Genomic DNA, 57,671 nt, shown 5'->3' with positions numbered 1-57,671 from the left:
ATATATTAAAGTTGTAAATACATAAAAAATTAGATATATACAAAAGAACTATTTCAACTTAGATATTAAAATCTAAGTCAAAATAGTTCTCTATCTTAAAATTTATATTTTTAAATATTTTAAGATTACATCATTCCTGGCATACCGCCACCCATTCCTGGCATTCCTACATCTTCTTTTTCAGGAAGGTCAGCAACAGCAGCTTCAGTAGTTAAGAAAGTACTTGCTATTGATGCAGCATTTTGTAAAGCACTTCTACTAACTTTAGTTGGGTCAACTATACCAGCTTCTATCATATTTACATATGTTTCATTTAAAGCATCAAATCCAGTTTCTGCTTCAGCATTAACAACATTTTGTACAATTACAGCACCTTCAAGACCAGCATTTATAGCTATTTGTCTTAATGGTTCTTCTAATGCTTTTTTAACTATTTGAGCTCCTAGTTTAACTTCTCCAGTTAAACTATCAACTAGTGTTCCTATTGCTGGTATAACACTAACAAAAGCAGTTCCTCCACCAGCTACTATTCCTTCTTCTACAGCAGCTCTAGTTGCATTAAGAGCATCTTCTATTCTTAATTTTCGTTCTTTTAACTCAACCTCTGTAGCAGCTCCAACTTTTACAACAGCTACCCCACCAGCAAGCTTAGCTAATCTTTCCATTAATTTTTCTCTATCAAAATCTGAAGTAGTTTGCTCTACTTGATGTTTGATTTGATTTACTCTATCTTCTATAGCTTTTTTATCTCCAGAACCATCTACTATTGTAGTATTTTCTTTAGTTACTTTAACAGATGAAGCTCTACCTAACATAGATAAATCAGCTTCTTTTAAATCATATCCTAATTCTTCTGATATTACTTGACCACCTGTAAGTATAGCTATATCTTGAAGCATTTCTTTTCTTCTATCTCCAAATCCTGGAGCTTTAACTGCTACTACATCAAATGTTCCTCTTAATTTATTAACAACTAATGTAGATAATGCTTCACCTTCTACATCTTCAGCGATTATTAGTAGCTTTTTACCTTGTTGAACTATTTGTTCAAGAATTGGTAATAGTTCTTGTATGTTAGATATTTTTTTATCAGTAATTAATATATATGGGTCGTTTAAAACTGCTTCCATCTTGTCTACATCTGTAACCATATATGCAGAAACGAATCCTCTGTCAAATTGCATACCTTCAACAGCATCCAATTCAGTATTCATAGTTTGAGATTCTTCAACAGTTATAACTCCATCTTTACCTACTATTTCCATAGCTTCTGCTATTAATTTTCCAACTTCTTCATCACCAGCAGATATAGAAGCAACTTGAGATATAGCTTCTTGTGTTTCTACTATTCTTGATTGATTTTTTAATTCTTCTACTGCTACTGTTACTGCTTTTTGTATTCCTTTTCTTAAAAGTATTGGGTTAGCACCTGCTGTTACATTTTTTAAACCTTCTCTGATTATAGCTTGTGCTAAAACTGTAGCAGTTGTAGTACCATCTCCAGCTACGTCGTTAGTTTTAGTTGCTACTTCTTTAACTAACTGAGCTCCCATATTTTCAAATCTATCTTCTAATTCTATTTCTTTTGCTATAGTTACACCATCATTAGTTATAAGTGGAGAACCAAATTTTTTATCTAATATAACATTTCTTCCTTTAGGTCCTAATGTTACTTTTACTGTATCTGCTAATTTATTTACACCAGCTTCTAAAGCTCTTCTTGCTTCCTCTGAAAATTTAATTTCTTTAGCCATTTTAAACCCCTCCTAATAAATTTATTCTATATTTATTCAATAACAGCTAATACATCACTTTGTCTTAGTATTGTATATTCTTGCCCTTCTATTTTAACTTCTGTTCCAGAATATTTTTGGAATATAACTTTGTCTCCAACTGTCAATTCCATCTTTATTTCTTTTCCTTCAACTATTCCACCTGGTCCAACTTCTACAACTTCAGCTATTTGAGGTTGCTCTTTAGCTGCTCCTGGTAAAACTATTCCACTTGCAGTCTTTTCTTCTGCTTCTACTTTTTTAATTACTACTCTGTCAGCTAATGGTCTTATTTTCATTATTCACGCCTCCTAAAATATTAAGTATAGACTAGTTTGCCTATGTTTTTAGTTATTTTTAAATTAATACTACTTTTGTATGTAGATTTATATATATACTTTTTATTTATTATCACTCTATCTATTAGAGTGCTAACAATTATTATAATATACCAATCACACATAATTTTCAATACCTTTTTTAATAATTTTTTATAATATTGGTGAAAATAATCTGGCTACAGATTCTTTAATTTTTTGTACAATATTTCTGTTCATGAATACCTCTAAATTAAGCTCTTCACAATGACTTAAATCTTCAAAGAAATCATCTGTCATTACCTTGATAACATCTTCATCATAAATAAAAGCATTCACTTCAAAGTTGAGCATAAAACTTCTTAAGTCCATGTTTGCTGTACCCGCAGAAGCAATTTTATCATCTATTATTACTACTTTGGAATGTATAAATCCTTTTTTATACAAATAGACTTTACCACCTGCTCTTAATATTTCTTCAAAATATGAATAAGATGCTATATTAACTATTTTGTGGTCTGCAATTTTAGGAAATATTATTCTTACATCTACACCACTAAGTGCAGCACTTTTTATAGCTTTCAGCAGACTCTCATCCGGAATAAAGTATGGAGTTTCTATATAAACATTTTGTTTAGCTTGACATATAGCAGAAAAATAAGCATAATGAATGTCTTCCCAATCACTATCTGGTCCGCTAGCTACCACTTGTATCATACTTTCACCTACATTTCCGACACTTGGAAAGTAATTTTTAGTGACTAAAACCTCTTTTGTTGTATAATACCAATCAATCAAAAATGTCATTTGAAGCATATATACAGAAATTCCTTTAATTCTAATATGAGTATCTCTCCAATACCCAAACTTCTCATTTTTTCCTAAATATTCATCTCCTATATTTATTCCACCTGTATATCCAATTATTCCATCAATAACAACAATTTTTCTATGATTCCTATAGTTTAACTTTCCTCCTATTATAGGGAATTTTGTAGGTAAAAAAGCTGCTATTTCTATACCTACTTCTCTCATTTCTCGGAAAAATTTTCTATTAAACCAAAATCTCCAACACCCTACATCATCATATAAAATTCTTATTTTAATACCTTCCTTAGCTTTTTTTATAAGTTCTTCTTTTAACACCCTACCTATTTCACTGTCTTTGATTATAAAGTACTCTAAATGAATATGGTCTTTAGCTTCTCTTATATCTTCTATAAGTCTCTTAAATTTTTCATTTCCATCTACAAAAACATCTACTTTATTGTTTTTAGTAAATGGAAACATCCCAGTCTTTAGTAGCATGCTTATGACTCTTTTTCTATAGCTACCATCTTCTTCATCTCTTAAAAGCTTATTTTGCCTTATAGATTCTTTTTCTAGTTCAACAATTTCTGTTATCTTTTCTAATGTATCAAAAAGTTTCTTTTCTTTTATATTATTAGCTAGTTTTTGAGTTTTAAATAATTTTCGTTTTCTAATATTTCTACCCGAAATAGCATATATAATTAACCCTATCCCAGGAAATATGATAAACATCAATAACCAAGACATGGTTTTTGCAGGATCTCTATTTTCAAGTAATATAATTACAGAAATTATGGCTCCAGCTAGATATGATATAATTAAATAGAACAGAAATATTGTGCCTATCACTCCCATAATTCCTTCCCCCTTAAGTCTATTTTCCTATACCAAGCTCTCTTGCATAGTAAAATAGATATTGTTGTGCAAATCCAGACATTTCTCCAAATTTATCAATCCCATAAGTTCTCATTTTAGGTAAACTCATATCTTCATTTATGTAGAACTCTTGCATAACTCTCTTAACCCATACATCAACTGGAAAAGAATCATATTTTTGCATGCCAAATAACGCAATACAATCACATACCTTTGGACCTACTCCATTAAATTTTAAAAGCTCTTTTCTACAATCATCTGTACTTAGATTTACATATTCAGATACCTTATCATTATTTTCTATAACAGCTTGTGTAGTACTCTTTATGTACTTGTCTCTAAAACCTGTTTGACATGCTCTTATTTGCTCTTGTGAGGCTTTATTTAACTCTTCTGGTGTTGGAAATGCATAGTATTCTTTACCTTCATACTCACCTATGTATTTACCAAAACTTTTTGATAAGTTTTCTATAGCTCTTTGTATCATAGGAATTCTATTATTAGAAGAAATTATGAATGATATAAGCATTTCCCATCCATCTTGTCTCAATATTCTTATTCCCCATCCAAATTCAGTAGCTTTATTTAAATATTCATCCATACTTTTTAGATTGTTTTTTATTTCTGTATAATCAGTCCCTAAATCAAAGTAATTATACCAAATGCTATTAAACTCCTCTAAATTTGTATTATTTAAATATACTTTATCATCTTCTTTTTTTACATTTAATATTCTACCTTTCGCAACTCCTGTGTATGAGCCATCTTCTTGCTTTTGCCATCTAAAACATTGACCACACTCAAATATATGTTTTGGATCAAAATCTGTTACTCCTTCTAGTATAACTACATTATTCTTTTCATAAACATTCATATAAAAAATCTCCTTAATATTTATATTTTTATTTTATTTATCTGCTTAAATACTTAACTGTGATATGTGCATTTTTCTTATTTTAACACAAAGATAACTAATTTCAAAATTTATAATGTTATTATTATGTAAAATAATATTTTACTTTAAATTTTCACTATAAATAAAAAATGAACTCCAATAAGCTTATACCCATCTACGCTTATTAGAATTCATTTTTTATTTATATTATCGATTATTAATAACATATTATTTTGATTAAGTAGATTGATATTATAATCAATACTTTTATTCTATATAAATATCTTTATCAAAACTATCGCTGATATAACTTGTACTGTTCCTACAAATAAACCATATAAAGAAACTGCTTTACCTTGTCTTACTAAGTCTTTTACATTAACTTTTAATCCAATTGCTGCTAGTGCTATTATTTCAAATTTATTACTTATTTCTTTGCACAATACAGATACTTCTTTTGGTATGATATTAATTGAAAAAAGTGCACAAGTTATGAAAAAACCAATTACATACCATGGTATATTTATTTTTTTCTTTTTTATTTCATCTTTTTCTTCTTCAATAATTTCACTGTTAGACTTATTTTTCAAATGACCAAATACTAAAACAACTACAACTAAGAATATTACTCTCATTATTTTGAAAATAGTTGCTAAATCCTTTACATTTTCCCCAACTATAGCTCCACTTGCCACAACTTGACCAATTGATTGTAATGTACCACCTATCATTGCTGATGTTTTTACAAGTTCATGACTATATAAGAATTGAGATATTATTGGAAGTAAAAACATAAGAAATATACCAGTAACATTTACAATAGTTATTGCTATTCCTTTTTCTTTGTCTGTAGCATTAACTACTGGAACTGTTGCTGCTATAGCAGAAGAACCACATACTGCATTTCCACTTGCCATAAGAAATCTAAAGTTTTCACCAAAACCTAGCTTTTTACCTATATAAAGTGCTGATACTATTGTTATTGTCATTTGTAATATTATAAACAATATACCTGAAATCTTTAAATCTATTAGAGTAGATATACTAAGTGTTGCTCCTAATAATACTATTGAATATGATAGCAAATCTGTTTCTGAAAATTTATAACCCTTTTGAAATACTTTCTGGTTTAAAAATAAATTTCCTACAAACATACCCAAAAATATAGAGATTGATGCTGCTCCTACCTTAGGTATTAATGTCGAAATAAATATACTAATATAACCTACTAATACTGATACAAACAATCCAGGTAATATTTCTTTTATATTCTTTAATGTAAAACTACTTTTATTTTTTAACATAATATACCTACCTTCCAATTAATATAGTTTTCTTTACAATAATAGTATATAATTGTAATAACCATAAGTAAAATAAATATATAATATCGTAATGATTAATATTTTTAATGATTAATGTATATATTACAATTATCTGTAAGTAACTTATAAAAAATACAAAATTTTTGTTATGCAAAGGAGATATAAAAAATTGTTTGAAGAATTAAAAACGTTTGTGGCTGTTGTTGAATATAAAAATTTCACCAAGGCTGGTGAATATCTAAATTTATCACAACCAAGTGTAAGTAAACATATTAAAAACTTAGAAAATTACTTTAAAGTTGTGCTTATAAATAGGTCTATTAAACAGAAAACTATTTTTATCACAGAAAGTGGACAAATATTATATAAAAGAGCCAAGGAAATACTAAATCTTTTAAGTGTTACATATCATGATGTAAATCAGGTTTCAGATGCTATAACTGGACGTTTAAAGATTGGCGCAAGTTTAACTATTGGAGAATATATTCTTCCTAATTTTCTTGCACTATTTTCTCAAAAGTATCCTGACATAGATATAGAAATTTTCATAGAAAATACATCTATTGTATCTTCTCATGTTAAGGATTATATTTTAGATATTGGACTTATCGAAGGGACTTGTTCTTCACCCACATTTATGCAAGAATATTTTTTTGAAGATAAGATGGTTTTAGCACTTCCATATAATAGTCCTTTATTAAAAGATTTTAGTTTTGATAAGCTTCAAAATCAGAAATGGATAGTCAGAGAAGATGGTTCTGGTACTAGAGATTATTTGGATATGTTTTTAAGTGTTAAGGAAATTATTCCAAAAAGTATGATGGTCTTTGGAAGTAACTATGCTGTCAAAGAATCAGTTAGAAATAATTTAGGGATTACAATAGTATCTAATCTAGTAACAAGCTTACCTGTTTTAAATAACGAACTATCTGTTATAGAACTTGGAAGCAACTATAACAGACATTTTTCATATATCTTTCCAAAAGATATAACTTTATCAAAAGCAGCAAGTATTTTCATTGAAGAGTTAAAAATATTTAGTAATTTAAATAGCATTGAAGATTAATATAATTTAAAACTAACAATAATTATAAGTTTTTTGAGAATGTTTATAGATTTGTGTAAATATATTTTTTCCTACTCAATATTACTGGAAATTTCTGATTCCAGTAATATTTTTATTCTCAAAATATCAAGTAAATAATTATTTATACATTTTTTGTTTCTTTCCTTCTCATATTTAATTACTATATAGATAAATTTTTCATAAAGAGCTGGAAAGTATTTTCAATCATGTAACATTATTCAATAACTATATTTTTTAATGTTTCAATTATATTTTTTTTATATAATCCACCATGACTAAAAACTATTTCCTCTATATCATAGTTACTTAATTTCTTAATAGCTTTTATCAATTCTTGCTTGTCACTATGCATTACATCAACTGGTCTAAGTTTACCATCTTTTATCTCTAATAAATCTCCAGCAATAAGTACTTTAGATTTCTTTAAATAAAGACATATATGACCCCTAGTATGACCACCTGTGTGTATAACCTCTACTTCTTCACTTAAATGTAAAACCTCATGGTTATTTAAAGATACATCTACTGTAGTATATGATGACTTAAATCCAAGTTTTATAGCATTTAACATATCAAGCATTTTGTCATTAAGATTATCTATCTCTTGCTCTAATATGCAAAATTTAAATGGCGTTTCCTCACCTGTTATATAGTTAACTTCACTTTTGTATGCATATACCTTTATATCATTTTTAGATTTTTCTCTTAAATATTTTATATTTCCTATATGGTCTATATCATGGTGAGTTATTATGATATTTTTTAATTTATTAAAACTTGTATTACTCTTATTAAGAGCATCAATTATTAACTCTCCTTGACCTGGAAGTCCAGTATCAACAATGGTTGCCTCATCTTCTGTATAGATTACTGGAATATATATAACTTTACCCTTACCTAATATACTTGATGGAATTTCTAAAATATCTAATCCTTTTTTCAAATTCATAATATTTCTCCTTATAATTATTGAGCTAGAGGTAACTTTAATCAAAAAAATTAAAAAACATAGATTATCCTCTAGTTACATTATGTTTATTAAAAACTATTAAAACCTAGTATATCACTGAAACAGAGAGATTACTCGACTTGATTTTTTTGTTATTTTATGATATAGTAATTAATATAAAAATAAGTAATATCAATAGTTATAGCTATTAAAAATATTTTTTAATTCATATTTTATATATTATAAGATGGATAATTCTAAAATTAAATTAACATTGAATTTCAAACCGCTCTTAGTCATATTTGAGTGGTTTTTATTTTAGATAAAACGTGAAAGAGTTATTAAAAATCAAACATGACATAACAGAAGAAATTTTAAATACTGCATATGTATTAGAATTTTTAATTTTATTTATCATTCTCATGTTATAGCTATGAGTATTTCCCTTAAACTTATGCGTTCATTATTTAAGTTAACATAAAAAAAGATTCTACAAGCTTTTTATGACTTTTAGAATCCTTTTTATATTATAACCTATCCCAATAAATAATTATCCCTTTTCCTATTTACTATTTAATTACAAAATTTATTTATAGCATTGGTACAATAATACCAGCTACCACTATAGAAATCATACAAGCCATACCACCAACTACTAGCTTAGGCATTATTTTAGACATCAAATATGCTCTTTCTTCTTCTGTTTCTCCAGTGGCATTACATACTTCATTTGAAATCAAATATGTTGTTGGGAATCCCAGCATCTGGCAAAATCCTACACCAAAGGCAAGAGGTTTAGAACCAATAATTTTCCATCCAGGTAATACCTTCATTGTAATAAATATACCAATAATAGAAACTGCAAACATACCTACAATTGGTACAAAAAGACTAACTAAATCTGTCAAAGAAACCTTCGCTAAAGAAAGAATAACAGCCACAAACACAACCATGTTGATAAACCCCTTTATTTTTCCTTTTTCTAAAATGTCTTTTGGTACAATACCAATACGCGTTACAAGAACACCAACAACAAGACATACAATCGAATAATTCATATGAATAATCTCTGAAAACTCATATCCTAAATAAGAGAATATAGCTATAAAAAATATACAAACATTTGTAGAATAATATTTATCATATTTTTCACAGAAAACCTGTTTTGCTTTTTTTGCTGTACCTTCTGTTTCTTTATTTTCACCACTCACATTTGCTAAATCAATTCCTTTTCCTTTTGCTTCATGATATTCTATTAAAAGACGGTTGGCTTCCTGTAGTGCAGCTCTAGAGGCAATTGGTGTACCAACAAATTTCTGAATTGCAAATACAACTGTTGCTGTAGCTGCTGCAAGTGTCAATCCTTTTTCTAACGCTTCCTGCGTCATAATAATGGTAGCAGGTAAAGCCCCATTTATAACTGGTATACTTGTCAATACTGTTGCTTTTCCAAACAGAGGAATACACAATGAAACACAAATGATAACTGCCAAAATTCCAAGCCATGCTGTCAACACAGTTCTCCATTCGTCTATGAACTGTTTGACATTCAACATTGTTCCCATACTGAACATAATCATTGGAACACTCTAACTTGCCACTGCAGTCATACCTGCTTTTTCAATAATATCTGCTGGTATCACTTTTGTGACAAAGAGAATCAAAAATAAAAGTAATGTGACAAATACAGCAGAAACTTTTGCTTTTGTTTTACTTGCAATTAAATCTCCAATAGCAAACAAAACTAATACAACACTAAACCATAATAACATTTCACTCATAAAATAACCCCCTTATTATAAATATCTTTCAAACCAATCTACAATGGCATCAGCACGTACAATTCTATTAGATGGTCTGCCATTTCTAGACAATCCATGTGTATCTCCATGGAATAAATACATTTCTGTATCTACACCAAGCTGTTTTAATGCTGTGAACATTTGGAAAGTATCTCCCATAAAACATCTATAATGTCTATCGCTATGTAAGAACAAAGTTGGTGTTTTAACATTTTTTACATATTTAATAGGCGAATGATTCCAAAGAACTTCCTCATGATTCCAGGGTGTCTTATCACCACAAGTTTGCTTCATAATTCTATCACCAAAGTCAATAATCAAAGATGCTGTAACTAAGTTACTAATACCTCTTTGAGAAGCAACTGCTTTGAAACGGTCTGTATGACCAATTATCCAGTTTGCCATATAACCACCATAACTTCCTCCTGTCACACCTAGGCGGTCTGCATCAATACCAGGATATTTTTCAATACAGGTATCTACAAATTCCATGAGATGTTCATAATCAACATAACCCCATCTTTCTACCATCTCCAAGAATTTTTCACCATATCCATCGCCTCCATGAGGATTACAGTAAATAACATACATTCCTTTTGACGCTACACACTGTTTCAAATGTGTAAACATATAACCATATGCCCATTTAGGTCCACCATGGATAAATAATACAGCTGGATATTTTTCACCTTTTTTAACATCTACAGGTGGTATTACAAAACCATCTACTTCCTCTCCATTTTTTGCCACAAATGTTAATTTTTCAGGTAAAGATACTTTATGACTATCTAAGTATGATTTAGAAAAAGTAGTCATTTTTATCATTTCTCCTGTTGTCATATCAATGCTGTATATTTCTGCTAATTCATAGTCTTTCAACATAACTACATACATTGTGTTGTCATAAACATCAAAAGAGGTAAAAGCATCTACTTTTGTAATAATGCGTATATTACCTGTTTTTGTGTCAAATTCATTAAACTCTGTCATAGTTCTGCAAATTCTTGCACCAATAAACTTATCTCCTATAACTTTATTACTCTACGCCCACCACCATATACAGCATCTACATCCAATAATGTAGCATACATACCATCTGTGCTTGCAATCATATTAATTTCACCATTCTCCAAGTTAAGCATAAAAATATCATGGTTCTGTGTAATAGAACGGTCTAATGTAGAAGCCTGCAACATTACTTTATTTTCACCAACATATTTAGCCAAGCTAATTTGATACTTTCCCTGTGGAACAAGTTCTTTTGTTTCTCCAGTTTCTAAATGATACTCCCAAAGACCAGAAAAAGGTGTCGCACAATCTTCATAAATCTGACCAATATATAAAATTCTTTTTTTGTCAGAAGAAACATCTAAACTTGCTACATCACAATATTTTGGTGTAATAGCTTTTGTTTCATTTTTTCCTTCTTGATACAACTCTAAAGTAACATGTCTTCTTTGAGAAAAATTTTCTCCATCTCTTATAAAAGGTTTATCTGTAAATGTCCAATAGTCCACACCTTCTACCGCTCTATCTGGTTCTGATTTTTTAGCATCTGTTGGATTTTTTGTCATCAATAACCACAATTTATTTCCCAATGATACAGGTAGACCACAGGCTTTTGGAATAGAAAATGCTCTTTTTGCTTCTCCTCCTTGTATAGAAATAGTGTAAAAATCTGTTGTACCTGCTTTTGGTTTATCTCTTTTTGAAGTAAAAAATAATTCTGTATTAGAAATCCAGCTAAATGCTGTTACATCTCTTGTTTGAGTTAAATGTATTTGTTTCTTTGTTTTTATTTCCATAACATATAAGTCATGTTCATAACAATCTTTTTCCTCATTGATATTTGATATAATATAAGCAATATACTTTCCATCAGGGGAACAAGAAATATCATGAGGAAATAAATATTCATAAATATCTGAACTTTCAATTTTTAGTTTTTCCATTTTTATATTCTCCTCTCTTTACTGCTCTTTTTTAACATATATTGAAAACCAATTTAACATTTCTACGAATCTTTGCAGTTTTTGTTTTGGTCCACCAGAACGTGATAACTCATGATTTTCTCCTGCAAAAAGACAAAGTTTTGTAGGGCATTCATGAATTTTCAATGCAGAAAACATCTGGAATGCTTCTTGCATATAGCAATGATAATCTTTTTCCCCATGTAAGAATAAAGTTGGAGTAACACATTTATCAGCGTAAGCAAGAGGAGATTGTTTCCATTGAAGCTCATGATTTTCCATGTGAGAAGCTCCTGTTTGCCCTTTGCAGAAATAATAACCAATGTCTGTTGTACCCTCCATACCACTCCAGTTTGCAATAGAACGTTGAGCACAAGCAGCAACAAAACGATTTGTATGACCAATTATCCAGTTTGTCATAAATCCGCCATAGCTTCCACCTTCTACAGCTAACTTCGTTTCATCAATATCAGGATATTTTTCAAGTACAGCATCTGTAAACTCCATAAAATCTATGTAATCAATATCTCCAAATTGTTTTCTAATATCAGCAAAATCATTTCCTCGACCTTCGGAACCTCTTGGATTACAGAAGAATACAAAATATCCTGAACTTGCAAATACCTGTATTTCATTCATAAAATATGGTCCATATGTCAATCTTGGCCCACCATGAATTGCCAATATAGCTGGATATTTTTTTCCTACTTCATAATCTACTCTGGTTTAAATACATATCCTTGTATTTCCCAATTAGAACTTCCTTTTGATTCCATATATTCTGGTTCAGAAATTTTATATTCCTGTAGAATATGTTCATTCAAATATGTTTTCTTGCATAAAGTTTCATTTTCTACTGTATAAACTTCAGGTAATTGATTTCCTGTACAAGCTACACATACAATATTGCCATCTTTCACATCGATAAAATCAACAGAGCCTGTTTTTGTAACTTTTTCCTGTTTTCCTGTTGGAATATGTATTCTCTCAATAATGCAGTCCATATTTACTGTAGAAGTATAATAAATATATTCACCATCTACTTTTATTGTCTGCCCTGTACCTATTTTAATATCAGATGTTATTGTATTTCCTATACAATGATGTTGATGTTCTGAAAGAAGTTTAATTTCTTTTGTATCAATATCAATGGTATAAAAATCTCCATTTTCGCCATTACCATAAGACAAAGCATCTGTTAAATTTAACACTGCTTCATTTTTATATAATTCAAAACCTTTTATAATATAATTATCTTTTTCTAATATACAAACATTTGTATTATTCTTAGTATCAAACACATAAACTCCAATTTTTAAACCTTTTACATTTTCAAATTCCTGTCCTACATATAATATTTTGCCATCATTTATTTTCATACCTACCACATTAAACATTGGGACTGTAATTGGCTTTAATTCCTTTGTATTATTGTTATATAAGTACAGGCGCTTTCTTTTCCTACTAATATATCCTTCACCATTGACAGCATAAGGAATTTCCTTAAAGTGTTCATATTGTCTTTTATTATAAGCATTTATTTTTTTCTGCTGTTCTTCTTCTGACAATCCTTCCATAGCAGGTTGGTCATTATCATAAGAATCAATTACTGCATACAAACCTTTTCCTATAGGATTCAATTTACCACCTTTGATGGGTAATCTAAAAAGTTCTTCTGCTTCTCCACCATGTAAAGATAAAGCATAGTAGCTCATACATTGCTTGCCATTTTTAATATCTTCTTTTACTTTTTCATTTCTCAAAGCAGGGAACAAAATCGTATTTTCATTTTCCCAAGCATATGCTCCTACAGAATCTATAGAAGTTATTTGTTTCAATTCTCCACTTTTATTGTCTAATACATAAAGTTGGCTTGTGTAACCATTCTCTTTGATATCAGCTTTCTTTACAACAAAGGCTGTATATCCTCCATCTGGAGACAGTTGGCAGTCACTGATAAACTGAAATTCCAAAAATGTTTCACTTGTAAATAGCTTTTTCATAGTATTTTCTATCCTTTCTGTAATAATTTTATTCAAAATTCCTTTCAAATTTTTTATTTTAAATTTAAAATTTTTTATTTTTTTAGTATTCATAATTTGACGTATAACCATTTTTACCAATTGTGTCTACTAAAAAAGCTGTAGATAAATTTGTTTTACACAGATTTACTCACAGCCTCAATTTTTTTCTAAAAATTTTCTAAAATCTACTTTCAATTACTTTTATCATATAAAAAAGAGTCTGATTTATAGGAGTTGGTATGTTATACTTTCTTCCAAGTTCACAAATATTCTTAGAAAACATATCTACTTCTGTAAGTCTATGAGCCTCTACATCCTGAAGCATTGATGTTCTACCTTCTCTTGAATGTTCTAGTATTCTATGTAATGAATTTTCTACATCATCTTCTGTAAGACATATACCTTTTACTTGAGCTATATCAACAACTTCTCTCATTGCAGATTTTGCTAACTCTCTTAGATATTCAGAGTCTTGAAACACTCCATAAGAAGCTCCAAGTATAGCTGAAGTTTGATTTACCCCAATATTAACCATGTATTTCCACCACATATCTCGTTGAATATTTTTTGATAATACATATTCTATATTTACACTATCAAAAACTTCAGTTATTATATCTGTTTTTCTATCTTCACTATTATCTTTATTTCCAAATACAATTATTCCATCTGTAGTATGTATAATATTATTTTCTATTTTTTTTGCATCTATATTTGTTACATATGAATATACCATTTTTTCAATTCCAAATCTTTCTCCTATTATCTCTTCACTATTAACTCCATTTAATAAAGACATTATTACTGTATCTTTTCCAACCAATCCATCTAACTCTTCTATATTTTCTTTTAGGTTATTGTATTTTAAACCTATAATTATAAAATCAGCTTCTTGTTTATATTCATCTTTAGTTATATAATCGAAGTCATATCTTTTTCCATTTATTATAAAACCATCTTCTAAATATCTTTTTTTTCTTTTTTGGTCACAAAGAATTTTAAAATCATATTTAGAATTTAAAAATTGTTCTGCAAAGGTAGCTCCAACAGCACCAACACCAAAAAATACAACCTTTTTTTGATTTTTCTTTAATTGATTACTCATACCGAAACCCTCCCCAATATATATAATAATTTTTTATTTTATAATTATATTGTACTGCTACTAGCTACTGTTTTGTAAATATATTTTCAACAAAAAACAGCTAGCCTTTTAAATGAAAGCTAGCTGTTTATTATCTCTTATTTATATATTTAAATTGATATTTTTTTAGTCAAAAAAATTTGTATTTCCTCAAATAATGTTAAATTTAATTAATTAGTTATTACATTCCTAATTCTTTAAACTCTCTACTTCCAGGTTTAACAACTGGTAATTTTCCCTCTTTACATAAAGGACATTCACCAGCTTCATAAACTTGAATATCAAGTTTTACTGCACTATATATAGGCATACCTATATCATGATTAGTTCTATCAGCTATACAGGCAACACCTATAACTTCTCCACCTAATGCTTCTAATACTCTTTTTGTTTCCATAGTTGACTTACCAGTAGTAACAACATCTTCAGCAATTATTATTTTTGCACCTTTTTTAACTTCAAATCCTCTTCTTAACTCCATTGTATTATCTTTTCTCTCAGTAAATATAGCTTCTTTTCCTAACTGTCTTCCTAACTCATAAGAAACTACTACTCCACCCATAGCTGGCCCAACTACTAAGTCTATACCTAAATCTTTAATTTGTTCAACAACTGTATTTAATACCTCAGCTGCATACTCTGGGAATCTTAATAACTTTGCACATTGCACATATCTGTTACTGTGTTTTCCTGAAGATAATAAAAAATGTCCCTCTAATAATGCATCACTTTTCTTTAATATATCTACTACATCTACTTTACTCATATTATTTTTTCCTCCATGTTAATATTATATTTATTTTAATTTATATTATTTGATTTAGTTATACTTATTTATCATACCTACACTGACTTATATAATTCCTCTTATTTCTTCTAAACTCTTTATTCCTTCTCTATCCATAAATTCATTGATTCCATCTATTATCTCAAGACCAATTTTAGGATTCATGAAATTTGCAGTTCCAACTTGAATACAAGTAGCTCCTGCCATTATAAATTCTATGGCATCTGTAGCTTTAGTTATTCCACCCATTCCCATTACTGGTATATTTACATTTTTACAAACTTCATGTACCATTCTAAGAGCTATAGGCTTTATAGCTGGTCCAGATAATCCAGCATATACATTTTCAAATACTGGCTTTCTATTTTTTATATCAATTGCCATTGCTTTAAAAGTATTAACTAAAGATACTCCATCAGCACCTTCTTCTTCACAAACTTTTGCCATACCCACAATATCTTCAGCATTAGGCGATAATTTTATTACTAGAGGTAGTTTAGTTACGTTTCTTACCTCACGAACAACTTCTCTTGCCACTTCATTTTTTATACCAAAAGCCATTCCTCCTGCTTTGACATTTGGACAAGATATGTTTAATTCAATAATATCTACAGGCTTGTCATTTAACAGCTTAACCCCAAGTAGATAATCTTCTAATGTTCCGCCTCCAACATTAGCAATTCTAACTAAATCTAACTCACTGAAGAAAGGAAGTTCACTGTCTATAAATCCTTGAACTCCAGGATTTTCAAGTCCAACACTATTCATCATACCTGATGGTGTCTCATGAACTCTCATACCATTATTACCAGGTTTTTTATTTAAAGTAAGACCTTTACTACTTATCCCACCAAGTTTTTGTATCTCATAAATTTCATTATATTCTCTTCCAAATCCAAAAGTCCCAGACGCCATTATTACTGGATTTTTAAAATCAATATTTCCAAATTTTATGTTCAAATTAGCCATTAAAAATCACGTCCTCTCCCCAAAATACTGGACCATCTTTGCAAGTTTTTTTGTTTCCTTTAGTAGTCTTACATGTACATACTAAACATGCTCCTACTCCACATGCCATATGATTTTCAAGTGACACCATAATCCTTGTTTTAGTACCTTCTACCATTTTAACCAATTTTTCCATCATTGGAGTTGGCCCACATGTTAATATATAGTCATATTTTTCTACATCAATTATATCTGTTACAAACGTATTTCCTACTGTTGTATATACCTCATTACAAACTTCTTTATATTCATTTTCTAATATAACATCTTCTCTAAATCCAAGATAAGCATCGCAGTCTTTTATATTTTTAGCAACTAAATACAATGGTGCTACACCGATTCCACCACCTACTAGAGCTACTTTTCCATCAACTTTACTATATCCATTTCCATAAGGACCTTCTAGCTTTATAGTATCATTCACTTTTAGATTACTAATAATTTGAGTTCCTTCTCCTACTGCTTTATAAAGAAAAGTTATACCTTCTTCATCTATATCATGTATACTTATAGGTCTTGAAAGTACTGGATAAGTATCCCATGCTCTTAGCATATAAAATTGCCCCATCTTACCTTCAAAAGTACCTTTTACTTTCATTCTATACATATCTTCACCTATGTATATATTTTCTAGAATTTTATACATCCCAAAATCTCCTTTACTTTACTATTATATAATGTAACTACTAGCCTTCATTTATACCTAGAAGCTTTATTATTAATGCCATTCTAACGAACATTCCATATTTAGCTTGCTTAAAATAAACAGCTCTATCATCTGTATCTACATCAACATCTATTTCATTTACTCTTGGTAATGGATGCATTACTAACATACTTTCAGATGCTTTTTCTAATTTAGCTTTATTTAAAATATAATAGTTTTTCAGTCTTTCGTATTCTGATTTATCTTCAAATCTTTCTTGTTGAATTCTAGTCATATATAAAACATCCAAACTTCCTATAACATCATCTAAATTATTAGTTTCATAGTAAGCATGTCCCTTTATAGCTTCTTTTATATAGTCTGGCATTTTTAGTTCTTCAGGTGCTATAAATACAAACTTAGTATTTTTGTATCTTGCCATAGCCTTAACTAAAGAATGTACAGTTCTTCCATATTTTAAATCACCACATAATCCTATTGTGTGATTTTCTAAAGTTCCTTTTAATGATTTTATAGTAAGTAAATCTGTAAGTGTTTGTGTTGGATGCTGATTTCCGCCATCTCCTGCATTTATAAATGGTACTTCTGTGAATTTTGATGCTTCTATAGCTGCACCTGATTGAGGGTGTCTCATAGCTATTATATCAACATAACTAGATACTATTCTCATCGTATCACCTAAAGTTTCACCCTTTGATGCAGATGATGAGTTTGGCTCTGAAAAACCTACGACACGACCTCCTAGTCTGTTCATAGCAGATTCAAAACTTAATCTTGTTCTTGTTGACGGTTCATAAAATAATGTAGCTAATAGTTTACCTTCACATATATGAGAATATTTTGACGGATTGTCAATTATTTTTTGAGCTAATTCTAATATTTCATCTATTTCTTCTATTGAAAAGTCTTCTGGTTGGATTAAATTTCTTGATTTTAACATCTTTCGTCCTCCTTTTTTAGCCTCTCTGAACTAAAATTAAAAGTATTTTTGTACTGTTAGTAGCTTATCACCTTTACCTTATCCTGTCAAGGTATTGCACAAATAATCATTATCTGGAAAGAATACTATTTAATAGTAATATTAATATAAATCCACATCAAAATTTAAGATAACGCAAAAAAACTCTATATTGCATTTAACATATAATCATTTTAGATTTTCTGATTAAATTAAATATAATATAGAGCATTTGTATTTATGTATTTATCAATTTATTATAGTACAAATCGATTATAAGATTCTTTTTGCTGTAACAAATCTTGCTGTATAGTATGCTGAATTTATACTAGTTACACGAACTGTTTTTCCTGTTGATGGTGAATGTATCATATTACCTCCACCTACATATATACCAACATGACTAACAGAACCAGAACCATTAGTTGTAAAGAATACTAAGTCTCCTGGCTGTAAATTTGCCTTACTTACAGTTTGTCCATAATTAGATTGTGCCTTAGATGTTCTTGGTATCTTCTTTCCTACTGCATTTCTGTATACATATTGTGTAAATCCTGAACAGTCAAAAGTATTTGGCCCTTCTGCTCCCCAAACATATGGGCAACCTTGCTTAGAATAAGCCAAATTAAGCACAGCTTGAACTGCATTAGAGTTAGCTGTTGGCACATTGGAATTATTATTTTGTTGATTATTATTTGTATTGTTTTGTTGATTGTTATTTGTGTTTGTAGAATCTCCATTTTGAGTAACATTTTGGTCTACTTGTGGCTCTTCTATTACTGGAGCTTTATCAGTTACATAAGAAGATTTTACATATCCTTCTGTTTCTCCATCTTTAACTTTTAACCAATCTCCATTTTCCTCTAAAACCAATAAAGAGCTTCCTTTTTCTAGCTCCCCAATTACTTCTGAATTTTCACTTTTATCTTTTCTTAAGTTTACTTTATCAGCATTAGTATATCCTACCCCTTCAGATATATCTACATATCTAGTAGCCAACCAACCTTCGCCATCTTCAACTTTAACTTTAACCCATTCTCCTTGGATTCCTAGAACTGTAAATTCGTCTCCAGAATAAGCTATATTTTGAACTTGACCTTCTTCTCTTATCTTTATAGCTACTCCATCTTTTATTCTTGCAACTTTATATTTTACTTCTTTATATTCGCCTAAATTTAATTCAGTATTTGTTTTATCATCTTTATTTTGAGATGAATCATTTATTTCATCTGCATTTACAATTGAACTTACTGATAATGCCATAACTGATGCAAATACTGGTATTAATATCTTTTTCTTCACGATAAACCTCCTAAAATTTTCCCATAATTATCTTATGATTCTATTTTGTAGGTGAAGTGTACCTAAGGATAAAATACTAATACACAATACATTAATAAAAGCTCTATCTGTAACTTTTTTGTAAACCTCTTTATATAACTTTTATAGTATCATTATATTAATAAATAATAATTAATTAGCTTATCCAATATGTCACCTAAATATACATTATTTACTTAATTATATAATATGAGTTTGTAAAAGTAAAGAATTTTGTACCTTTTGAAGCTAAAGTACGCATAAATATTGTTTTATGTGTTTTTTTGTGCGTTTTTATGTATCGTATATTTTTTAATAAAACTTCTATAAAGTTAGAAATATAGTGAATTTTTCAACTTATTATAGAAAGTCACTTTTAGAAAAGTGACTTTTAGATTATAGTTTTTTCTAAGTTTACTTATGGTTCTAATTTGTTATAGAATTTTATATAAACTTCTATTTCATCAGAATCTTTTGGAATCTTCCCCAAATACTCACAGTTTTCTTTATGCTCTTTTCTAACCTTTTCAGGAGCATCTGCATATGTAAATGATATAAAGCCTATTATTGCTCTATTAGTAGTTTCTGAGTAATCCAAATCTTTAGGTAATACATTTAAATTAGCAATACTAGTTGAATTTACTTTTAAAAAAGTAATAGAAGATAATAAACATAAAGTTAATGCCATTAAAATACCATTTTTATATTTTTCATTAAACATATTCATTACTCTTTTTTTAATATCAGATTGTTTATGTAATCCAGCCACAAATTTATTTGAAATATTTGAACCTCTTCTCATTGCATTTATAATTGTTAGAGCATAATCTTGTTTTTCTTCTTCACTACGTTTTTTTAAAACCCTCTCATCACAATAAAGTTCACAATCTAAATCTATATGTTTGTCCATTATATATACAAATGGATTAAACCAATATACTATTTTTAAAAATAACATTACATACTTTAGACAAAGGTCTCTACTCTTAAAATGCATAAGTTCATGCCTAAAAATCCAATTGAGTTCTTTTAAATTATAGTCATGTGGTGGCAAAAGTACACATGAATTAAAAAATGCTGGTGTTTCAACTTCATAAGAATACTTTAGTTTTATATCTTTTGTTATATTAAATTCTTTTAATATATCTTTATAAAGATTTATTATTTCTTCATCCTCAACATCATAGGATAAATCATTTATTAAGTTTTTAAGTTTTATGTATTTAAATATAGTATAAATTAAATATATTACTACAGTTATAAGCCAAGCATATAATAAAATATTATTCTTTAAATTTGAAACATTATTAAAGCCCTCTAAATTTATATTATTAATATTGATATTTTCTTTGCTTCTCAAGATATTTATTGTAAAGGTATAGTATGTAAAAGGTAGCAACAGCTTAATAACAACTATCATCCATATGTAATAATTAAATTTTTTACTAAATCTTTTGAATACATTTTTCTTGAAAATCAATATCAGAAAAATACTTAAACTACTTACTATAACAGTTCTAAAAATCCCATTTAGAATTGAATTAACCATATATTTTCACCTAACTTATTTATTAGTATTTTGTATTTAAATTTACTTAATTTTTAAGTTTTTCATATTTTCTATTGTTTTTGAAATTACAGAATAAACATCTATTTTGCTTGCTTAATATTTATTTTATATTTATATAAATATTCTATTTTAGATTAAATTCACACTTTTTTGATTTTGTCAAAACTCTATTCCTACCTAAAATATATTTACTTTATTGTAGATAATTTTTTTATTTTTAAGAGTTTTCACAAACTACAATTTATTAAATAATCTCTATTTAATTATAATTTAACAGTAATAAATTAGCAATTATCAGTAATTAATTAAAGTCACTCTTTTATAAACTTCATAATATTGTACTATATAATAGCTAAATATCTTTATTCATATAATATTATACAAATAAAAAATGACTCAAATTACTTTGAATCATTTAACTTTTAATGTCCTTACAAAGAGCTTCTTTTTTTATATCTTAAATAATTATATTATTTATTAAAAATAAATTTTAATACCATTAATTGAAGGTATTTCATTTTCAGACTAAAGTATACATAAATATTATTTTTTGTTTTTATGTAAATTTTATATATAATATATTTTTATAAAGATTATTAATAAAAAGAAATCTTAATAATAGTGAATTTGAAATTTAAATTTTCTTGCTTTAATTATAATGTTAATTCATTATAAGCCCCTGATGGAATCTCTATTTTATCAGAATCTTTAGGAGTAATTCCTAAAGCTTTACATTTTTCTGCATATATTCTTCTAACTTTTTCAGGCGCAGTCGCATATGTATACTCAACAAAATCTCCAAGACTAGCTGCTTTACCGATATCAATTTTTTTACATACATTTTTAGGTCTATCTAAAGGAACATTATACTCAATAATACTATCTGAATCAAACTTGATGAAAGTAACTGATGATAATAAACATATAATTAAAGCTATTAATATACCATTCTTATATTTTTCATTAAACATATTCGTTACTCTCTTTTTAATATCAGATTTCTTATGTAACCCAGCTACAAATTTGTTTGAAGAATTTGAGCTTCTTCTCATTGCATTTATAATTGTTAAAGCATAGTCTTTTTTATCTTCTGTACTAAACTTTTTTAAAACCCTCTCATCACAATAAAGTTCACAGTCTAAATCCATATGTTTATCCATTATATATATAACTGGATTAAACCAATAAACTATTTTTAAAAACAACACTACATATTTCAAACAGAGGTCTTTACTCTTAAAATGCATAAGCTCATGTCTAAAAATCCATTCAAGTTCTTTTAGTTTATAATCATGTGGTGGTAAAAGCACACATGAATCAAAAATGCTGGTGTTTCAACTTCATAAGAATATTTTAACTTTATATCTTTTGTGATATTAAATTCTTTTAATATACTTACATAAAGATTTATTATTTCTTTATCCTAAACATCATAAGATAAGTCATTTATTAAGTTTTTTAGTTTTATGTATTTAAAGATAGTATAAGTTAAATATATTATTACAGTAGAAATCCAAACATATATCAAAATACTATTACTTAAAGTTGAAACACTATTAAAATGTTCTAAGTTAATATTATCAATATTGGCTTTCGTTTTATTTCTTAAAATATTAACTGTAAAGGTATAATAGGTAAATGGAAGTAACAACTTAAGAACTACTATTAACCATATATAATAATTGAACTTCTTACTAAATCTTTTAAATATCGTTTGCTTAAAAATTAATATTAAAAATATACATAAACTACTCACTATAACTGTTCTAGAAATCCCATTTAGAATTAAGTTAGCCATCAACTCTCTCCTATCTCATTTGAAACATATTTAATTTAGAAATATATTTATTTTTATTTAATATTTTTTCAATTAAGTTTATAAAACTATTTTTATTTAATTATATCTTATTCATAATTAGTGCGTCAATTGACAAGAATTAGTTTAAGTTATAATATATAGACTCTATCTAAAACCTACTAATATTACATTATAAGTGTTTTGAAAGTAAATAATTTTAATTACATCAACTTTAGTTTTATTGATTATAGTTGTATTTAATTTTTTTGCATAGATTACATTAATATATCTTACAAAATAAAAAATGACCCAAATTATTTTGAGTCATACAACTTTTAAGGGCTGTACATAGTACAGCCCTTTTATATATTAAATAATTATATCCTATTATTTATTAAGAGTAATTCTAGTACCATCCTCTTAATTTCATAGCTTCAGCAACTCTCTTAATTGAATGCATATAAGCAGCTTCTCTCATTGTAACATTGTATTCTTCTTTGATTTTCCAAATAGATTCAAATGCTTTAACCATAGCTACTTCTTCTTTTTGCTCTACTTCTTCTTCTGACCAGTAGTATCCATATAAGTTTTGTACCCACTCGAAGTAAGAAACTGTAACTCCACCAGCATTAGTTAATATGTCTGGAGTAAGAACTATTCCTCTTTCAGCAAATACTTCGTCAGCTTCTGGAGTAGTTGGTCCATTAGCAGCTTCACAAACTAATTTAGCTTTTATAGATTCAGCAACTTCTTTAGTTATAGAGTTTTCTAATGCAGCTGGTATTACTATATCAACATCTGAAGCCCAGAACTCTTCTAAAGATATTCTCTTAGCTCCTGGGAAGTTTAATAAGTTACCATGTTCTTTCATATGGTCTAACATAGCTTGACCATCTAAACCATTTTCATTGTATATAGCATAAGAACCTTCTGATTTGCACCATTCAGCCATAGCTACAACAGTACCACCAAGTTTTTCACAGTTAAGAACTGTGTAAGAACCAACGTTTCCTATACCTTGAACAGCTAATTTAGCTTTTTTCATATCTATTCCTAATTTAGCAGCAGCTTCTCTTGCAGTTACAGCAACACCAAATCCAGTAGCAGCTGTTCTTCCTAAAGAACCACCAAATTCAACTGGTTTACCAGTTAAAACACCTATAGCACTTTGTCCAGTTAATTTATTATATTCATCAACCATCCAAGACATTATTTGTCCATTAGTGTTTACGTCTGGTGCAGGAACGTCAACTTTTTCACCTATTAATTTATATATTCCATCTATGTATCCTCTACTTAATCTTTCTAATTCACCTTGAGATAAAGTTGATGGATCTACTATTATTCCACCTTTACCTCCACCATATGGTATACCTGTTACAGAACATTTGAAAGTCATCCATATAGATAAAGCTTTTACTTCGTCTCTTGAAACATTTGGATGGAATCTTATTCCACCTTTTGTTGGCCCTACTGCATCATTATGTTGTGATCTAAATCCTTTAAAAGTTTTTATAGAACCGTCATCCATTTTTACTGGAATTGAAACCTCAATAACCCTCATAGGTTCTTTTAGTAATTCATAAACTGCTGGTTCCATACCTAATTTATCACATGCATTTTTTACTTGAGATTGCGCCATCTCGAAGACATTTACATCTTTTCCTGACATTTGAAAGCCCCCTTATAAATACGTTATAATTATGTATACTCCATTTAGAAAAACCATTTCCTAAATTTACAGTTTAATTATAGCACACTTTATTGCAAATTAGTATATCATTTTCTCAGTTTATTTTTTAACATGGGAGGAAGTTTATTTTTTTAATTTTATGAATGTTAATATCTATTTTTTGTACATTAACTAAAGTCATTCTCTCAATAGACTTTTTTATTATATGTTGCATACTTTCAATTTTTTTTATAACTTCTAAATCATTGATATTTATACTTACAAAAATATTCATAAAATTGTTGCAATTCTCTATATTGGTTTTATTTATTCTATCAATGCTTCCAAAGTTGTACACTTCATATTCAATTATTTGTTTAATTACATCTGCATCAATATAAACTTTGCCAATGTAACTAAAAGTAGGTCTTATAATTGTCTTTTCTAAAACCACCATATTTATATTATTTCCTTTTCTAAAAAACCTTTTTAATGGATTTATACTAAGACCACTTGTCATATTTTTTATTTCAACTGCTGGAACAGGAATTACATGATTTCCTTCTTTTCTAGATTGTTTTGCTATTTCTATTTCATATTTAGTACTTATATCTTGAATATTTATAAATTTATAAACTTTTCCGATTGATAATCTCTCTACAATCTGATTAATCATTTTTTTTGAAGTTCCTATAACAAGAACCTTATTTATGTTTTCTTTTTCTATTACCTCTCTAACCTTTTGCCGATGTTCTAAATTATAAAAAATAGCTCTTTTAACTGCCTCAATAGTAGTCTTTGCTTGTTTTGCTGATATACCTGCTAAAACTTTATTTCTATATATTAAAATCCCATCATCAATTATATAATCTATGTCATTTTCATATGCAAACTCTAGTGCCTTATAACTTTTTCCTGTACCACTTGACCCAACTAAAGCATATACTTCCATTTGATATCTCCTTCATTAAATAGTTTCAAACTAATTGCTTCAAAACTTTATTATTAATTAAAATTATTATATCATTACTAATTGAATATTATATCCAATACTAAAATTTATAAAATAAAATATCACAAGATAAAATTCCTTTATAAAATAAAAAGTTCATTCAAGTAAAAATTAACCAAAAAAAAATTTTACTTTTTTAAAAAAAGGAATATAATATACTTTAAGCAAGGAAAACTTACTGGATTTACATTAAAAGGAGCTGGTAATATGAACATTACAAAAAATTTTTTAAAAGACTATTTAGAAAGATTTAATGAAACACCATTTCTAGTTAGGCTTAAAGACGGGGAAGAATTTCTAGTTGGAGATAGCTCTCCTCAATTTAAAGTTATTGTAAATAATGATATTAGCAAATCTGAATTATTAAAAAGTACATCTTTAGCACTTGGAGAAGCCTACATAAATAGAGACATTGAGGTTGAAGGAGATTTATTTTTAACCTTAAATCTACTTCTAAAACAGATAGACAAATTTAATATTGATAACTCAGCTGTAAAACATTTGCTACATTCATCTAATTCGATGAGACATCAAAAAAAAGAAATACACGCTCATTATGACATTGGAAATGATTTTTATAGTTTATGGCTAGACAAAACACTTAGTTATTCTTGTGCATATTTTAAAGATGATAATGATAATCTTTATGATGCTCAGGTTAATAAAGTTCATCACATATTAACTAAACTAAATTTAGAAGAAGGTATGAGTCTTCTTGATATTGGTTGTGGATGGGGATTTCTATTAATAGAAGCAGCAAAAAAATATAAAATTCATGGTGTGGGAATTACACTTAGCGAAGAACAATTTAAAGAGTTTAATATTAGAATTAAAGAAGAGAATCTTCAAGATTACCTTGAAGTAAAACTTATGGACTATAGAGAACTTAAAGAATCAAATCTTACATTTGATAGAGTTGTTAGCGTTGGTATGCTTGAACATGTTGGCAGAGAAAATTATGAGCTTTTTATTAAAAATGTAAATGCTGTCTTAAAAGATAGTGGATTATTTTTGCTTCACTATATAAGTGGCTTAAAAGAATCTTATGGAGACCCTTGGATAAAAAAATATATTTTCCCTGGTGGAGTTATTCCTAGTTTAAGAGAAATGATACATATCTGTAGCGATTATAACTATCATACTATAGATGTTGAAAGTTTAAGATTACATTATGTAAAAACTTTATTATCTTGGCATAAAAACTTCTATGATAGTCTTCCTAAGATTAAAGAAATGTTTGATGATAAATTTATAAGAATGTGGGATTTATATCTTTGTTCTTGTGCTGCTGCTTTCAATACTGGTATTATAGATATACATCAGATACTTTTCACTAAAGGTATCAAAAATGATTTACCTCTAACTAGAGATTATATGTACTCTTGTTCAAAATAGGTACTTTTATAAATTAATCAAAATTTAAACTTAATTATAAAAATAGAGCTATATTTAAGTAAATCTTTTATCTTAAAATAGCTCTATTTATAAGTTTTAATTCAGCTATTATACACTGTAACAAAACTCTCCATTTTCTTTTATGTTAAAGAAGTCTGCATAACATACATCAAATATCCTATTTTCTAAATCAGATATTTCAACCTTATTTTTTATCAAATGAGTTAATACACCTACATATGAAATATCTCCTTGTATAACTGCTCCATAGATTATATTATCTTTAAAAATAAACTTTTTATAACAATCATTTCCATCTCTAGTTAATACTTTATAACTATCATCTACAGGTGTATTCATGCCTATAGAAATGGTTGGTATATCCATAAAATTCATACTATTTTTAAAAGCAAATTCATCTTCTATCTTTTTATCTTTTCCAACCATATTGTGTGCAGCTATAATTCCTTGTTTTACAGCTATAGGCCAGATGGCATTTTTACCTACAACATCCCCTGCTGCATAGATATCTTCTCGTGTTGTTTGGCATCTATCATCTATTATTATGCCTCTGTCATATTCTATTCCTGTTTCATCCAAAAAGTCAGCATTAGGTTTCACTCCTGTAGCTACGATTACCATGTCTGCATCAAGAATTTCTCCGTTTGAAAATGCAACACCTTTAACATCTTTGCTATCATCTAAAACAATTTCTTGTATTGATGCACTTGGATAAAATTTTACGCCTTTTTCTTTAAATTTATTTTCATATACTGATGCTGTATATTCATCTAATTGTCTATCTAAAATATATTTTTCCATAAAGGCCACTGAAATATCTAGCTGTTCATATTTAAATAAACCAATTAAAGCATCTATCCCAACTAGTCCTGCACCTATTATAACAACTTTCTTCGATTTTTCTGCCTTCTCTTTTATTTTATAAATATCATCTATGTTTCTTACAGAGTATACAAAATTTCCTTCTCTTAAATTCTTTATAGGAGGAATAGCAGAAGATGCACCTGTAGCTATTAAAAGCTTATCATAATTTACAGTGACATCTTCCATTTGAACTAGTTTTTTATCTGTGTCTATTCCTTTAACAGTTTTACCTGAAATCCAATTTATATTGTTTTTCTCCATAAAGTCTTCATCAACAAAGTTTATTTGTTTTAAAGTTCTGTGTTCAGATATAACATGATGTAGCATACATCTTGAGTATATATTTTCATCTTTAGAAATTATCACTATACTAGAATCTTTATCTAATTCTCTCAATGTTTTTGCTGCATTTATACCAGCAGCACTAGCCCCTAACACTACATAATTCATCATTTTCCTCCTTCTGTAATTCAATTGCCCCACTTGGACAATTAGCTACACATCTAGGATATTCCTCATCTTTACATAAATCACATTTAAGTATATTTTGCTTGCTTCTATCATCTGGTTTTAATAATCCATATGGACAAGACATCACACACATATAACATGAACCACATTTTTCTTCATCATATGAAACAATTCCACTTTGACTATCTTTATGCATTGCACCACTCATACATGCTAAGGCACATTCCGCTTCATCACAGTGTCTACAAAGAATTGGAACTGGATTATTATGTTTGCTATCTAGTTCTATATGCCCTCTACTATCATTATCTATATTTTCTAAATCAAGAGTATACATGTCATAATCTTTATTATGCTTTAACATACAAGCTAATACACAACTTTTACAGCCTGTACATAAATCTTTATTTATAAAAATTCTATGCATTACATTCCACATCCTTTAACCCTAAATTTTTTCTTCTGTCTATTATTATTTGTTCTAATTGATCAGCTGAAGATTTAGGATCTGGATTCACTATAACATGTCCTCCTGTTAAGTCTTTTAATTTTTCTGTTAATACCTCTGTTACTAATTTTCCTCCTGTTATAAATGGAGGTAATGCTAAATGAAGAGGTAAACCAAGAGCAAGTCCAAAAGCTCCATCAGCTAATGCTTGTTCTTCTAACCATTGTGGAGCTGAAAGCACTAATGGTAATTGTGGTAAATCTATTCCAAGCTCAGCTGCTAACTCTGTTGCTACTATTTCAAGTCTTCCTATAGCTAAACATGGCCCAAAGTTTAATACTGGTGGTATTCCTAAAGTCTTACATACTTCTTTTAAGTTTTCTCCTGCTAATTCTTCTGCTCCAGGTGACATAAGACCAACATTTTCTAATCCTCCAGTAGAACATCCTGCTGAAAGTACTATAATATCTTTTTTAATTAACTCCTTAGTCAATTCAACAGTATTTACATCATGACCTCCTGCTGTCATATTTGAACATCCTACAACAGCTGCAACCCCTTTAATTTTTCCTTCTGCAATTAAATTAATAAGAGGTTTCCATGAATCTCCTAAAAATGCTTTTAGATTCTTTTCACTTACACCAGTTAAAGACTGCTCAAATCCATGGTCTTTTGGTATATCTATTTCAACACTTCCTCTTCTATCTTTATAAGATTCTAGTGCTTTTTGTATTAATGAATTACTAAGTTCATCTAAATTACTTCTATCTAATTCTATATATTCTGCATTTGCTTTTTTAGCAACATCATCTAAGCAAACCATTTTTACTTTATATTTATCTGCTATTGGCTCAAGTCCAGGTATAGTACAGTTAAATTCAGAAAGAACTATATCTATTGCTCCAGTTGATAAAACAGCTTCACTTGTAAAGTTGTTACCAGCATGACCAGCAAATACTTCTTGGTAATGTTCTCCTCTTAATTGTAAATCTTGACCAACACATGTACATCCTACTAATTTAAATCCTTTTGCCCCAACAGATTGAGCTAATTTTATAACATCTTCATCTTTTAATCTGTCTTGGAAATTTGCAAATGTTGAATGTTGATGACCTGTTATCATTATATTTATGTAGTCTGGGTCTATTACATTAAATCCTACAGGAGCCATTCTTATAACTGGTTCTCCTAACATAACATCATTTAAAAGATTAGTTAGAGTAAGACCATATAACCCTGTTGATATTCCTAAATTTAAACAGTTGACTAACATGTCTACTGGGTCACTGTTTAAATTTGTTGATGATTTTACTATTGCATCAAACACTTCTGATTTTGCACCACCAGGCATTATACCTAACTCTTTCCATTTTTTTACTCTAGGTGCATAAGCTATTTTTTCTACTAATTCCATCTTGTCATCTCTTGATTTATATAAATCATTTATAACTTTATCAGCTACTTTTATACATTTATCGTATTTTTCATCACTTTCTATTCCAAACATCTCTGCTAATTGATTTAATGTTTTTTCTCCCTTAATAACACCTTTAGTTATTCCAACATTTTTTAAATTCTTAGCTGTATTTTCTACCACATGTAAATAACAAGCTGCCCCTGATGCTACTGCTCTTAAAAAGTTTCTTGCTACTATAGTATCTGCATCTGCTCCACATATACCTCTTGGTGACTTTGAAGTTACTCTACATGGTCCATTTGAACAGAGTCTACAACAGACTCCTTGAAGTCCAAAACCACATTTAACCTTTTGATCTTCAGTTCTATGAAATGCTGTTTCAACATCCTTTGAAGCTACAAAACTTTCTAATTTCTTGTCTGCGCTTTCGCACATTTTACAAGTGTTACAAGCCATTACAAATTCCCCCTTATATTTTTATATTAAAAAAGTAGATTTAATAGCATTATAGTGATTGACTACAATTTAACTATTAAAATCTACTTATTTGATACCACGTTTTCCCAAGCTTCAAACAAAATATAAATTATTAAAATAAATATATATATTTATTTTTTTTTACACTTTTAATTGTTCAAATCTTTACTTATTTTTTCTAGCTTATTTAAAACCCTATCCTTCTCACTTCCATCTAGTACTTTTGGTTGATAATTATTTCTAGAGCTACTAGATGTTATTGCTGTTGGTATTATATTTGGCTCTTTAATTGAAGATAGTTTATTATCTGAGAAGGTAAAAGTTTGTTGATATATATAACTGTCTGTATCAGAAGGATTCTTGTTTCCTCCAAAACAAAAATTTCCTAAACTATAGGCTATATACTTATCTTTATACTTTTCTATACCTTGAACTACATGAGGATGAGAACCTATAACTAAGTCTGCACCCTTATCTATCACATAATGAGCGAAATCTTTTTGTTTTTTATCTGGAGAATATTCCAGCTCTATTCCCCAGTGAAAATAAACCATAACAACATCTGACTTCTCTTTTAGGGCTTTAATCTCATCTTCCATTTGTTTTAAGTTTTTTTCATTGTATTCAGTTGACAATCCATTATATCCCAATAAACCTACTTTAATTCCATTAACATCTATTACTGCATCTTTACCTAAAGCAAAGTAATTTATCTTATTTTCATCCAATATGAACTTAGTGTCCTTCATACCTTCCTCAAAATAATCCTCTGAATGGTTATTCGCAACACTTACTGCCTCTACACTTCCAGACTTCAAAATGTTTATATATTCTGGTTTGCCTTTAAATGCAAACTTCTTCTCCTTCGCCTTTGATGCATTGGTAAGAGGACCTTCTAAGTTAACTACTGTCAAATCATCTTTTTCAAATATAGGTTTTACATTTTTAAGAAAATAATCATAGTCCTTTCCTTGTCTTTCAAATTCATGGTCGAAACTACCATAGTATGATGAACCTTTATAGTTTCCCATAGTTACATCACCAGCAAAACTTATAGTTATATCTTTTATTATAGGCTCTCTTTTTTGTTCTTCAACCTGACTTTGGTTATTATTAGAATCTTTTTTAATATTGTTTTCTTTATTCGAATTATTAGAACACCCCACTACAAGCAACAATAAACTCATAATACATATGTAAACTAACTTATTTTTCATATTAAATCTCCTTTAAATCAACAAATTCTTAATAAAATGTACTCTTTAAGAGTATAACATTTTTAAATGTACTCCATGCACAACTTTTAAACTTTAATTTTATTTTTAAGGTAAACTTCTCTAAGATAAATAAAAATATAAGCAGATTAAAATTTATTGTAAAACTTTAAAATAAGAATATCACAATAAAGTTTTTATTGTAGAATTAATTTAATTGTTATATTCAATAATATTTGTTATAATGTTATTGAATTACAATACATATAAAAGGGAGGATTTCAAAATGGCATATAAAATTACTGACGCTTGTATAAGCTGTGGTGCTTGTGAGGCTGAATGCCCTGTTAGCTGTATATCAGCTGGAGACGACGCATATGTTATAGATGCTGGTTCTTGTATAGACTGTGGTTCTTGTGCAGGAGCTTGTCCTGTAGATGCACCTCAACCAGAATAATAATTGGTTATTCATAAAGAGACTGGCTTAATTTGATTTTATCAATATTAATCAGTCTCTTTTTATTATGCATAAATTAAATAACATTTATTTTTAAATATCATCACTTTACTCAATTAAAATAAAGCATTTATTTCTATTATATAAATTTAATAGTATTGTATATAATCCTTTGCTGTGACTCTTTCATTGCTATGTATAAACTTAATATTTTTAATTTGATGTTTCTTTTCCTTCTTCATAAAATCTTTCGTATTTGCTAAAACAATCAAGGCATACCTTCTTACTATCTTGAATTCTTATATATTGCTCAGGTGCAAACTCTCCACACACTTCACATTTAAGAGACTTAAATATTCTTGCCTTTTCTGGAAGTCTTAATTTTGTGTCTGTAATTTCAAATATATCTTCAAATTCACTTTCTAATAAGTATTTTTTATACCCTTCTCTATCCATATCAAATGGTTTTGATTTCACATATATTCTTATAGACTTTCCATTTTCCCTATTAAAAAAATGGTATACTGATTTACCTGTCATTCTAAGTAGCAAATTCCCTTTACCCATCGTACAACTTAATACCACTTGTATACCATCTATTCCACATGCATCATTTTCAGAAATACATACAATCTCTTCATCCCCTGACTGATTACATTCCAAATATTTTCTCGCTGCAAGTGCCGCTTTAAATCCTATAGCTAGACCTGGACATTCATGACCATGAAATTCAATAGCTTTTTGCCATAACTCTTCCACTAACATCACTCCCTTTATATTAAGTTTACTTCTATATTATATTAATTTTAGCTTTTATATTTTAAAAAGCCAGATGATTTAATATTAAATCTTCTGACTTTCTCAATACTCTTCATAGTTACTTATTATTAATATGTTTAAGTTGTCTACTTTCCTTCTTTCATCAAATATGATAAAGTAAATAAGCTTTCTGTTAGGTTTACATTTTCAACTATAACACCTTTCGGAACTTCTAAATCTAATGGTGCAAAATTCCATACACCTTTTATTCCAGCTTTTACAACTCTATTAATAACTTCTTGTGCTCCATTTTTAGGTATACATAATACAGCAATATCTATATCATTGTTTTTTATAAACTCTTCTAAAGTGTCTGAATCTAACACTTCAAATTCTCTTATCTTTAAACCTATCATTCTAGGATTTGCATCAAACAAAGCTTTTATCTCGAATCCAGCTTTTCTAAATCCTGCATAATTGGCTATAGCTTGTCCCAAGTTACCCGCTCCTACAAGAACTGCATTATATGGTCGGTCTAATCCAAGTATTTTACCTATCTCAGTATGAAGAGCCTCTACATTATAACCATACCCTTGTTGTCCAAATCCACCAAAGTTATTTAAATCTTGTCTTATTTGAGAAGCAGTAAAACCTATTATATCACTCAATTCTTTAGAAGATATTCTTTGTATATCCCTATCTAATAAGTCTCCAAGATATCTATGATATTTTGGGAGCCTTCTTATAACTGCCATTGATATATTTTTATTTCCCAACATTTTCACCTCCTAAAAGTGTCCTCTTTTTTGTTTGATTCACAATAAAATATTTCTTTTTCAAAACTAATACATATAACCTTGATTATATTATATCAAAACATTATAATTTTAGATAGTTCAAGGAGGTAGAAATTTATGATTGTTTTGTCATGCAACAACTTAAATAAAAGTTTTGGTATAGATTCTATATTGGAAAATATTAGTTTTACAGTAAATGAAGGGGATAAAATTGGTATAATTGGCATTAATGGTACTGGAAAAACTACTTTATTTAAAATAATATCGGGAATTTATGGCTATGATAGTGGAGATATTTACACTTCTAAAGATTGTGAAATCGGATATTTAGAACAAAATACCAATTTTTATTCGGATAATACCATTTTAGAAGAAGTGTTGGAAGTTTTTAAAGATTTGATAGATATGGAATCCTATTTAAGAGAATTGGAAGTTAAAATATCTGAGGAAAGCACAAAAACAAACTCTCCAATTTTAGAAAAAATCATGGATGAATATTCACATAAGTTAGAATTATTTTCAGATTTAAATGGATATGGATATAAGTCTGAAGCTAAAGGAGTTTTAAAAGGATTAGGATTTAGTGACAATGATATGGATAAACCAATAAGTATACTTTCTGGTGGTGAAAAAACTAGGGTTCTTTTAGGAAAATTACTTCTTAAAAAACCAACTTTATTATTACTTGACGAGCCTACTAACCACTTAGATTCTGAAGCAATAGAATGGCTAGAAGTATTTTTAAAACAATACAAAGGTACTGTTATGCTAATATCTCATGATAGATATTTCTTAGACCAAGCTGTAAATAGAATTTTTGAAATTCACAATAAAAGACTTAAAGTATATAATGGTAACTATTCTAAATTTGTTGAGCTGTCTAAAATAGAAAAAGAACTAGAACTAAAAAAATTCGAAGACCAGCAAAAAGAAATAAAAAAACAAGAAGAATCTATTGAAAGACTAAAAGCGTATGGTCGGGAAAAGCACCTAAAACGTGCGAGAAGCAAAGAAAAAGCATTGGACAAAGTAGATGTTTTAGATAAGCCAGAAGCTTATAGAAAAAAAGCTCGTATACAGTTTACTCCCTCTGTTCAAAGTGGGAATGATGTCCTTCAAATTAGAGATGTATCTATGGGATATGGAAAAAGAATACTTTTTAAAGATTTAAACTTAGACATATATAGAGGAGAAAAAGTTGCTCTTATAGGTGCAAATGGTATTGGTAAGTCTACATTATTTAAAATAATAACTAACGAACTACAACCTCTTAATGGTAATATTAAGTTTGGAACTAATGTCCATGTTTCTTACTTCCATCAGGAACAAAAAACTCTTAATTTGGATAACGCCATAATTGATGAAATTTGGGAAAATAATCATCATCTTACTCAAACCACTTTAAGAAATATGTTAGGAGCATTTTTATTTGTTGATGAAGAAGTTTTCAAGAAAATTTCTACATTAAGTGGTGGAGAAAGAGCCAGAGTGGCTATACTTAAACTTATACTATCCAATGCAAATTTCTTATTGTTAGATGAGCCTACTAACCACCTAGATATTGATTCTAAAGAGGTCCTTGAGGAAGCATTAACTAATTATGATGGTACTATATTTACAATATCACACGATAGATATTTTCTAAATACTGTTGTAGATAAGATTCTTGTTTTAGATGAAGACGGAGTTACTGAATATTTAGGTAACTATGATTATTATATTGATAAGAAAAGACAAGTTCAGGAAATGAGTATTGTTGAAGAGAAAGAAGAAAAAACAAGGACTCAAATAAAGGATGAAAAAAGAAAAGAAAGAGAACAAAGAGAATTAGAAAAGAAAAATAGAATAAAAAGGCAAAGTATAGAAAAAGAAATTGAAAAGCTAGAACTTAAAATTGAAGAATTAGATGTGCTATTGTGTCAAGAAGAAGTATACTCTAATCCTGAGAAAGCTAAAGAAGTCAGTCAAGAAAAAATCAGTTTAGAAAATGACCTTTCCTCTCTATATGATGAGTGGGAAGAGTTTATGTAAAAAGGAGAGGATTATTTGCAAGCATTGTTTTCTTTAAAGGATGAAAATAAAAGGTTTTACAAGATACTTCTATCTTTATGTATACCTATTATCATACAAAACTTAATTTCTACATCTGTAAATGTAATAGATACAGTTATGATAAGTAGTTTAGGTGAAGTATCTGTAGCTTCAGTTGGAGTTGCAAACCAATTTTTCTTCCTTTTTAATATGTCTCTATCTGGTATTACAGGTGGAGCTGGAGTTTTTATTTCACAGTTTTATGGAAAGAAAGATATTAGTAATATAAGAAAGGTTACAGGTCTTACCTGTATATTAGCACTAGCTTTAAGTTTTGTATTTGTTATCCCTGCTCTACTAACGCCAAAACCAATAATACACATATTTTCTTATGATTCAGAGGTTGTAAGACTTTGTATAGAGTATTTTAGCATTGCAGTATTTAGTTATCCATTGATAGCTATAAGTACAGTGTTTAGTACTGGTTCTAGAGGTGTTAGGAATCCTAAGTTAGGTATGATTTGCAGTGCATTTGCTCTTGTAACAAATGTTATTTTAAATTATGGATTTATATTTGGTAATTTAGGGCTTCCTGCATTAGGCGTAAAAGGAGCTGCTTTAGCAACTGTAATTGCAAGAATATGCGAATTAATTTTAATGCTTACTTATGTCTATTTTTATAAAAAAGACTATATATTAAAATTTAGTTTGAAAAATCTAAAGGCTATTGATAAGATTTTTATCAAATCTTTTTCATCAAAGAGTTTCCCTATATTTGTAAATGACTCTGCATGGGCAGTTGGAACTGTTCTGTATTCTGTTGCCTATTCAAGGGCAGGTACATCTGCTATAGCGGCAAGTCAAATAGCAACTAGTACAGGTAACTTCTTTATAATGACTGCTGTATGTATTGCATCTGGTGCATCTATTATGCTTGGTAATGAACTTGGTGCTGACCATATCAAAAGAGCCATTGAATATGCTAAGAAATTTTCTATACTAGTGTTTTTAGCTGGTTTAATACTTGGAATTATTTTAATTTTAAATATCCCATTATTATTAAAGATGTTCAGTGTTTCTGATAGCTTGTCTTCTGATATAACTAAAATATTTTTTATAATGGGTATACTAATGGCTCTAAAATCATTTAATACATTAATTATAATTGGTATTTTGAGAAGTGGTGGAGATACTAAATATGCTCTATTTTTAGAATTAGGATGTATGTGGTTAGCTTCACTTCCTTTAACTTTTATAGCAGCATTTAAAGGGGCACCTATATTTATCCTTGTTCTACTCACTTACAGTGAAGAAGTTGTAAAATTTATATTTGGTGTACCTAGAGCATTATCTAAAAAATGGGCTATTAACATAGTTAAAGAAATTGATTAATAACAATAGTATATTTTAGTAGTATATAATACTTTAAAATAGTCTCACTGAAAACAGCTAAATTATTTCTGGTTTTCAGTGAAGCTATTTTTTATTTTTTATAGAAATTATTATATTATATTTAAGTGAAATAGCAATAATATTTATAACTATTTATCTTCTAAAAATTCCTTTACTTCAAAGGCTAATCTATATAATTTATCATAATTCAAAACTTCATATGTACTATCTATTTTTTTAATTATACCCTTTTCAATTAAATTCAATAGGGAGTGGTATCTACTCTTTCTACTGATTGAATAAATTTCACTAAAATTACGAATATACTTTGCTTTACATGTACTATTCTCTTGTTTTTTTAATATACAATATGCAATGACTTCTGTACAAGAAAATAATTCTCTTACCATTCTAGTCTTGTACAACTCATATATTCTTCTTGTACATTTACTGTGAAATAATTCAATAAAATCTCTTTTAAGGTATAGGTCATCAAAGACATCTTTTTTAAATCGGAATAATTTTATATTAGTTTTCGCAAAGATATCACATTTCAAATTATGTTCATATATATAACTAATTTTACCTATAAATTCATTTTCTGGTACAATATCAACAAGAAATTTGTTTCCTCCTCTAGTAGAGCATTCTACTAATGCAACTCCCTCTATTATAAAAAAGACTTCTTGTAAATCTTCATCTGACGCTACAAATCTTTGCCCTTTTTTATATTCGACAATGGATACTTGATTTAAGTTATTTTTAATAATTGGGTATATGCTCGTTTCTTCTGCTTTCATTAAATTCTCCTTTTATGATATATTGTATAAAATATTCTATTTATATATTTTAATTTAGATTAATTTTTAACAAAAGATAATATAACAATTAAATTAATCTTGACAAATCTATTCTACTCAAGCAGAATAAACTTATACATATATATTTTCATATATTATTTATTTTAATATAATTCTATATTTATGAAATTGTATTATCAATAGAATTTGTTAAAATAAATTTTTTAGATGTATATTATAATTTAATCGAATAGAAATGAAAAATATACATACATTTTGAATTTTAAGCAACACTTAGGGGGATTTGGTGACAAGATTTAATTATAAGGAAGAAGGTTTCTATGTATGATTCTCAAAAAATCATATCTAGGCACCTTCTTTTTTGTATAAAACTCTATTAAACTTAAAAGGTTAGATATAAAATTATTGATGTTACATAAAAAAGATATTAAAATTAAATTATTTTATAGTATTAATAATGTTGAATAGTTTAGGGATTAATATTGTATAAGTTTTGTACCATTTTAGATACAATGAGATATATTGATTATGGAAATAACCTTCCTGTAAATATTATTAAAAACTATTTATTATATAAATAAGGAGAAATCAATGAAAAAATCAGTAGCTTTGATAAATGATAGCAGAAAAGATTTAATAGATTTTTTGGAAAATAACTTAAAGTTAGTTTTTGGAGATTACATAAAAATTAACAGATATTTTATAAATGAAATAAATGATGATGATATTATAAACGATGACGTAATATTAGTAATGTCTGTAGAGAGATTAGATAAAATTATAAATAATATATTGGACAAGAAAAAAGTTATTGTAATAAGAAGAACTTTTAAGGAAGATAAGGTATATGATTTATTATCCTTACCACAAGGTACAAATGCTTTAATTGTAAATGATTCTGATGAAACTACTTTAGAGACTATAAGCTTATTTTATAAGATTGGAGTAACTAATATCAGACCAGTTCCATATATGAACGAAAATAATTATAAAGATATAAAGATAGCTATAACTCCAGGAGTTCCAGAAAAAGTCCCTAGTTTTATCTCAGATATTTTTGATTTAGGTCATAGATATATAGATATTTCTACATTTATAGAAATAATAAACTTATTACAAATCGATTCAAAAGAAATACAATCTAATCTAGTTAAATACTCAGAAGAAATAATAAGTTTAGACACAGGTATAAAAGATAAATATAAGGAACTGTTTTTAAAGATAGAAGAATTAGATACAATATTGAACTTATCAAAAGATGGAATATTATTTACTTCAAAAGATGGTGTAATAAATACATATAATAGTAAAGTAAAAGACATCTTAAATATAAAAGAAGATATCTATGGTAAACATATTGAAGAAGTGTTTATAGATAGTTTAAAGGTTTTATTAAATGAAAAAGAGATATTGGACAAGGTTGTTATATTTGATAAAAAGTATATAAATGTAAATAAAAAAAACATATACAATAAAGATGAAAAAATGGGTACATATTACAGTTTACAAGAAATAACATACATAAAAAAGCTAGAACAAAATTTAACTAAAAAATTAAGAGAAAAAGGACAAATAGCAAAATATACATTCAAAGATATAAAAACAAATAGCCCAAAGATGCTTGAATGCATAGATTTAGCTAAAAAAGTTTCTAAATCTGATTTAAGTATACTTATTAGAGGTGAAAGTGGAACTGGTAAAGAACTCATAGCCCAATCTATACACAATAATTCAACTAGAAAAAATCAGCCATTTATAGCAGTAAATTGTGCAGCTGTTCCCGAAAACTTACTAGAAAGTCAGTTATTTGGATATGATAAAGGTACTTTTACTGGTGGTCTAAAAGAAGGAAAACAAGGATTATTTGAGCTAGCAAACAATGGAACTATATTCTTAGATGAAATTGGCGACATGCCCTTAGAACTACAAACAAAGCTCCTTAGAGTTCTTCAAGAAAAACAAATAATGCCTGTCGGTTCTCATAATATAATTAATATAGATGTTAGAATCATATCAGCTACTAATAAAAATCTAGAACAAATGATTGATAATAGTAAATTTAGAGAGGATTTATATTATAGATTAAATACAATTCCAATAAATATACCTCCTTTAAGGGAAAGAAAAGAAGATATTTTAATTATTATGGAAGATTTAATTAATAAAAAGTTATTGATTACACCAGAAGCAAAAGAGCTTCTACAAAACTATAAATGGAAAGGTAATATAAGAGAACTCCAAAATGTAACATCTTATTTAAATATTATGTGTGATGATATTGTACTTGAAAAGGACTTACCTCCAAACTTAAGAACTTTAGATAATAAGAATTCCCCATTAAAACTAAAGTATAATAAAAATGATATTTTAAATATACTAGAAGTGTTAATCTTAAATAAAGAATCAGATGTTGGTATTGGTAGAGGACTAATTTTACAAAGATTACTAGATAAAAATATTCAAATTACTGAAGGGAAAATAAAAAAAATATTTGAATATCTAAAAAAAGAAGAATTTATAATTTGTAATTCAGGAAGATATGGAAGTAAAATAACTCAAAAAGGAGAAACCTTTTATAATAAATTAAAGTATGAAACTCTATAAGTTTATCAAATATTAAATAAAAAATCTATTAGGGAATAATTTGTTTCCTTAGTAGATTTTTTTGTTTGCTAAATACATAAAAATTATAGTTTATTTTTATCTAATTAATAGGAATTAATAGGAATAGGATACATAAAAATTTTCCTATTTTCTTTATAAACACTCATATATAGCATAATCTTTATCCAAAATAAGATTTTTTACTGAAAATTGCAATATAATATTTATTTTTCATACTTTTCATACAATATAATGATTTTTTTTATTCAATATTTTTATAAAAAACAAAATTCTTAAGTAAAAAAATATGGCATAATAATTGCTTAACTATATTAACAAAACAATAAAAAGCAATTGGAGGAATAAAAATGCAACCAGCTTTAAAATTAGAAAATCAAGTTAAAGAATTAGAAAAAGATTTTGTAATAGAAAGTTGTAATTCTATAAAACCTTGGTTAATAGATGTTAGAAGAGAATTACACAGAATTCCAGAATTAGCTCTTGAGGAAAATCTTACAAAACAAAAAGTCATTTCTTATTTAAAAGAAATAGGAATTGATTATATGGAATTTACAAAACACAATGGAATTATGGCATACATTTTAAAGGAAAATGCAGATAAAACTATTTGTATAAGAGCAGATATGGATGCACTTCCTATAGAAGAAGAAAACGATATACCTTACAAATCAATACATAATGGAAAAATGCACGCTTGTGGTCATGATGCGCATACAACAATGCTACTTGGAGCATGTAAAGTACTCCATTCAATGAAAGATAGTCTAAATGTAAATGTAAAATTCTTATTTCAACCAGCAGAAGAAGGTTTTGGTGGAGCAAAATTCTTGGTTGAAGACGGGTGTTTAGAAAACCCTAAAGCTGATTATATATTTGGGCTTCATGTCATGCCACACATTAAAACAGGATTTATTGAAACAAAATACGACACATTAAATGCAAGTGTTGATACTATAGAAATAAGTGTTAAGGGTAAAAGAGCTCATGGTGCATACCCTGAAAATGGTATTGATGCAATAGTCACAGCTTCACAAATTGTTACATCACTACAAACCATAATAAGTAGAAACCTAGAACCAAATAATGCTGCAGTTTTGACTATAGGCAAAATATATGGTGGTGATGCACATAATGTAATATGTGAAGATGTAAAATTAGAAGGTACATTGAGAACTTTAAATAGTGAGACAAGGGATTTTGTAATTAATAAGATTACTAAAATTGTTGAAGATACAGCATCTGCATTTGGATGTATTGGAACATTATATGTGAGTGACGAAAATTACCCTGCTGTTATAAATGAAAAGGAATTAGTAGATACTGTTATTTCAAATACTAAGGAATTACTTGGAGAAGAAAAATTTATACTGAGAACAAACTCTTCATTAGGTGGAGAAGATTTTTCTTTTTATACAGAACATTGCAAAGGAGCCTTCTTCCATTTAGGGTGCAAAAACGAGGAAAAAGGGCTGACTTCACCTCTTCATACCTCTAAATTTAATGTAGATGAGGATTGTCTGCCAATAGGAGTTATGATGCATGTAATGAATACTTTATATTTTAATTAATATGGTAATTAATAAAAGAATAGGAGATAAATTAATATGGAAAAAGCTAAAAAATTAGGGTTATTTAGTATGATATTATTAGGAATTAATAGTATCATAGGTTCAGGTATATTCTTACTACCAGGTAAAGTTTACAATCTAGCAAGCCAAAACAGTATATTTATATATATTTTTGCTACACTTCTAGTTCTATCAATACTTTTATGTTTTGCAGAGGCTGGAAGTATGTTTGACAAAAATGGAGGTGCATATTTATACTCCAAAAAGGCATTTGGTGATTTTATAGGTTTTGAAGTTGGCACAATGTCTTGGGTTATTAGAATCATATCATGGTCTACACTAGCAGTAGGATTTGCAACAGCTTTAGGCGCATTTTGGCCAGAAGCTGCTACTGAATATAAAGGGTATATCGCAGTGACATTAGTGACATTACTTTCAATAAACAGCTTATTTGGAATTAAAAGCACAAAGATAATGAATAATGTAATAACTATAGCTAAATTAGTACCATTAATAGTTTTTGTAATAATCGGAATATTCTTTATAAAATTTGATAATGTTGTTCCTTCAGGTAATGTTGTAAATTCCAGTATAGGACCAGCTATAATATTAGTATTTTACGCGTTTACTGGATTTGAATCATTTGTTGTAGCAAGTGGAGAAATGGATAATCCTAAAAAAAATCTTCCAATAGCATTAATAACTACAATATTTATATGTGCAATAATTTATATCTTAATTCAAGTTGTCTGTATGGGTATACTTGGAGACAAACTATTTGAAAATAGTATTCCAATCGCAGACGCTTCAAGCGTATTTTTAGGTAATTATGGCAAAGTCTTTATATCTGTAGCAACATTAATATCTATATTTGGAATAAATATAGGTTCTTCAATAGTAACTCCTAAATGTGGCTCTGCTCTAGCAGAAGAAGGTTCTCTTCCAGCATTTATAGGAAAAACAAATAAATATGATGCTCCATATGTAGCAATAATAATGTCTTTAATCTTCTGTATACCACTTGTATTAACTGGAAGTTTTGAACAGCTTGCAGTAATGAGTGTAATTGCCAGATTTGCTCAATACATACCAACTTGTTTATCAGTAATAGTTTTAAGAAAAAGAGCAGATATTCAGGCTTCATTTAAAATTCCTTTTGGTCCTGTTATACCAACAGTAGCTATATTAGGTAGTTTATGGTTGTTACAACAAGCTTGGCTTGAAGATATGTCAAAACCTATAACTCAAAATAGGGTTTTGATAGGACTAGGAGCAATGTTATTGATAGCACCTTTATATGTACTTATGAAAAAAAATAAAAAAAATGAATGTGAGTGCGAAAATAAATCAGAAGATTCAAAATTGTATATTCCAAGAGAAAAAATTCAGTAATATTTTATAGATTACTTGACATTCTTTTTTATTTTAAATTTATAGAAAAAGTCAATAAAGACCTAAATTTTGTTATTTACACAAAGTTTAGGTCTTTATTTTTTCTAATAAGTAACATATATTAAATACTATAATCAAACATCAAAATTCAAACAAGTTTCAGGTTCATCTTCTATTTTTGCTATTTTAAACTTACATGCAATTAATGCTAGAGATACCAATGGATTTATAATATTTAATAATGCATATGGACCATATGTTAATGCAGATACCCCTAATGTTGCTGTTATATACGCTCCACATGTATTCCATGGTACCAGTGGAGAACTTAAAGTTCCACTATCTTCTAAAGCTCTTGACAACATCTTAGGGTGTATACCTCTCTTTTTATATTCCTTATTATACATTCTTCCTGGTATAACTATAGATAAGTATTGTTCACCTGCTATTATGTTAGTAACCGTGCAAGTTACCATTGTACATAATACTGTTCCAAATACACCCTTTGCTAATCTTAGTAAAGAAGAAGCTACTGCTTCAAGCATGCCTGTTTTTTCTAAAATACCTCCAAGAGATAAAGCACATATTGTTAAAGATACAGTGGACATCATATTCATAATCCCACCTTTAGATAATAAAGCATCTACCTCTTCTATTTGTGTTGATGAAACATATCCATTTTGTGCTGCGTCTAATATTACATTCATAGATTCTCCTTGGAAAACTATTGCAAACAATACTCCTAATACAGCACCTACTATAAGCCCTGGTATCGCAGGAACTTTAAATATAACTAATCCAATTACTATTGCTGGAGCTAATAATAATACTGGTGATAAAGTATTAAATGTAGAATCTAATGTAGACCTAATTAACTCTATCTGTTTTATGTCTAATGCTTGACCTGAATACTTCATTCCGATTACACCATAAATTACTAAACAAATTAATAATGATGGTATAGTTGAATATAGCATATATTTTATATGTGTAAATAAATCTGTTCCTGCCATAGCTGGAGCTAAGTTAGTCGTTTCAGATAAAGGTGATAGTTTATCTCCAAAGTAAGCTCCAGATATTATAGAACCAACTATTAATCCAGTTGGCATACCCAAACTTTGGCCAATTCCTAAAAGTGCTACACCTACTGTACCCATTGTACTCCAAGATGAACCTGTTGCAAGAGATACTATTGCACATACTAGCGTTGATGCTACTAAAAAAATATTTGGTGATAAAATTTTTAGTCCCCAGTAAATCATACATGGAACTACTCCACTTACTATCCAAGTTCCTATAAGTACACCTATTATAATTATGATTAAGATTGCTTGCATTGCCATCTTTATACTATTGAACATACTTAATTCTAGGTCTTTCCATTTAAATCCAAGCCTATATACAGCCACAAGTCCTGCTACTGCTGCAGCTCCTATTAGTGGTACATGAGGTGATGAGCCATACATTAATACCCCTAAACTTAAAAATAATATCAAGCAAGTAATTGGTATCATTGCATCAAACAGATTTGCTTTTCTACATTCTCGCTCTTTCATAAAATAATTTCCTCCTAATTATTTGAACACTACACTATAATTTTTTTTGAAACATATTCGCTCGTACTAGATGACACGATACCTCCATAAGTTAATAAAAATTCTACATTGTCGCCTAATTTATAGTCATATTTTGTATTACTTACATCTAATATCATGTGGTCTGAACTTGCCCCTAATATCTTTATATCAGTGTCTATTGGAATTAAAGAGTCAATATTTATGTCCTGTTTACCTATTGCTATGATTGCCCTTTTTAAGATTCCCTTGTCTTCATAAACAGGTTTATTTCTAAAAGCATCCACTCCTATTTCGCCAATAGGAACTGATGGCTTTTCTTTACATTCAACTATTTGACATATTAATTTGAATACATCTTGATATGTCCCATTTATATTTTTGCCATATGCGGTTTCTCTACCAAGTAGAATAGATTCACCTATTCTCAAATTAGTAACACCTTCTGGCATATTATTACTTGTCATTAAATGTATAGAGCTTGAGTTACCTCCTGATACTATTTCTAGATTTATTCCAAATTTACCTTCTATCTTTTGAGCTATACTTACTAGCCTACCTATATTTTCTTTAGATGGTATAACAGCTCCATAACAAGTTAAGTTTGTAGCTATACCAACTATTTTAATATTTTTTAATCTTACTATCTCTTTTATACTATTAAAGAGGTCTTCTTCATAAAAGTAACCTTCTCGTAAATCTCCTAAGTCAAACATAAGAACTATATTATGAATAATATTTTTACTTTCACATAACTCATTTAATTTCTTTATAGTTTCTAATTCTGAGTTAAAACTTATATCACAATAATTGATAACTTCTTCTAGTTCACTTATCATGGGTATTCTAATCAGCATTTTAGGTAAATTTATATCTTGTAATTTTTTTAAGTTTTGAACTCTTGAATCTGCTATATAGTCTATTCCTTCACTATATACTGCTTCTACTATTTCTTTTTGTGCACAAAATGATTTAGTTACAAAAGATACTTTAATGTTTCTTTCATGACAACTCTGTAAAATTATTTTAGCATTATGTTTTAATTTTTCTATATCTATTTCTAATCTAGGGTACATAATCTTTCCTCCTTGAAGTTCAAACTTTTTAGTAGGAGCTTAAGAGATGCTTCTTCGTATTTTTTAGACAAAACACCCATAGAAGCCATAATATAGTCACTATCTATCAATATCTTTGTTTTTTCCTTTGGAAATAGTAATTCTTTATTTTTATTGTATTTAGTTATATTATCTAATATTTTAATTCTACTAGGGAGCCTAGTAAGTGCTCCCCCTGTACCCACTATATATCTTACTTCTGTTAAATCTTTTCCTTCTGCAATTTTGATTTTTCCAGTTGTTCCATAAATATTTCTTATTTTTCCTGAGTGTCTTAACATAGCTTTAATAACAGCTTCTTTTGTCAATCTCTCGACAAATAATATTTCTTCTTTTGATTTTGGTATTGGCGGATAATTATCTATTACTTTATCAATATCTATAGATAATTCATTTTGTAAGTTTTCTTTGCCTATAACTTCTACTATATTTTTCATATTTACATATACACCTAAATCCCCCTCAACACTTCTTTTAGCTACAGGTTCAGGATTAACTAATATTTTATTAATATAGTCACTTCCATCTGTAACAGAATGTACATCAGTAGTTGCTCCACCTACATCTAGAGTTAATAAATCTCCAATATTTTTATATAAGAGTTTAGAAGCTTCCATTACAGCCCCTGGAGTTGGAGTAATATTTTCATTAACCATTTCTTTAATATACTTCATTCCTGGTGCTGTAGTTATATGATCTTCAAACACACCTTGAATGATTTTTCTTGTAGGTTCTATATTCAATAAATCTATTTTAGGGTATACATTTTCTGTTATATAAAGCTTATAATTTGTATCTTCAAATATTAATCTTACTTCCTCTTGATTTTCAACATTACCAGCATATATAACTGGTATACCTAAATTCATAGAAGCTATCATTTCGGCATTATAAATAGCTGTATCTCTTTCTCCGTAATCAACTCCACCAGCTATTAAAATTATATTGGGATTTATTTCTTTTATTTTCTTTAAATCAGTTCTTTTAATTCTACCTGATGTTACTTGACGAATAACAGCTCCAGCTCCTAGAGCAGCTTCTTTAGCTGCTTTTACTGTCATATCATATACTAATCCATGAACAGTCATTTTTAATCCACCAGCTGCACTAGAAGTTGCAAACATATCATTATATTTTATATCATCTACAGATAATTTATTAGCTAAATCTTTAATAGCACCTGATAAGCCATTTCTTACATCGCCACCTTCAAACACTGTTGTTGGAGCCTGACCTTGACCTAAAAATACAGGATTATCAGTATCAATATCATGAAAAGCGTTTATCACAGTGGTAGTACTTCCTATTTCAGCTACCAACACATCTATTTTTAGAGAAACTTTTTTATTCTTCATTATTTATTATTCATTTCTCTTCTTTTTTCAACTAAGAAAGTGGCTACATGTATACCTTTACTATTTCTTCCAAATCCAGCATCTATTCCTTGTTCAACGGCTATTTCAGGTGTTACTTGTGTTCCTCCACAAGCAATCATTACTTTATCTCTTATACCTTTTTCTACACAATAATCGTGTAATTTCTTCATATTTTTATAATGAATATCATCATGGCTTATTATTGTAGATGCAAGTATTGCATCTGCATTTAGCTCTATTGCTGCATCTACTAATTTCTCTACAGGTACAGAAGTTCCCAAGTAATGGCATTCTATACCATATTTTTCAATACCACCATGTTTTATATCTATTATTTCCCTTAAACCAACTGAATGTTCATCTTCTCCAACTGTTGCTGAAACTATTTTCATAGGTTTTTCTTCTATATCTGCTCTTATTTCTTCATCAGTTAGTACTTTAGGCTCTTCTGGTATTACTAAATCATTTAAATCTATATCAAATGGAACTCTTCCCTTTACTTCTATCCTAGTACCTTCAGATTCATGCATAACTTCTCTACTTATAACCTCAACTTCTTGTAAATTCATTTTTTTGACAAATTCCAATGCTGCAAACTCAGCTGTTCTTTTGTCGGTAGGAAGCATCATTGTTATCATTACAATTCCATCTGCACACCATTCCATTTCAGGCTTGATTTTAGTTCCACTTCTGTATTCCTCTGATTCTTTTAGTCTATTTTCCACATTATCAAAATCATCCAGTTCATCGATGTATATTATTTTGTCTGGATTTTCAAATGTACATCCATCTATTAATATTGATGGATTATCTATAGCTTTTTCATCGTATTGAGCTACATTATTGTATCCAAAGTGAGCAGTTACAGGTGCTAAATAATCTTTATCTCTTTCATAAACAGTACCTTCTCCAACTCCTCCTTTTATTTTTCTAGATATTCCATCACCATTTCTTTCTGGATAATTTCCTGAGTCAACGAAGAATCCTTGTTCTACAGATTCAAAATATCCTCCAACTTCAAATATTTCTTCCATATATAATACAGCTCTTTCTTTAAGCTCTCTTGCTTTGTATCTTAATTCGCCAACATCTTTAAGTTCTATCATATCCATAAGACCATCCATACCAACTAAAGCTTGCTTTGCTGTATCACATGCTTCTATGTTGTATATATGCCAAGGTACATTTCTACCTTCGTCAGGTGTTATAGTTGATTGTATGTCAGCTCTAGTTAAAACTGATGTTAATAAATTTAATACATGAGTGACTGTAGCTTCTCTAGTTGATGATTCCATATATTTAGTATTCATTTGAGCTCTCATCTTATAATCACTAAATAACTCCCTAAGTGCAACAGCGTAAGGTAAGTCTATTCTTAAACATGGTGCTGGAGGTGCTGTTGGTGGAACTGTTGATAAACATATATTACTTTTATCTATTCCTATTTTTTCTGAGAATATAGAATTTAAAGCGTGTTGAACCATAAGTTCAGGCATTACCTTCCATGCTTCTCTAGCAGTAGCATTAGCATTATGTGCTCCATCTATTTGAGCTATATTGGCAAAAGCCATTATTTGTTTAGCTTCACAAGCATCTACAAAAGATCTTACCATGTTTATATTTCTATATAGAACATTATATTGTGGGTCTTGATGTGCTCCATTGACCCCTTCTTCAGCAAACATTACTGCTACTTCAGGACCCGCAACACCGCTTACATATGAATGGTAATTAATCGGTCTACCAACTTCTTCTTCTATAAAGTCAAGAGCTTTTCTTTGAGCTCTTACTTGTTTTCTTGTTATTGGAACACCACCTATACCTTGAGGAGTACCTTCTATAAGTCCATCAAAATGCGATTGTCCAGCTGTTCTAATGACCATTAAGTGGTCAGCACCATGATGAGCTGCCATCCTCATTCTTCTTATATCATCTTCAAATCTTCCAGAAGCTATTTCAGTAGTAATAACTGGGCTTGGTTGAGGGTCTATATTATTGAAATATTTAGATGATGGTAACCCTATACTCTTCTTTAAAGGTTTTGTACAGTCTTTATATTCAAAAGGTCCCATTTCAAGATTTTCCAAGTGTTCTCTCCAAACCCAACCTCTTCTTTTTGGTTTATATTTATCCAAATCTTTTAATATATAGTCTATATCTAATTTTTTATTTTCCTTTAACATGATTCTACCCCTTCTCTAAATAAACATGTAACTTCATCCCAATATTCACCATTAACTAATAATAAACCAGCTTCTCTAACTGATATATTTTTAGATTTAGCAAACTTATAAACTACATGCCCTGCCCCCTTACCTATAAGACCTCTTTCCATAACACCTTCTAAAATAGGTTTTACCTCAAGAGAAGAAAATCCCATTCTTAACAAAACAGACCTTTCTATTGATGGTGTTGTGTTCTTTTTACCAAGGTCTATCATTGGTTCTACTATCTGGGTAGCTAAACTCCAAAATCTTTCTTTTAACTCATCATCACTCAATTTCTGAAGATGTTTTCTTCTAACCTCAAAATCATCCTCTCTTTTTTTCATGAACATTCCCCCATTCATATCAATTTAAGTGAATTTTCCAACTATTTATTTCATGTTAAATTAAAAAACAGTAACTATTATAAATTATTTAACGTATCAATAACAAAATCTCTTGAACTTTTTACTTCTTCCATTAAAAATTCTATATCTTGATTACTTATACTATCAACATCATGAATATCGTTGTGAGAGATACAATTTTTTATAAATGATTTTCTTATTTTATTCATATCAATATCAACACATTTTAATAATTCTGGTCTTTCTGGTAATATTAAGTTTACTCCTGCAATTTCTTCTTCTGGATTCCCAAATTTTATATCTATTCCATTTTCTCTTGCAAAAGTAAGTTGTGGACATATGTGTTTACCTGCACCTGTATACTCTGTCTCTTGTACTACTATAACTTTATCTTCATCTAATTCTTGTGCTAAAGAAAATGCTGCTGCTAAAGATGTATTACCAGCAGGACCTCTCTCTATCCCTTCCAACTGTGCTAATAATTCAGTTGTATAGAAAACTTCTCCTTGTTTTACTAACACATATCTGTCCATATATCTAAGTGGCCTAGCTGCAGATCTAGGTACATCTGACCTATCAGGCCATGTACAGAATGGTATACCAAAACCTGTATGTCCTGTTGTAAATGATTTTTTATTAAATTGATTATCACTAGCCATGTGTAATCCTTTCAAATCAACACTTGCTCCTACTACTTTAGTATTAAGGGAACCAGCTTTTATTAGACCCCTTGCAGTTCCAGTAAGATTACCTCCACCTGCATTTGTACAAACAACTATATCTGGGTCTTTTTTATATTTTTCTCTAAATTGAATAGCTAACTCATACCCTAAAGTTTCTACACCTGCAATGCCAAATGGTGAATATAATGATGCATTAAAATAGCCTGTTTCTTCTAATAAAACTAAGAATGTATAAAATAATTCTGGCCCAACAGTTAATTGAACAACTTCTGCTCCATAGGCTTCACATTTTCTTGCTTTCTCTATAATTTCAGGTTGACCTACACCATTAGAATCATAGCATTCTTGGACTATTATACATTTTAACCCCTGCATTGCTGCTTGAGATGCTACAGCTGCCCCATAGTTACCACTAGTGGCTGCTATTACACCTTTATATCCCATTTTTTTGGCATGATATACTGCAGTAGCTGCTCTTCTCGCTTTAAAGCTACCAGATGCATTCATTGCTTCATCTTTTACAAATATTCTAGCACCTTTACCTTCTGGAGCGCATTTTCTAGCTAGCTTAGTCAAATTTTTAAGTTCTATTATAGGAGTATTTCCAACAGCATATTGTGATTGAATTGCTTCAATATCTTGTAATGTATATCCTGTTTCACCCATCATTTTTTCATAATCAAATCCTATTCCTTCTTGTTCAAAAGATGAGTAATCCAGTCCAATTGCATTTTTCATTATTTCATTGTTTCTTCCCATAACAGCTTGATAGCTCATATCTTTCATTGATGCTGCATTATTCATTACATACACCTCCAAATAATATTTCTTTCGCCTGTATTCCTATTTGGAGTAACTCTGGTATACATTTACCATAATCATGAGTATAGTATGGATTTACTTTAAGTAAATTACCTTTTACAAGTCTACCTGTAATTGTTTTAACTTCTACTAAATCGCCTATAAAAGCATCTTTTTGTATAAATCCTTTAACCCACATTTCTAAGGATACTTTCTTAGTATCCTCTGGAACTTGTGGAGCTCTTTCTTCTGGAGTTAACACTATATTGTGTATAATAACCCAATCATTAATTTTAGCATCCATTTTTTCATCCCCTTATTAACTATGTTATTTTATTAATTTGCTTTTGATTCTTCTTCTAATTCAACTTCTATCTGATTTCTTATATCTCCCATTATTGCTCTAGGTACTGGTATATCCAACATAGTTTTAAGACCTGGTCTAGCATTTATTATTAATGGAATAGAGTTTACTATCATTGCGTAAGTACCTACCCCTCCAGGTATTTCAGGATTTATTTGTAAATCAATGTTTGGTATCCCTTTTATTGATACATAGTCTCCTGTTTTAATGCCTTCTGCTTCAGGTATTATCTGTTGTGGATGCTCCATTTCAATTAAAACGTCTCCATTTACATATCCATATCCACATTGTCTACAACCAGCAACATTTCCAGCTAATGCCTCACCGTACTTAGATTTTCTATCTACTGTAGTCATTATTGGTTCTTTTGTTTGTTCTATCTTATCTAGTTTCCATCCTAATCCATCAGCTATCATATTTATTGATTCTACAAATCCTACATGACCTGCTATAGTATTATTTTCTACACCTTTTATGAACTCTTCTTTTGTTACTCCAACACCTTGTTCTACCATAACAGATTTTCCAAATGGTGATAAATCATTTACCCTCTTAGCTTTTATACTATTAACTTCTTCACAAGTACCTGAAAGTGCTAATACTAGTAAATCTAATACAAACCCTGGATTTATTCCTGTTCCAAGAATACTTACTCCATTCTCTTTTGCAACTTCATCCATTTGCTTAGCCAAATCTGCATCATCAGCTTGTGGATATGCCATTTGTTCTGCTGTTGATATAACATTTATTTTTCTATTTAATAAGAACATTATTTTATCAAAAGCCTTTTTGGTAAATGAATCAGTTGCTAATAAAACAACATCTGCACTTTTTTCTTTAAAAACTTCTTCATAATTTCCATTGATAATAACTTCTTCTCTTTCTCCTCTTTCAATTCCTAGGACATCATACATACTTTTACCTGAAGTACTTCTACTGCAAACAGATACTATTTCTATACCTTCTTTTTTTAAAATCATATTAGCCATTCCTATCCCCATAGCTCCAAATCCCCATATACCAACTCTTACTTTTCTCATATATACACCCTCCTAAAAATTTATATATTCTTAATTATTAGTTAAAGCATAAATCGTGCCAACTTCAAAACGAAGTTAAATATTTATGAGAACGTTGAAACTATAATTATCTTGTTATATATTTTCATAAATAAAAAATAATATTTTTTCTGAGAAATAAAAAAAGAGCAAAAAATTTTGCTCTTTCATAATAATTTTGCTCCTTTATTTTGCTCCTTTATAATATTTTGATATTATATTTTTTCATTTTATACTGTAAATTTTGCCTGTTCATACCTAAAATTGATGCAGCCTTAGTTATATTATATGAGGTCTTTTCTAATGATTCATATATATACTTCTCTTCTATCTCACCAATAATATTATTAAGTGTCTTATTCTCTAAATCATTTAAAGAATAATTGTTAACCTCTTTATTCTCTTTTAGATTGTAATAGTCATTTAGATTAATCATGCTTGTTTCTATTTGTATCTCGTCTTCCATCATACTCATAGTACAATAAATTATGTTTTCCAGTTCTCTTATGTTACCTTGCCAGTCATAATTTTTTAAAATTCTGATAGCTTCATCTGAAATACCTACTACTTTTTTATTTAACTTTTTATTATACTTTGAAATAAATTTTTTGCATAATACAGATATATCCTCTTTTCTATCTCTAAGAGGAGGAATTTTTATATGTATTATGTTAAGCCTATAATATAAATCTTTTCTAATTTTATTCTCATTTAAAATAACTCTTGGACTTTCATTTGTTGTTGCAATAATTCTTACATCAACAGGTATATCTTTGGTCCCTCCAACTCTTCTTACATAACCTTCTTGCAAAACCCTTAGTAATTTAGCCTGTAACATAATAGGCATGGAATTTATTTCATCTAATAATAATGTTCCTTTGTTAGCTTGTTCAAATAAACCTGGCCTGTCTATTGCACCTGTAAATCCTCCCTTAGCAGTTCCAAATAGTATTCCTTCGAATAATGATTCTGGTAAAGCTGCACAATTTTGTGCTATAAACGGATAATTTTTTCTATTACTTCCATAGTGAATGGACTGGCTAAATAACTCTTTGCCTGTCCCAGTTTCACCATATATAAATACTGAGGCATCAGACTTACAAGCTTTCTTAGATTTTGCTATTGCCTCTTTAATCAAATCACTTTCACCTAAAATATCATCAAATTCATAGCCATTTTTTTGTTTATTATTAACTTTATTAACTAAATTTTTTTTATAGCTTCTGTTTAATAAATTTTCTATAGTTGTCATATTCTTTGATATTTCAAGTGCCCCTACAAATTCTCCTTTAATATCAATTGGTATCGTAGTATTTATCGCTGTTATTTCTTTTCCATTTTTATCTAGATATTTTTGAATATTGTCTTTAATAATTTCCCTTTTTTCCAAAACTTCTACTAGTGTACTTCTATTTATTTTCATTTTGCTGACTATATCAAAAAATGAATTAGTTAAAATATCATGTCTATTCATTTTTTCCATTTTTTGTACAGAATCATTGTAGATTATAGTTTTCCCTTCTTTATTAACAAAATGTACCCCTTCATCAATATTTTCCAATATTTCATTCATTACTTTAAAAAATATTTCTTGGTTCAACTATATCACCCCAGTACCTAAATATATAACAACCCCAAAATAAGTAAAATATTTCTATATATTTATCTTATCACATATTTATGATATTTTTTATGTCCATTATATTTTTAATTAACGCTGGATGAACTATATAGTAGAGTATGAATAGCAAAAAGAAGCTATCACAGAATAAATTTAATTTACTCATGCGATAACTCCCTTCTGCAAACTAATATTTAATTTTTATGATATTTATTTCTAAAAAGCAGTCTCATGTCCAACATAACAGGCTATGCCATTATCTAAAAATATGTCCTGTAATTCTTCAAGATGTTCTTCATCAACATCTCCTTTATCAGAATACTCATATTCTTTACCTAATTGAATCCACTTTGATTCTCCTAGTCTATGAAATGGTAATAGGTTAATTTCTACTAAATTATTTTTATGCATAAAAGATATAATATCATTTATATTTTCCATACTATCATTAAACCCTGAAATAACTGGTACTCTAAGTACTAATCTTCCACCCCAGTCAGAGTTTACAAGATTTGATATGTTTTCTAATATTAAATCATTATACACACCTGTTTGTTCTTTGTGTTTTTCTCTATCCATATGCTTTATATCAATAAACGCAAAGTCTATATCCTTAAATATATTATTAAAAATTTCATTTGAAACACATGCACTCGTTTCAATAGCAGTGTGCACATTTGTTTCATGACATTTTAATAGCACTTCATGTAAAAATTCATGTTGAAGTAGTGGCTCTCCTCCACTAAATGTTACTCCTCCATTACTTCTCCAGTTGTTAGAATCACGCTTAATCACCTTTACAAGTTCATCTACAGTATAGGGTTTTGCACATAATTTAAACGCATTATAATAACATGAGTTGACACATTCAAAACTCTCACAATTCTTACATATATCCCAATCTATGACGGGCTTATTGTCAAGGTCAAAACTCAATGCACCATTTTTACATTTACCATGACATACAGTACATCCATTTTCATATTGACAAGACAACTCACTAAACATCATATGTGGTCTAACAGTCCAACTTTCAGGATTTGCACACCACTTACAACTAAGTGGACATCCATTTAAAAATACAGTTGTTCTACAACCTGGCCCATCATGAACTGAAAAGCTTTGTATATCAAAAATCATTCCTTCTAATTGGCTTTGACTATTCATTAAACACATGCCCTTCACAAGTAATTGCGTTTAATGTTGAGTATACCCAATCTTTATTTTCTAACCCAACACATTTACCTATACCTTCATCATTAGCGTCAACAAAATTTTTACAATTTTTACATTTTGGCATTACTTTTATTTCTGAACATGCTTCATCATCTAGATTAATCATTTGTTTTGATAATCTACAAATCCCTTTAGTGGCATCTACTGCGCAAAAATTCATACAATCACTATGTTTTCTCATATTTTACACCCCTTCATACTCTGTTCTAGCAATTACTTCATCTTGTATTGGTTTACCTAACTCACACCAATATTGAGTAAATCCAGCAACACGTACCATTAGTTGACGATAATTGTCAGGATTTTTTTGTGCATCTTTCAAAGTTTCTGAGTCCACAACATTGTATTGAATATGGAATCCACCTTTTCTTAAATAACTTCTTGTTAAATCTAACAGTTTTTTTGTTCCTTGTTGTCCTCTAATAGTTGTTGGGTGAAGTTTTAAATTCATTTGAGAATTTTGAACTACTGCTTGGTCCCAAATAGTTGCAGATTCAAATAATGCATACACACCATTTTTATCTGTTCCTGCATATGCAGAAACTGAACCATCTGAATATGTTGTTCCACTTAATCTACCATCTGGAGTAGCTAAAGTGGCAGCTCCTTGTGGCCCATGTGTAGATACAGAAATTTGACAAGGATACATTTTTTTAGCATATAAAGATTGTGCTTCTTCACACACTTTTGCTAACCATATTTCATAATTTTTAAGAATCGTATCTGCATACAAATCATTGTTTCCATATTTAGGTGCATCAAGACAGGCCTTATAAATAGCATCATATTTGCCAGTCTTATCTACTTTTACTTGGTCTGCCATAGAATAATTACCAACTTCTAATGCGTCTTTAAATCCAAAATTATTTAATACAGCATCCTTCATTTCTTCAACTGTAAAAGTTTTGTCATCATATACAAGTTTTTTAAGTGCAGCAAATGAATTAACCATAGTAACAGTTCCACAAGTTTCTACATTTAATGTTGCATTATAACGATAGCCCATATTTCCTATATGTTGACCTTTATCTAAACAGTCTGGTTTTAATAGAGAATTTATTATAGAAGTATCAAACTTTCTCCATATATCTAACTCAATATTATTTGCTCTCTCAAGAACATTTATCGCTTGTTTATAATAATCTTTAAATACTTCTACAACTTCTTCATAAGTATCTAATGGCTTATTATGAGGTTCAAATACTTGTATATTCATACGATGGTCTTTACCATTCATAAGAACAAGCTCTAAGATTTTGGGATTAGCAATAAAGTGAACTCCAGAACCAGCAGATTGTCCTGCTCCACCTGCAATAGAATATGTCTTTCCATTTAAAGTCAGTTGTTTCCAGCATCCTG

50 protein-coding genes (1 of these 50 only partly in view) are annotated in these 57,671 nt (G+C 28.7%); 8 read left to right on the top strand and 42 right to left on the bottom strand.

The features are described 5' to 3' along the window. Positions 1-125: 125 nt before the first annotated feature. From groL to KGF46_RS08445, 5 genes are all read right to left on the bottom strand, one after another. Positions 126-1,754 carry a chaperonin GroEL gene (groL, locus tag KGF46_RS08465; RefSeq protein ID WP_227827816.1) on the bottom strand — a complete coding sequence of 543 codons (1,629 nt, stop codon included), beginning with the start codon at positions 1,752-1,754 and terminating at the stop codon, positions 126-128. Positions 1,755-1,786: 32 nt separating this feature from the next. Continuing rightward, on the bottom strand, positions 1,787-2,071 hold the full coding sequence (gene groES / locus KGF46_RS08460; RefSeq protein WP_003420907.1) for a co-chaperone GroES: 285 nt from the start codon (positions 2,069-2,071) through the stop codon (positions 1,787-1,789). A 192-nt stretch (positions 2,072-2,263) separates the two neighbouring features. Continuing rightward, complete coding sequence (gene cls / locus KGF46_RS08455; protein WP_227827817.1) at positions 2,264-3,754, bottom strand: cardiolipin synthase; 1,491 nt, start codon at positions 3,752-3,754, stop codon at positions 2,264-2,266. A gap of 19 nt (positions 3,755-3,773) precedes the next feature. Continuing rightward, positions 3,774-4,649 carry a DNA-3-methyladenine glycosylase family protein gene (locus tag KGF46_RS08450; protein ID WP_227827818.1) on the bottom strand — a complete coding sequence of 292 codons (876 nt, stop codon included), beginning with the start codon at positions 4,647-4,649 and terminating at the stop codon, positions 3,774-3,776. A 293-nt stretch (positions 4,650-4,942) separates the two neighbouring features. Beyond that, positions 4,943-5,974, bottom strand: a complete 1,032-nt coding sequence (locus KGF46_RS08445) for a YeiH family protein (RefSeq protein WP_227827819.1) — start codon at positions 5,972-5,974, stop codon at positions 4,943-4,945. 190 nt (positions 5,975-6,164) lie between these two features. Between KGF46_RS08445 and KGF46_RS08440 the strand changes: the two genes are divergently transcribed. After that, complete coding sequence (locus KGF46_RS08440; protein WP_227827820.1) at positions 6,165-7,061, top strand: LysR family transcriptional regulator; 897 nt, start codon at positions 6,165-6,167, stop codon at positions 7,059-7,061. A gap of 235 nt (positions 7,062-7,296) precedes the next feature. On the opposite strand, the gene KGF46_RS08435 is transcribed toward KGF46_RS08440, so the two are convergent. From KGF46_RS08435 to KGF46_RS08350, 18 genes are all read right to left on the bottom strand, one after another. After that, positions 7,297-8,031: an MBL fold metallo-hydrolase gene (locus KGF46_RS08435; RefSeq protein WP_227861933.1), complete on the bottom strand. Its 735-nt coding sequence runs from the start codon at positions 8,029-8,031 to the stop codon at positions 7,297-7,299. Positions 8,032-8,621: 590 nt separating this feature from the next. After that, the gene (locus KGF46_RS08430; protein ID WP_227861932.1) at positions 8,622-9,611 is read right to left on the bottom strand and encodes a permease; all 990 of its coding nucleotides are present in this window, start codon (positions 9,609-9,611) and stop codon (positions 8,622-8,624) included. Between the two features lie 9 nt (positions 9,612-9,620). Continuing rightward, on the bottom strand, positions 9,621-9,812 hold the full coding sequence (locus tag KGF46_RS08425) for a hypothetical protein (protein ID WP_227827823.1): 192 nt from the start codon (positions 9,810-9,812) through the stop codon (positions 9,621-9,623). 15 nt (positions 9,813-9,827) lie between these two features. Then, positions 9,828-10,823 carry an alpha/beta hydrolase family protein gene (locus KGF46_RS08420; protein WP_227861931.1) on the bottom strand — a complete coding sequence of 332 codons (996 nt, stop codon included), beginning with the start codon at positions 10,821-10,823 and terminating at the stop codon, positions 9,828-9,830. Between the two features lie 35 nt (positions 10,824-10,858). Further along, complete coding sequence (locus tag KGF46_RS08415) at positions 10,859-11,785, bottom strand: hypothetical protein (RefSeq protein WP_227861930.1); 927 nt, start codon at positions 11,783-11,785, stop codon at positions 10,859-10,861. Between the two features lie 18 nt (positions 11,786-11,803). Beyond that, on the bottom strand, positions 11,804-12,463 hold the full coding sequence (locus KGF46_RS08410; protein WP_227861929.1) for a prolyl oligopeptidase family serine peptidase: 660 nt from the start codon (positions 12,461-12,463) through the stop codon (positions 11,804-11,806). Positions 12,464-12,519: 56 nt separating this feature from the next. Next, a complete protein-coding gene (locus KGF46_RS08405; protein ID WP_227861928.1) occupies positions 12,520-13,806 on the bottom strand; it encodes a hypothetical protein in 1,287 nt (428 codons plus the stop codon). A gap of 199 nt (positions 13,807-14,005) precedes the next feature. Continuing rightward, the gene (locus KGF46_RS08400; RefSeq protein ID WP_227827826.1) at positions 14,006-14,932 is read right to left on the bottom strand and encodes a ketopantoate reductase family protein; all 927 of its coding nucleotides are present in this window, start codon (positions 14,930-14,932) and stop codon (positions 14,006-14,008) included. Positions 14,933-15,152: 220 nt separating this feature from the next. Beyond that, the gene (gene pyrE, locus KGF46_RS08395) at positions 15,153-15,737 is read right to left on the bottom strand and encodes an orotate phosphoribosyltransferase (protein ID WP_227827827.1); all 585 of its coding nucleotides are present in this window, start codon (positions 15,735-15,737) and stop codon (positions 15,153-15,155) included. An 87-nt stretch (positions 15,738-15,824) separates the two neighbouring features. Beyond that, a complete protein-coding gene (locus KGF46_RS08390; RefSeq protein WP_227827828.1) occupies positions 15,825-16,727 on the bottom strand; it encodes a dihydroorotate dehydrogenase in 903 nt (300 codons plus the stop codon). Beyond that, entirely contained in the window at positions 16,720-17,412 is a 693-nt protein-coding gene (locus KGF46_RS08385) for a dihydroorotate dehydrogenase electron transfer subunit (RefSeq protein ID WP_227827829.1), read from the bottom strand. Before KGF46_RS08385 ends, KGF46_RS08390 begins: the two co-directional genes overlap by 8 nt. Positions 17,413-17,452: 40 nt before the next feature. Further along, on the bottom strand, positions 17,453-18,373 hold the full coding sequence (gene pyrB, locus KGF46_RS08380) for an aspartate carbamoyltransferase (protein WP_227827830.1): 921 nt from the start codon (positions 18,371-18,373) through the stop codon (positions 17,453-17,455). A 291-nt stretch (positions 18,374-18,664) separates the two neighbouring features. Further along, complete coding sequence (locus KGF46_RS08375; protein WP_227827831.1) at positions 18,665-19,693, bottom strand: NlpC/P60 family protein; 1,029 nt, start codon at positions 19,691-19,693, stop codon at positions 18,665-18,667. Positions 19,694-20,129: 436 nt separating this feature from the next. Continuing rightward, entirely contained in the window at positions 20,130-21,260 is a 1,131-nt protein-coding gene (locus tag KGF46_RS08370; protein WP_227850259.1) for a M56 family metallopeptidase, read from the bottom strand. A 674-nt stretch (positions 21,261-21,934) separates the two neighbouring features. Then, complete coding sequence (locus KGF46_RS08365) at positions 21,935-22,591, bottom strand: M56 family metallopeptidase (protein ID WP_227854687.1); 657 nt, start codon at positions 22,589-22,591, stop codon at positions 21,935-21,937. A gap of 113 nt (positions 22,592-22,704) precedes the next feature. Continuing rightward, positions 22,705-23,079, bottom strand: a complete 375-nt coding sequence (locus tag KGF46_RS08360) for a M56 family metallopeptidase (protein ID WP_227827834.1) — start codon at positions 23,077-23,079, stop codon at positions 22,705-22,707. A 406-nt stretch (positions 23,080-23,485) separates the two neighbouring features. Beyond that, positions 23,486-24,751, bottom strand: a complete 1,266-nt coding sequence (gene gluD / locus KGF46_RS08355) for a Glu/Leu/Phe/Val family dehydrogenase (RefSeq protein WP_227434603.1) — start codon at positions 24,749-24,751, stop codon at positions 23,486-23,488. Between the two features lie 127 nt (positions 24,752-24,878). Further along, entirely contained in the window at positions 24,879-25,703 is an 825-nt protein-coding gene (locus KGF46_RS08350) for an ATP-binding protein (protein ID WP_227827835.1), read from the bottom strand. A gap of 267 nt (positions 25,704-25,970) precedes the next feature. Here KGF46_RS08350 and KGF46_RS08345 point away from each other — a divergent pair, with 267 nt between their 5' ends. After that, on the top strand, positions 25,971-27,158 hold the full coding sequence (locus tag KGF46_RS08345; protein ID WP_227827836.1) for an SAM-dependent methyltransferase: 1,188 nt from the start codon (positions 25,971-25,973) through the stop codon (positions 27,156-27,158). Between the two features lie 108 nt (positions 27,159-27,266). Here the strand turns inward: KGF46_RS08345 and KGF46_RS08340 are convergent, their stop codons facing one another. The 4 genes from KGF46_RS08340 to KGF46_RS08325 form a co-directional block, all read right to left on the bottom strand. Continuing rightward, positions 27,267-28,493, bottom strand: a complete 1,227-nt coding sequence (locus KGF46_RS08340) for an FAD-dependent oxidoreductase (protein ID WP_227861927.1) — start codon at positions 28,491-28,493, stop codon at positions 27,267-27,269. After that, on the bottom strand, positions 28,468-28,941 hold the full coding sequence (locus tag KGF46_RS08335) for a 4Fe-4S dicluster domain-containing protein (protein ID WP_227850257.1): 474 nt from the start codon (positions 28,939-28,941) through the stop codon (positions 28,468-28,470). Before KGF46_RS08335 ends, KGF46_RS08340 begins: the two co-directional genes overlap by 26 nt. Continuing rightward, entirely contained in the window at positions 28,934-30,835 is a 1,902-nt protein-coding gene (gene cooS, locus KGF46_RS08330) for an anaerobic carbon-monoxide dehydrogenase catalytic subunit (protein ID WP_227842667.1), read from the bottom strand. Before cooS ends, KGF46_RS08335 begins: the two co-directional genes overlap by 8 nt. A 170-nt stretch (positions 30,836-31,005) precedes the next feature. Beyond that, complete coding sequence (locus KGF46_RS08325) at positions 31,006-32,073, bottom strand: CapA family protein (protein ID WP_227861926.1); 1,068 nt, start codon at positions 32,071-32,073, stop codon at positions 31,006-31,008. A gap of 283 nt (positions 32,074-32,356) precedes the next feature. Between KGF46_RS08325 and KGF46_RS08320 the strand changes: the two genes are divergently transcribed. Further along, entirely contained in the window at positions 32,357-32,527 is a 171-nt protein-coding gene (locus KGF46_RS08320; RefSeq protein ID WP_009888017.1) for a DUF362 domain-containing protein, read from the top strand. Between the two features lie 213 nt (positions 32,528-32,740). Here KGF46_RS08320 and KGF46_RS08315 read toward each other — a convergent pair whose 3' ends face one another. Together KGF46_RS08315 and KGF46_RS08310 are read right to left on the bottom strand one after the other, a co-directional pair. Continuing rightward, positions 32,741-33,286 carry an FmdE family protein gene (locus tag KGF46_RS08315; RefSeq protein WP_413894801.1) on the bottom strand — a complete coding sequence of 182 codons (546 nt, stop codon included), beginning with the start codon at positions 33,284-33,286 and terminating at the stop codon, positions 32,741-32,743. Between the two features lie 146 nt (positions 33,287-33,432). Further along, the gene (locus tag KGF46_RS08310; RefSeq protein WP_227434586.1) at positions 33,433-34,065 is read right to left on the bottom strand and encodes a redox-sensing transcriptional repressor Rex; all 633 of its coding nucleotides are present in this window, start codon (positions 34,063-34,065) and stop codon (positions 33,433-33,435) included. A gap of 135 nt (positions 34,066-34,200) precedes the next feature. On the opposite strand from KGF46_RS08310, the gene KGF46_RS08305 reads away from it, so the two are divergent. Then, positions 34,201-36,114 (top strand): ABC-F family ATP-binding cassette domain-containing protein, encoded by a 1,914-nt coding sequence (locus tag KGF46_RS08305; protein ID WP_227839777.1) that lies wholly within the window; start codon positions 34,201-34,203, stop codon positions 36,112-36,114. 15 nt (positions 36,115-36,129) lie between these two features. Beyond that, the gene (locus tag KGF46_RS08300) at positions 36,130-37,506 is read left to right on the top strand and encodes an MATE family efflux transporter (RefSeq protein ID WP_227861925.1); all 1,377 of its coding nucleotides are present in this window, start codon (positions 36,130-36,132) and stop codon (positions 37,504-37,506) included. A gap of 149 nt (positions 37,507-37,655) precedes the next feature. Here KGF46_RS08300 and KGF46_RS08295 read toward each other — a convergent pair whose 3' ends face one another. Further along, positions 37,656-38,306: a cyclic nucleotide-binding domain-containing protein gene (locus KGF46_RS08295; RefSeq protein WP_227827844.1), complete on the bottom strand. Its 651-nt coding sequence runs from the start codon at positions 38,304-38,306 to the stop codon at positions 37,656-37,658. A 612-nt stretch (positions 38,307-38,918) separates the two neighbouring features. Between KGF46_RS08295 and KGF46_RS08290 the strand changes: the two genes are divergently transcribed. The 3 genes from KGF46_RS08290 to KGF46_RS08280 all read left to right on the top strand — a co-directional run bounded on the left by KGF46_RS08290 (position 38,919) and on the right by KGF46_RS08280 (position 43,912). Further along, positions 38,919-40,931 (top strand): sigma 54-interacting transcriptional regulator, encoded by a 2,013-nt coding sequence (locus KGF46_RS08290; protein ID WP_227861924.1) that lies wholly within the window; start codon positions 38,919-38,921, stop codon positions 40,929-40,931. 368 nt (positions 40,932-41,299) lie between these two features. Beyond that, the gene (locus KGF46_RS08285; protein ID WP_227841408.1) at positions 41,300-42,520 is read left to right on the top strand and encodes a M20 family metallopeptidase; all 1,221 of its coding nucleotides are present in this window, start codon (positions 41,300-41,302) and stop codon (positions 42,518-42,520) included. A gap of 36 nt (positions 42,521-42,556) precedes the next feature. Beyond that, entirely contained in the window at positions 42,557-43,912 is a 1,356-nt protein-coding gene (locus tag KGF46_RS08280) for an APC family permease (protein WP_227841406.1), read from the top strand. A gap of 134 nt (positions 43,913-44,046) precedes the next feature. Here the strand turns inward: KGF46_RS08280 and nhaC are convergent, their stop codons facing one another. From nhaC to hpdB, 12 genes are all read right to left on the bottom strand, one after another. Next, positions 44,047-45,468, bottom strand: a complete 1,422-nt coding sequence (gene nhaC / locus KGF46_RS08275; protein WP_227827848.1) for a Na+/H+ antiporter NhaC — start codon at positions 45,466-45,468, stop codon at positions 44,047-44,049. Positions 45,469-45,497: 29 nt separating this feature from the next. Then, the gene (gene orr / locus KGF46_RS08270; RefSeq protein ID WP_227856557.1) at positions 45,498-46,562 is read right to left on the bottom strand and encodes an ornithine racemase Orr; all 1,065 of its coding nucleotides are present in this window, start codon (positions 46,560-46,562) and stop codon (positions 45,498-45,500) included. Then, positions 46,547-47,956, bottom strand: coding sequence for a GlmL-related ornithine degradation protein (locus KGF46_RS08265; RefSeq protein WP_227861923.1), 1,410 nt, complete (start codon positions 47,954-47,956; stop codon positions 46,547-46,549). The genes orr and KGF46_RS08265 overlap by 16 nt, the downstream gene beginning before the upstream one ends. After that, a complete protein-coding gene (gene oraE / locus KGF46_RS08260) occupies positions 47,956-50,160 on the bottom strand; it encodes a D-ornithine 4,5-aminomutase subunit OraE (protein ID WP_227839988.1) in 2,205 nt (734 codons plus the stop codon). Before oraE ends, KGF46_RS08265 begins: the two co-directional genes overlap by 1 nt. Beyond that, positions 50,154-50,528, bottom strand: coding sequence for an ornithine aminomutase subunit alpha (locus KGF46_RS08255; protein WP_227827852.1), 375 nt, complete (start codon positions 50,526-50,528; stop codon positions 50,154-50,156). Before KGF46_RS08255 ends, oraE begins: the two co-directional genes overlap by 7 nt. A gap of 77 nt (positions 50,529-50,605) precedes the next feature. Continuing rightward, positions 50,606-52,036, bottom strand: a complete 1,431-nt coding sequence (gene ortB, locus KGF46_RS08250) for a 2-amino-4-oxopentanoate thiolase subunit OrtB (RefSeq protein WP_227839989.1) — start codon at positions 52,034-52,036, stop codon at positions 50,606-50,608. Then, positions 52,029-52,337 (bottom strand): 2-amino-4-oxopentanoate thiolase subunit OrtA, encoded by a 309-nt coding sequence (gene ortA / locus KGF46_RS08245; protein ID WP_227827854.1) that lies wholly within the window; start codon positions 52,335-52,337, stop codon positions 52,029-52,031. Before ortA ends, ortB begins: the two co-directional genes overlap by 8 nt. Before the next feature lie 32 nt (positions 52,338-52,369). Continuing rightward, on the bottom strand, positions 52,370-53,437 hold the full coding sequence (ord, locus tag KGF46_RS08240) for a 2,4-diaminopentanoate dehydrogenase (RefSeq protein ID WP_227827855.1): 1,068 nt from the start codon (positions 53,435-53,437) through the stop codon (positions 52,370-52,372). Between the two features lie 217 nt (positions 53,438-53,654). Continuing rightward, on the bottom strand, positions 53,655-55,055 hold the full coding sequence (locus KGF46_RS08235; protein WP_285891668.1) for a sigma 54-interacting transcriptional regulator: 1,401 nt from the start codon (positions 55,053-55,055) through the stop codon (positions 53,655-53,657). A gap of 237 nt (positions 55,056-55,292) precedes the next feature. Next, positions 55,293-56,243, bottom strand: a complete 951-nt coding sequence (gene hpdA / locus KGF46_RS08230) for a 4-hydroxyphenylacetate decarboxylase activase (RefSeq protein ID WP_227827857.1) — start codon at positions 56,241-56,243, stop codon at positions 55,293-55,295. Beyond that, on the bottom strand, positions 56,236-56,493 hold the full coding sequence (gene hpdC, locus KGF46_RS08225) for a 4-hydroxyphenylacetate decarboxylase small subunit (protein ID WP_227827858.1): 258 nt from the start codon (positions 56,491-56,493) through the stop codon (positions 56,236-56,238). The genes hpdA and hpdC overlap by 8 nt, the downstream gene beginning before the upstream one ends. Before the next feature lie 3 nt (positions 56,494-56,496). Next, a protein-coding gene (hpdB, locus tag KGF46_RS08220) for a 4-hydroxyphenylacetate decarboxylase large subunit (protein ID WP_227827859.1) crosses the window boundary here: on the bottom strand, positions 56,497-57,671 show its final stretch. 1,534 nt of this gene lie beyond the right edge of the window; 1,175 of the gene's 2,709 nt are visible here — the last part of the coding sequence; the start codon falls outside the window, past its right edge — the gene reads right to left on this strand; it ends in the stop codon at positions 56,497-56,499.

This window comes from Clostridioides sp. ZZV14-6153, assembly GCF_020657855.1.
In the GTDB taxonomy this organism is placed as follows: domain Bacteria; phylum Bacillota; class Clostridia; order Peptostreptococcales; family Peptostreptococcaceae; genus Clostridioides.
The sequence above is the reverse complement of the archived record's forward strand: the minus strand, read 5'-3'. Positions and strand labels throughout refer to the sequence as shown.

Bases quoted from the DNA above. Each gene is read 5' to 3' on its own strand.
- groL (WP_227827816.1), bottom strand. From the start codon at position 1,754: ATGGCTAAAGAAATTAAATTTTCAGAGGAAGCAAGAAGAGCTTTAGAA.
- groES (WP_003420907.1), bottom strand. From the start codon at position 2,071: ATGAAAATAAGACCATTAGCTGACAGAGTAGTAATTAAAAAAGTAGAA.
- cls (WP_227827817.1), bottom strand. From the start codon at position 3,754: ATGGGAGTGATAGGCACAATATTTCTGTTCTATTTAATTATATCATAT.
- KGF46_RS08450 (WP_227827818.1), bottom strand. From the start codon at position 4,649: ATGAATGTTTATGAAAAGAATAATGTAGTTATACTAGAAGGAGTAACA.
- KGF46_RS08445 (WP_227827819.1), bottom strand. From the start codon at position 5,974: ATGTTAAAAAATAAAAGTAGTTTTACATTAAAGAATATAAAAGAAATA.
- KGF46_RS08435 (WP_227861933.1), bottom strand. From the start codon at position 8,031: ATGAATTTGAAAAAAGGATTAGATATTTTAGAAATTCCATCAAGTATA.
- KGF46_RS08430 (WP_227861932.1), bottom strand. From the start codon at position 9,611: ATGATTATGTTCAGTATGGGAACAATGTTGAATGTCAAACAGTTCATA.
- KGF46_RS08425 (WP_227827823.1), bottom strand. From the start codon at position 9,812: ATGAGTGAAATGTTATTATGGTTTAGTGTTGTATTAGTTTTGTTTGCT.
- KGF46_RS08420 (WP_227861931.1), bottom strand. From the start codon at position 10,823: ATGACAGAGTTTAATGAATTTGACACAAAAACAGGTAATATACGCATT.
- KGF46_RS08415 (WP_227861930.1), bottom strand. From the start codon at position 11,785: ATGGAAAAACTAAAAATTGAAAGTTCAGATATTTATGAATATTTATTT.
- KGF46_RS08405 (WP_227861928.1), bottom strand. From the start codon at position 13,806: ATGAAAAAGCTATTTACAAGTGAAACATTTTTGGAATTTCAGTTTATC.
- KGF46_RS08400 (WP_227827826.1), bottom strand. From the start codon at position 14,932: ATGAGTAATCAATTAAAGAAAAATCAAAAAAAGGTTGTATTTTTTGGT.
- pyrE (WP_227827827.1), bottom strand. From the start codon at position 15,737: ATGAGTAAAGTAGATGTAGTAGATATATTAAAGAAAAGTGATGCATTA.
- KGF46_RS08390 (WP_227827828.1), bottom strand. From the start codon at position 16,727: ATGGCTAATTTGAACATAAAATTTGGAAATATTGATTTTAAAAATCCA.
- KGF46_RS08385 (WP_227827829.1), bottom strand. From the start codon at position 17,412: ATGTATAAAATTCTAGAAAATATATACATAGGTGAAGATATGTATAGA.
- pyrB (WP_227827830.1), bottom strand. From the start codon at position 18,373: ATGTTAAAATCAAGAAATTTAATCCAACCAGAAGACTTTTCAATAGAA.
- KGF46_RS08370 (WP_227850259.1), bottom strand. From the start codon at position 21,260: ATGGTTAATTCAATTCTAAATGGGATTTTTAGAACTGTTATAGTAAGT.
- KGF46_RS08360 (WP_227827834.1), bottom strand. From the start codon at position 23,079: ATGGCTAACTTAATTCTAAATGGGATTTCTAGAACAGTTATAGTGAGT.
- gluD (WP_227434603.1), bottom strand. From the start codon at position 24,751: ATGTCAGGAAAAGATGTAAATGTCTTCGAGATGGCGCAATCTCAAGTA.
- KGF46_RS08350 (WP_227827835.1), bottom strand. From the start codon at position 25,703: ATGGAAGTATATGCTTTAGTTGGGTCAAGTGGTACAGGAAAAAGTTAT.
- KGF46_RS08345 (WP_227827836.1), top strand. From the start codon at position 25,971: ATGAACATTACAAAAAATTTTTTAAAAGACTATTTAGAAAGATTTAAT.
- KGF46_RS08340 (WP_227861927.1), bottom strand. From the start codon at position 28,493: ATGAATTATGTAGTGTTAGGGGCTAGTGCTGCTGGTATAAATGCAGCA.
- KGF46_RS08335 (WP_227850257.1), bottom strand. From the start codon at position 28,941: ATGCATAGAATTTTTATAAATAAAGATTTATGTACAGGCTGTAAAAGT.
- cooS (WP_227842667.1), bottom strand. From the start codon at position 30,835: ATGGCTTGTAACACTTGTAAAATGTGCGAAAGCGCAGACAAGAAATTA.
- KGF46_RS08325 (WP_227861926.1), bottom strand. From the start codon at position 32,073: ATGAAAAATAAGTTAGTTTACATATGTATTATGAGTTTATTGTTGCTT.
- KGF46_RS08320 (WP_009888017.1), top strand. From the start codon at position 32,357: ATGGCATATAAAATTACTGACGCTTGTATAAGCTGTGGTGCTTGTGAG.
- KGF46_RS08310 (WP_227434586.1), bottom strand. From the start codon at position 34,065: ATGTTGGGAAATAAAAATATATCAATGGCAGTTATAAGAAGGCTCCCA.
- KGF46_RS08305 (WP_227839777.1), top strand. From the start codon at position 34,201: ATGATTGTTTTGTCATGCAACAACTTAAATAAAAGTTTTGGTATAGAT.
- KGF46_RS08295 (WP_227827844.1), bottom strand. From the start codon at position 38,306: ATGAAAGCAGAAGAAACGAGCATATACCCAATTATTAAAAATAACTTA.
- KGF46_RS08290 (WP_227861924.1), top strand. From the start codon at position 38,919: ATGAAAAAATCAGTAGCTTTGATAAATGATAGCAGAAAAGATTTAATA.
- KGF46_RS08285 (WP_227841408.1), top strand. From the start codon at position 41,300: ATGCAACCAGCTTTAAAATTAGAAAATCAAGTTAAAGAATTAGAAAAA.
- KGF46_RS08280 (WP_227841406.1), top strand. From the start codon at position 42,557: ATGGAAAAAGCTAAAAAATTAGGGTTATTTAGTATGATATTATTAGGA.
- nhaC (WP_227827848.1), bottom strand. From the start codon at position 45,468: ATGAAAGAGCGAGAATGTAGAAAAGCAAATCTGTTTGATGCAATGATA.
- orr (WP_227856557.1), bottom strand. From the start codon at position 46,562: ATGTACCCTAGATTAGAAATAGATATAGAAAAATTAAAACATAATGCT.
- KGF46_RS08265 (WP_227861923.1), bottom strand. From the start codon at position 47,956: ATGAAGAATAAAAAAGTTTCTCTAAAAATAGATGTGTTGGTAGCTGAA.
- oraE (WP_227839988.1), bottom strand. From the start codon at position 50,160: ATGTTAAAGGAAAATAAAAAATTAGATATAGACTATATATTAAAAGAT.
- KGF46_RS08255 (WP_227827852.1), bottom strand. From the start codon at position 50,528: ATGAAAAAAAGAGAGGATGATTTTGAGGTTAGAAGAAAACATCTTCAG.
- ortB (WP_227839989.1), bottom strand. From the start codon at position 52,036: ATGAATAATGCAGCATCAATGAAAGATATGAGCTATCAAGCTGTTATG.
- ortA (WP_227827854.1), bottom strand. From the start codon at position 52,337: ATGGATGCTAAAATTAATGATTGGGTTATTATACACAATATAGTGTTA.
- ord (WP_227827855.1), bottom strand. From the start codon at position 53,437: ATGAGAAAAGTAAGAGTTGGTATATGGGGATTTGGAGCTATGGGGATA.
- hpdA (WP_227827857.1), bottom strand. From the start codon at position 56,243: ATGAATAGTCAAAGCCAATTAGAAGGAATGATTTTTGATATACAAAGC.
- hpdC (WP_227827858.1), bottom strand. From the start codon at position 56,493: ATGAGAAAACATAGTGATTGTATGAATTTTTGCGCAGTAGATGCCACT.